This window comes from Candidatus Thiopontia autotrophica, from assembly GCF_982804495.1.
Map to the genome: position 1 here is coordinate 1 of NZ_CEYDPX010000011.1, position 48,615 is coordinate 48,615.

48 protein-coding genes are annotated in these 48,615 nt (G+C 48.9%); 30 read left to right on the top strand and 18 right to left on the bottom strand.

Annotation, left to right across the window (positions count from 1 at the left end; all coding sequences use genetic code 11):
• The first annotated feature begins 185 nt into the window (after positions 1-185).
• The 12 genes from AC3ZFK_RS04675 to hisC all read left to right on the top strand — a co-directional run bounded on the left by AC3ZFK_RS04675 (position 186) and on the right by hisC (position 10,280).
• A complete protein-coding gene (locus AC3ZFK_RS04675; RefSeq protein ID WP_487506744.1) occupies positions 186-797 on the top strand; it encodes a hypothetical protein in 612 nt (203 codons plus the stop codon).
• Between the two features lie 86 nt (positions 798-883).
• Positions 884-1,744 carry an ABC transporter ATP-binding protein gene (locus AC3ZFK_RS04680; RefSeq protein ID WP_487506743.1) on the top strand — a complete coding sequence of 287 codons (861 nt, stop codon included), beginning with the start codon at positions 884-886 and terminating at the stop codon, positions 1,742-1,744.
• 5 nt (positions 1,745-1,749) lie between these two features.
• On the top strand, positions 1,750-2,502 hold the full coding sequence (gene mlaE, locus AC3ZFK_RS04685) for a lipid asymmetry maintenance ABC transporter permease subunit MlaE (protein WP_487506742.1): 753 nt from the start codon (positions 1,750-1,752) through the stop codon (positions 2,500-2,502).
• Positions 2,503-2,546: 44 nt separating this feature from the next.
• Positions 2,547-3,110 (top strand): outer membrane lipid asymmetry maintenance protein MlaD, encoded by a 564-nt coding sequence (gene mlaD / locus AC3ZFK_RS04690; RefSeq protein ID WP_487506741.1) that lies wholly within the window; start codon positions 2,547-2,549, stop codon positions 3,108-3,110.
• A gap of 8 nt (positions 3,111-3,118) precedes the next feature.
• A complete protein-coding gene (locus AC3ZFK_RS04695; protein ID WP_487506739.1) occupies positions 3,119-3,772 on the top strand; it encodes an MlaC/ttg2D family ABC transporter substrate-binding protein in 654 nt (217 codons plus the stop codon).
• A complete protein-coding gene (locus tag AC3ZFK_RS04700) occupies positions 3,769-4,077 on the top strand; it encodes an STAS domain-containing protein (RefSeq protein ID WP_487506737.1) in 309 nt (102 codons plus the stop codon). The genes AC3ZFK_RS04695 and AC3ZFK_RS04700 overlap by 4 nt, the downstream gene beginning before the upstream one ends.
• A complete protein-coding gene (locus AC3ZFK_RS04705; RefSeq protein WP_487506735.1) occupies positions 4,058-4,972 on the top strand; it encodes an ABC transporter ATP-binding protein in 915 nt (304 codons plus the stop codon). The genes AC3ZFK_RS04700 and AC3ZFK_RS04705 overlap by 20 nt, the downstream gene beginning before the upstream one ends.
• Before the next feature lie 2 nt (positions 4,973-4,974).
• Positions 4,975-5,757 (top strand): ABC transporter permease, encoded by a 783-nt coding sequence (locus AC3ZFK_RS04710; protein ID WP_487506734.1) that lies wholly within the window; start codon positions 4,975-4,977, stop codon positions 5,755-5,757.
• Between the two features lie 12 nt (positions 5,758-5,769).
• The gene (gene murA, locus AC3ZFK_RS04715) at positions 5,770-7,026 is read left to right on the top strand and encodes a UDP-N-acetylglucosamine 1-carboxyvinyltransferase (RefSeq protein ID WP_487506732.1); all 1,257 of its coding nucleotides are present in this window, start codon (positions 5,770-5,772) and stop codon (positions 7,024-7,026) included.
• A 32-nt stretch (positions 7,027-7,058) separates the two neighbouring features.
• Positions 7,059-7,706, top strand: coding sequence for an ATP phosphoribosyltransferase (hisG, locus tag AC3ZFK_RS04720; RefSeq protein ID WP_487506731.1), 648 nt, complete (start codon positions 7,059-7,061; stop codon positions 7,704-7,706).
• A complete protein-coding gene (gene hisD, locus AC3ZFK_RS04725; RefSeq protein WP_487506730.1) occupies positions 7,706-8,998 on the top strand; it encodes a histidinol dehydrogenase in 1,293 nt (430 codons plus the stop codon). Before hisG ends, hisD begins: the two co-directional genes overlap by 1 nt.
• A 208-nt stretch (positions 8,999-9,206) precedes the next feature.
• Positions 9,207-10,280: a histidinol-phosphate transaminase gene (gene hisC / locus AC3ZFK_RS04730; RefSeq protein WP_487506728.1), complete on the top strand. Its 1,074-nt coding sequence runs from the start codon at positions 9,207-9,209 to the stop codon at positions 10,278-10,280.
• On the opposite strand, the gene AC3ZFK_RS04735 is transcribed toward hisC, so the two are convergent.
• Positions 10,281-11,417: a S1C family serine protease gene (locus AC3ZFK_RS04735; protein WP_487506727.1), complete on the bottom strand. Its 1,137-nt coding sequence runs from the start codon at positions 11,415-11,417 to the stop codon at positions 10,281-10,283.
• Between the two features lie 62 nt (positions 11,418-11,479).
• On the opposite strand from AC3ZFK_RS04735, the gene AC3ZFK_RS04740 reads away from it, so the two are divergent.
• The gene (locus AC3ZFK_RS04740; RefSeq protein WP_487506726.1) at positions 11,480-12,229 is read left to right on the top strand and encodes a Nif3-like dinuclear metal center hexameric protein; all 750 of its coding nucleotides are present in this window, start codon (positions 11,480-11,482) and stop codon (positions 12,227-12,229) included.
• Positions 12,230-12,272: 43 nt separating this feature from the next.
• The gene (gene grxD / locus AC3ZFK_RS04745; protein ID WP_487506725.1) at positions 12,273-12,590 is read left to right on the top strand and encodes a Grx4 family monothiol glutaredoxin; all 318 of its coding nucleotides are present in this window, start codon (positions 12,273-12,275) and stop codon (positions 12,588-12,590) included.
• 24 nt (positions 12,591-12,614) lie between these two features.
• Here the strand turns inward: grxD and rnt are convergent, their stop codons facing one another.
• Both rnt and argA read right to left on the bottom strand, forming a co-directional pair.
• Positions 12,615-13,250: a ribonuclease T gene (gene rnt / locus AC3ZFK_RS04750; RefSeq protein ID WP_487506724.1), complete on the bottom strand. Its 636-nt coding sequence runs from the start codon at positions 13,248-13,250 to the stop codon at positions 12,615-12,617.
• Positions 13,247-14,587, bottom strand: a complete 1,341-nt coding sequence (argA, locus tag AC3ZFK_RS04755) for an amino-acid N-acetyltransferase (RefSeq protein WP_487506723.1) — start codon at positions 14,585-14,587, stop codon at positions 13,247-13,249. The genes rnt and argA overlap by 4 nt, the downstream gene beginning before the upstream one ends.
• 61 nt (positions 14,588-14,648) lie before the next feature.
• Here argA and AC3ZFK_RS04760 point away from each other — a divergent pair, with 61 nt between their 5' ends.
• A complete protein-coding gene (locus AC3ZFK_RS04760; RefSeq protein WP_487506722.1) occupies positions 14,649-15,296 on the top strand; it encodes an MBL fold metallo-hydrolase in 648 nt (215 codons plus the stop codon).
• Positions 15,297-15,335: 39 nt separating this feature from the next.
• Here AC3ZFK_RS04760 and AC3ZFK_RS04765 read toward each other — a convergent pair whose 3' ends face one another.
• Together AC3ZFK_RS04765 and AC3ZFK_RS04770 are read right to left on the bottom strand one after the other, a co-directional pair.
• Complete coding sequence (locus tag AC3ZFK_RS04765; RefSeq protein WP_487506721.1) at positions 15,336-16,766, bottom strand: Do family serine endopeptidase; 1,431 nt, start codon at positions 16,764-16,766, stop codon at positions 15,336-15,338.
• 17 nt (positions 16,767-16,783) lie between these two features.
• Positions 16,784-17,713, bottom strand: a complete 930-nt coding sequence (locus AC3ZFK_RS04770; RefSeq protein ID WP_487506720.1) for a DnaJ C-terminal domain-containing protein — start codon at positions 17,711-17,713, stop codon at positions 16,784-16,786.
• 598 nt (positions 17,714-18,311) lie between these two features.
• On the opposite strand from AC3ZFK_RS04770, the gene AC3ZFK_RS04775 reads away from it, so the two are divergent.
• From AC3ZFK_RS04775 to AC3ZFK_RS04790, 4 genes are all read left to right on the top strand, one after another.
• Positions 18,312-20,492, top strand: coding sequence for an adenosylcobalamin-dependent ribonucleoside-diphosphate reductase (locus AC3ZFK_RS04775; protein WP_487506745.1), 2,181 nt, complete (start codon positions 18,312-18,314; stop codon positions 20,490-20,492).
• Positions 20,493-20,514: 22 nt separating this feature from the next.
• Positions 20,515-21,240 carry a TSCPD domain-containing protein gene (locus AC3ZFK_RS04780; protein ID WP_487506719.1) on the top strand — a complete coding sequence of 242 codons (726 nt, stop codon included), beginning with the start codon at positions 20,515-20,517 and terminating at the stop codon, positions 21,238-21,240.
• A gap of 158 nt (positions 21,241-21,398) precedes the next feature.
• Positions 21,399-22,070: an MlaC/ttg2D family ABC transporter substrate-binding protein gene (locus tag AC3ZFK_RS04785; RefSeq protein WP_487506717.1), complete on the top strand. Its 672-nt coding sequence runs from the start codon at positions 21,399-21,401 to the stop codon at positions 22,068-22,070.
• Positions 22,071-22,083: 13 nt separating this feature from the next.
• Positions 22,084-22,212 (top strand): hypothetical protein, encoded by a 129-nt coding sequence (locus AC3ZFK_RS04790; protein WP_487506716.1) that lies wholly within the window; start codon positions 22,084-22,086, stop codon positions 22,210-22,212.
• Positions 22,213-22,308: 96 nt separating this feature from the next.
• Here AC3ZFK_RS04790 and pyrE read toward each other — a convergent pair whose 3' ends face one another.
• Complete coding sequence (gene pyrE / locus AC3ZFK_RS04795; protein ID WP_487506715.1) at positions 22,309-22,950, bottom strand: orotate phosphoribosyltransferase; 642 nt, start codon at positions 22,948-22,950, stop codon at positions 22,309-22,311.
• Between the two features lie 89 nt (positions 22,951-23,039).
• On the opposite strand from pyrE, the gene AC3ZFK_RS04800 reads away from it, so the two are divergent.
• Together AC3ZFK_RS04800 and AC3ZFK_RS04805 are read left to right on the top strand one after the other, a co-directional pair.
• Positions 23,040-24,422, top strand: coding sequence for an AmpG family muropeptide MFS transporter (locus AC3ZFK_RS04800; protein WP_487506714.1), 1,383 nt, complete (start codon positions 23,040-23,042; stop codon positions 24,420-24,422).
• Between the two features lie 14 nt (positions 24,423-24,436).
• Positions 24,437-26,446 (top strand): bifunctional aldolase/short-chain dehydrogenase, encoded by a 2,010-nt coding sequence (locus AC3ZFK_RS04805; RefSeq protein WP_487506712.1) that lies wholly within the window; start codon positions 24,437-24,439, stop codon positions 26,444-26,446.
• A 109-nt stretch (positions 26,447-26,555) separates the two neighbouring features.
• Here AC3ZFK_RS04805 and AC3ZFK_RS04810 read toward each other — a convergent pair whose 3' ends face one another.
• The 5 genes from AC3ZFK_RS04810 to proC form a co-directional block, all read right to left on the bottom strand.
• Positions 26,556-27,035: a DUF4426 domain-containing protein gene (locus AC3ZFK_RS04810; RefSeq protein WP_487506711.1), complete on the bottom strand. Its 480-nt coding sequence runs from the start codon at positions 27,033-27,035 to the stop codon at positions 26,556-26,558.
• A 114-nt stretch (positions 27,036-27,149) separates the two neighbouring features.
• Positions 27,150-27,767 carry a methionine biosynthesis protein MetW gene (gene metW / locus AC3ZFK_RS04815; protein ID WP_487506710.1) on the bottom strand — a complete coding sequence of 206 codons (618 nt, stop codon included), beginning with the start codon at positions 27,765-27,767 and terminating at the stop codon, positions 27,150-27,152.
• Positions 27,764-28,912, bottom strand: a complete 1,149-nt coding sequence (metX, locus tag AC3ZFK_RS04820; RefSeq protein WP_487506709.1) for a homoserine O-succinyltransferase MetX — start codon at positions 28,910-28,912, stop codon at positions 27,764-27,766. Before metX ends, metW begins: the two co-directional genes overlap by 4 nt.
• Positions 28,913-28,973: 61 nt before the next feature.
• Positions 28,974-29,543 carry a YggT family protein gene (locus tag AC3ZFK_RS04825; RefSeq protein WP_487506708.1) on the bottom strand — a complete coding sequence of 190 codons (570 nt, stop codon included), beginning with the start codon at positions 29,541-29,543 and terminating at the stop codon, positions 28,974-28,976.
• 5 nt (positions 29,544-29,548) lie between these two features.
• A complete protein-coding gene (gene proC / locus AC3ZFK_RS04830) occupies positions 29,549-30,376 on the bottom strand; it encodes a pyrroline-5-carboxylate reductase (protein WP_487506707.1) in 828 nt (275 codons plus the stop codon).
• A 164-nt stretch (positions 30,377-30,540) separates the two neighbouring features.
• Between proC and AC3ZFK_RS04835 the strand changes: the two genes are divergently transcribed.
• Entirely contained in the window at positions 30,541-30,903 is a 363-nt protein-coding gene (locus AC3ZFK_RS04835; protein WP_487506706.1) for a HesB/IscA family protein, read from the top strand.
• Here the strand turns inward: AC3ZFK_RS04835 and hemJ are convergent.
• Entirely contained in the window at positions 30,900-31,409 is a 510-nt protein-coding gene (gene hemJ / locus AC3ZFK_RS04840; RefSeq protein ID WP_487506705.1) for a protoporphyrinogen oxidase HemJ, read from the bottom strand. The genes AC3ZFK_RS04835 and hemJ overlap by 4 nt on opposite strands.
• Before the next feature lie 29 nt (positions 31,410-31,438).
• Positions 31,439-32,095 (bottom strand): histidinol-phosphatase, encoded by a 657-nt coding sequence (locus AC3ZFK_RS04845; protein WP_487506704.1) that lies wholly within the window; start codon positions 32,093-32,095, stop codon positions 31,439-31,441.
• Between the two features lie 102 nt (positions 32,096-32,197).
• Between AC3ZFK_RS04845 and AC3ZFK_RS04850 the strand changes: the two genes are divergently transcribed.
• The gene (locus AC3ZFK_RS04850) at positions 32,198-32,734 is read left to right on the top strand and encodes an RNA pyrophosphohydrolase (protein ID WP_487506703.1); all 537 of its coding nucleotides are present in this window, start codon (positions 32,198-32,200) and stop codon (positions 32,732-32,734) included.
• A gap of 176 nt (positions 32,735-32,910) precedes the next feature.
• Here the strand turns inward: AC3ZFK_RS04850 and pyrC are convergent, their stop codons facing one another.
• A complete protein-coding gene (gene pyrC / locus AC3ZFK_RS04855; RefSeq protein WP_487506702.1) occupies positions 32,911-33,954 on the bottom strand; it encodes a dihydroorotase in 1,044 nt (347 codons plus the stop codon).
• 327 nt (positions 33,955-34,281) lie between these two features.
• Between pyrC and aceE the strand changes: the two genes are divergently transcribed.
• From aceE to AC3ZFK_RS04880, 5 genes are all read left to right on the top strand, one after another.
• Positions 34,282-36,936 carry a pyruvate dehydrogenase (acetyl-transferring), homodimeric type gene (gene aceE, locus AC3ZFK_RS04860; RefSeq protein WP_487506700.1) on the top strand — a complete coding sequence of 885 codons (2,655 nt, stop codon included), beginning with the start codon at positions 34,282-34,284 and terminating at the stop codon, positions 36,934-36,936.
• Between the two features lie 16 nt (positions 36,937-36,952).
• Positions 36,953-38,254: a dihydrolipoyllysine-residue acetyltransferase gene (gene aceF, locus AC3ZFK_RS04865; RefSeq protein WP_487506699.1), complete on the top strand. Its 1,302-nt coding sequence runs from the start codon at positions 36,953-36,955 to the stop codon at positions 38,252-38,254.
• The gene (lpdA, locus tag AC3ZFK_RS04870) at positions 38,254-40,029 is read left to right on the top strand and encodes a dihydrolipoyl dehydrogenase (RefSeq protein WP_487506698.1); all 1,776 of its coding nucleotides are present in this window, start codon (positions 38,254-38,256) and stop codon (positions 40,027-40,029) included. Before aceF ends, lpdA begins: the two co-directional genes overlap by 1 nt.
• 170 nt (positions 40,030-40,199) lie before the next feature.
• Positions 40,200-41,414 carry an argininosuccinate synthase gene (locus tag AC3ZFK_RS04875; protein ID WP_487506697.1) on the top strand — a complete coding sequence of 405 codons (1,215 nt, stop codon included), beginning with the start codon at positions 40,200-40,202 and terminating at the stop codon, positions 41,412-41,414.
• Positions 41,415-41,494: 80 nt separating this feature from the next.
• Positions 41,495-41,965: a phosphatidylglycerophosphatase A family protein gene (locus AC3ZFK_RS04880; protein ID WP_487506696.1), complete on the top strand. Its 471-nt coding sequence runs from the start codon at positions 41,495-41,497 to the stop codon at positions 41,963-41,965.
• Here AC3ZFK_RS04880 and AC3ZFK_RS04885 read toward each other — a convergent pair.
• From AC3ZFK_RS04885 to AC3ZFK_RS04900, 4 genes are all read right to left on the bottom strand, one after another.
• Positions 41,953-42,174 carry a transcriptional antiterminator, Rof gene (locus AC3ZFK_RS04885; RefSeq protein ID WP_487506695.1) on the bottom strand — a complete coding sequence of 74 codons (222 nt, stop codon included), beginning with the start codon at positions 42,172-42,174 and terminating at the stop codon, positions 41,953-41,955. The two genes, AC3ZFK_RS04880 and AC3ZFK_RS04885, sit on opposite strands and share 13 nt — an antisense overlap.
• The gene (argF, locus tag AC3ZFK_RS04890) at positions 42,171-43,085 is read right to left on the bottom strand and encodes an ornithine carbamoyltransferase (RefSeq protein WP_487506694.1); all 915 of its coding nucleotides are present in this window, start codon (positions 43,083-43,085) and stop codon (positions 42,171-42,173) included. Before argF ends, AC3ZFK_RS04885 begins: the two co-directional genes overlap by 4 nt.
• Positions 43,082-44,278, bottom strand: coding sequence for an acetylornithine/succinylornithine family transaminase (locus tag AC3ZFK_RS04895; RefSeq protein WP_487506690.1), 1,197 nt, complete (start codon positions 44,276-44,278; stop codon positions 43,082-43,084). Before AC3ZFK_RS04895 ends, argF begins: the two co-directional genes overlap by 4 nt.
• Before the next feature lie 200 nt (positions 44,279-44,478).
• A complete protein-coding gene (locus tag AC3ZFK_RS04900) occupies positions 44,479-45,081 on the bottom strand; it encodes a urate hydroxylase PuuD (protein WP_487506687.1) in 603 nt (200 codons plus the stop codon).
• Positions 45,082-45,270: 189 nt separating this feature from the next.
• Between AC3ZFK_RS04900 and AC3ZFK_RS04905 the strand changes: the two genes are divergently transcribed.
• Both AC3ZFK_RS04905 and AC3ZFK_RS04910 read left to right on the top strand, forming a co-directional pair.
• Complete coding sequence (locus tag AC3ZFK_RS04905) at positions 45,271-46,806, top strand: hydantoinase B/oxoprolinase family protein (RefSeq protein ID WP_487506686.1); 1,536 nt, start codon at positions 45,271-45,273, stop codon at positions 46,804-46,806.
• A gap of 35 nt (positions 46,807-46,841) precedes the next feature.
• Positions 46,842-48,615: N-acetylglutaminylglutamine amidotransferase (locus AC3ZFK_RS04910; protein ID WP_487506684.1), on the top strand; the 1,774-nt coding region annotated here is incomplete at its 3' end.

Consider the following 48,615-nt stretch of genomic DNA (forward strand, 5'->3'; position numbering starts at 1 on the left):
TTGCATAAGTTGATGCATACCCTTTTTAGGGGTGTCGATAGCCAGGGACGGCTATCGTCGAGCGAACAGGGATGTTGTATAGCGCACCCTGAAAAGGGTATGCATCAACTTATGCAACGCTTGATATAATCAATCGATGTCATTGCATTGCGTGATTTTTTCAAGCTTTTTCAGAGGTTCCTAAATTGAAAAATATAGTTGTTCCACAGCTTAGGGTTGGTGTGTTCGGATGGAATAGTGGGTTCCAGGAGAGCAATCTATATCCGGATGATCTGCCTGATGAGTGGAGATTGACCTATATATCCAATATGGTTGATGTGGTGGTTGTTCCATTTGATGAGCTAATGGATGCTGACCAAGATACAGTCGAGGGGTGGGAGGATGATACCCACGAAAATATTGGTTTCTACATCTCCCTCCACCACTCGCAGTTATTGTCCGATCCGGGTTTTCTGGAGAATCAGGTGCTCAAAAAAATTGCTCTCTTACATGACAGGCTGGTTGGGATTTTGCTGTATGAGGACTGTGAGATCCCGCATGATTTATTCTCAAATATCCCACTTTTCCAGATGGCAGATATCGCTACAAATGATTCGTTGATGGAGTCAGTTATCTCTCTACGGGGAGGGGATGGGGTTGCTCTGCTCCATGCGTCACAAGAGCTGATTCCCATGGAGATGAGAACTCTCGTTGAGTTGTTGAAAAAAGAGAACCTCGATACATTGATTTTTATTCCGGGCCCTGGACTGAGTGGTAATATCGAAAATGCGGAGACTATCTCCTCATTATTGGGGTAATATTGACTACAATTAGCCTCTACGTTACAGGTTGGGCATAATTCTTTACCAGATTCAGATTACCTTTTCCATTTAGTGAGCAACTGGTGCCAAAATCATACAGACAGACAAGAAAACCCCAGAAAAGAAGGCGTCCAGATGTGCTGGTGCGTATTCGAGATCTGGAGTTTGCTCACGAAAGTCGCAATGGTGATAATCTGCCGCTGTTTCAGGGGATCAACCTTGATATCCACAGAGGTAAAATTGTTGCCATTATGGGGCCAAGCGGAACTGGCAAGACCACGCTGTTACGTCTTATTGGAGGGCAGCTATCGCCTTTAGCCGGAACAGTTCATGTTGATGGTAAAAATATCTCTGAGCTTGACCACAACTTGCTCTACTCTCTGCGTAAGCGTATGGGAATGCTGTTTCAAAGCAGTGCGCTGTTGACCGATATGACAGTTTTTGAAAATGTCGCTTTCCCGTTACGAGAACATGCCGATCTTCCTGAATCAATGATTCATGATCTGGTGCTGATGAAGCTCCAGGCTGTTGGTCTGCGTGGCGCAAAGGAGCTTATGCCCTCTGAGCTTTCGGGAGGAATGGCTCGTAGAGTGGCTTTGGCACGTGCCATTGCCCTGGATCCAATAATGGTTATGTATGATGAGCCATTTACTGGGCAGGATCCAATCTCCATGGGGGTGTTGATGAAGCTTATTCGTGAGCTTAACAGGACCTTGAGGCTAACCAGTATAATTGTCTCCCATGATGTGGAGGAGACCATGGCAATAGCCGATTATGTCTACTTGCTGGCTGAAGGCAGGATAGTTGGCAAGGGCTCTCCCAAACAGCTTAAGCAGAATAGTTCTGCATGGATAGAACAGTTTATGCAGGGTGAGCCGGATGGTCCGCTTCCTTTTCACTACCCGACAGAGTCCATTGAGGATGAGATGATGGGGTCTATATAATGATAATGCAGTTACTCTCTATTTTCAGAAGAGTGGGGCGTGGGCAACTTTTTTTGATCAGGGTGCTGGCTGGTATGGGGAGCCTGATTGCCCGTTTTGGGTTGGTAACTCGTCAGCTCTACTGGATTGGTGTCCACTCTCTGCTGATTATTGTGGTAGCAGGGATTTTTGTAGGGATGGTGTTGGGGTTGCAAGGCTACAATACACTGGTTGATTTTGGGGCAGAGGAGTCGCTTGGGGTGCTGGTGGCTCTCTCGTTGGTTCGTGAATTGGGTCCCGTGGTTGCAGCACTGCTGTATGCTGGACGAGCAGGTTCCGCATTAACAGCAGAGATTGGACTGATGAAGGCGACAGAGCAGCTCTCTGGCATGGAGATGATGGCGGTGGATCCAGTACGTAGAATTATTGCCCCACGCTTTCTGGCCGGTTTTATCTCGATGCCACTGCTTGCGGCAATATTTACCGTATTGGGTGTGTTTGGGGGGTATTTTGTGGCGGTCCCACTGCTAGGGGTAGATGATGGTGCCTTCTGGTCACAGATGCAGGCGCGGGTAGATTTTTATGATGATATCCTGAATGGGATTATCAAGAGCGTGGTGTTTGGTTTTGTGATTATATGGATTTCCCTGTTTGAGGGATATGATGCAACACCAACATCAGAAGGGGTCTCAAGAGCAACAACTCGTACAGTAGTGAATGCATCTTTAGCAGTATTGGGACTTGATTTTGTTTTAACAGCTTTGATGTTTAGTGCGTAGAGACGGGACATAGAATGGGACAGGAAAGAACAGTAGAAATCTGGGTGGGACTCTTTGCAGGGTTGGGAATAGTTGCCCTGCTTGTGTTGGCCTTCTATGTTGGAAATTTGAGTAGCTACAATAGTGACTCTGGATATCGACTGGAAGCCCGTTTCGATGAGATTGGTGGCCTCAAGGTGCGTGCACCAGTGACCATGGCAGGTGTTCAGGTTGGCAGGGTTACCGATGTTTATCTCGATAATCTGGAGTACCGGGCAATTGTAGAGATGAGGATTGATCCGGAAAAGCTCTCTCTACAGAGAGTGACTGAGTCTGGAGAACAGATACTGGATAAAGATGGAGTGCCAATACTGGTCTTGTGCGGAGATGAGCCACCTGAAGATAGCGAGGCAGTACTGTTTCCTGAGTGTGCTACGGTGTTGTATGAGGATGCGGCAGCATCAATTCTGACAGCAGGCATGTTGGGTGAGCAGTATGTTGGTATAGAGCCTGGTGGTGGGGGCGCAACATTCCTTCTTCCCGGCGATGAGATCAGGATGACGCAATCATCAATTGCTCTGGAACAGGTGATAGGACAATTCCTCTTTAATCAGGTGGACAAGGAGTGATGTGGTTCATGACAATCAGATATGGCAAATTAGCCTGGTTTCTGATGGCGTGGTTGCTGTTCAGTACGTCTGTGTCAGCAGAAGAGGGGCCAGATGTGATGATCAGAAATCTGACCGAACAGGTGATGGATCAGCTTCTGCTGGAGGAGGATCTAATGAAAACAGACCCTGCCCATACGCAGCAGGTTGCCAGAATGTTGGTTAATGAGTTTGTTATTCCACATATGGATATGAAACTCATGTCACGCTGGATTATTGGAAAAAGCTGGCGCAAGGCAACAGCAGAGCAGCGCCAACAGTTTATGGATGAGTTTGCCGGTATGTTGATCCGCACCTATGCGGGCGCACTGGTTGAGTTTCGAGGCAAAAGTGTCACCTTTAAACCATTTCATCGCAATCCAAAACGCAAGGATGCAGTGGTACGTGCAGAATTCTCTGGAGGTAATGGAGGGCCACCGATTCCTGTTCTGTTCCAGGTTCGTCAGGACAAGCAGAAAGAGTGGAAGGTGTTCGATATTATTATTGATGGAGTCAGTCTGGTGAAGAACTATCGCTCCAGTTTTGCGGCAGAGATTCGCAAGGTTGGACTGGATGGTTTGATCAAACGTCTCTCAACTCACAACAATAATGATGGCAATAAAATAGCTGAGGAGCAGGGGTGAGTAGCCTGTCATTTGTTGTCGAATCAGAACACCATATTCTTCTTAAAGGGGAGATGACGTTCTCCACTGCCAGAGAGGCTCTACGTGACTCCACCAACTATTTTGGAAATCATGGCGATCTTGTGGTCGACCTTGGAGGAGTTAGGCGTGTAGATAGTGCAGGGCTTGCACTGTTGATCGAGTGGCTTCGTCAGATGAAGAGAGATCAACGGGTGGTCCGGTTTTTGAACGTTCCTTACAAGCTTGAGGGGCTGGCCCAGGTGAGTGGTGTGGATGGGATCCTGAATGAGTTCTCTGGCACTTGATATAGTTCAGGTTCAGAAGCAGTTTGGTGCTACTAATGCCCTGCGAGGAGTTGGTTTTAGTGTGGAGCAGGGAGAGTTTTTTGGCCTGCTGGGCCCTAATGGCGCAGGAAAATCAACCCTTATAAATATCATGGGGGGGCTGGTTAGGCCTACTGCAGGTCAGGTCAAGGTGATGGGGTATGATGTGGTGACCCAATATCGCCACTCCAGAAGTCAGATAGGTGTTGTGCCTCAAGAGCTGGTCTACGATCCATTCTTCACGGTGTGGGAAATGTTGAAGATTCAGTCTGGATATTTTGGACTGGGAAGAGAGAATAGGCAGTGGCTGGAGGAGTTGCTGGATACCCTCAAGCTGTCTGATAAAAGAGATGAGAACCTGCATAACCTCTCGGGAGGGATGAAGCGTCGTGTGTTGATTGCCCAGGCACTGGTTCATCGCCCGCCTGTAGTGGTGCTGGATGAGCCGACAGCCGGGGTAGATGTGGAGCTGCGCCGGGCACTGTGGGATTTTGCGCATCGTCTCCATAAAGAGGGCCATACAATTCTGCTTACGACTCACTATCTGGAGGAGGCAGAGTCGATGTGTGATCGTATTGCCATTCTGAACAGGGGAGCTCTCGTTGCGCTAAGTGACAAGCAGGAACTGATCTCACAAAGTTCGTGGCAAGTGGCGGTGGTGGGAAAAATGCCAGATCCGAATTATGGGCTTCCGACAAATATTGAGTCTGCTGTCATCTCCAGGAGCAGGAGCCGAACAGAGATCCGTCTCTCCCGTGTAGAGCAGGATAAGCAGCAACTGTTGCAGCAGTTGACAGAGCTGGGAGTCGATAGTCATCAGTTACAGATTCGTGAGCCAACTCTGGAAGAGGTGTTTCTGGATCTGACCGGGGATTAGTGATGATCAATAGAGTTAAACCACAAAATTTATATGGCTGTTGGACCCTGTTCCGCAAGGAGGTGTGGCGGTTCCTCAAGGTTTTTGTACAGACAGTATTGGCCCCAACAGTATCAACTCTGCTCTATCTGCTGGTTTTCGGAGTGGTCTTTGAGGAGGCAGTAGTGGTCTATGAAGGGCATAGCTACAGCAGTTTTTTGATCCCTGGGTTGGTCATGATGGCCTTGGCTCAAAATGCATTTGCCAATGGATCGTCCAGTATTCTGCAGTCCAAGATGAATGGAAATATCATATTTGTGCTGCTGGCCCCTCTCTCATCTTTTGAGTTCTATATTGCCTTCGTTGCTGCTGCAATTCTCAGGGGGTTAGTGGTGGGAATAGGGGTTATGGCAGTGGCGGCACTGTTGGTGGATGTGGAGATCTACTCTGTAGCATTGATTCTGTTATTTGCAACACTCTCAAGCGGAGTGATGGGTGCGATGGGGGTGATAGCTGGAATCTGGTCGGATAAATATGACCACCTCTCAGCATTTCAAAACTTCATTATTTTGCCACTAACCTTTCTGAGCGGTGTGTTCTACTCCATTCAGGATCTCCCACCTTTTTGGCAGCAAATATCCGCCTATAACCCGGTATTTTATATGATTGATGGTTTCAGGTATGGGTTTCTTGGAGTGTCTGATGTTAGTCATATACAGAGTATGGTGGTTGCGTTCATGTTTTTTACCGCACTCTCACTGCTCTCCATTGGAATGCTTCGTTCCGGTTACAAACTAAGGGGGTAGGACTCTGCTGTTATGGATAAGTTAAGAATTACTGGTGGTAGATCGCTTCATGGACGGATCAGGATATCCGGCGCCAAGAATGCAGTGCTTCCGATTCTTGCGGCCTCCCTGCTTGCGAATGAGTCGGTCTCTATCCGTCGAGTGCCCCAGCTGCAGGATGTCAGCACCATGATGAATCTCCTCTCAACCATGGGAGTTGGTGTGGTGGTGGAGAGTTCTGATGGAGTAGGGATTGATCCATCGACCATTTCAAATCCATTTGCTGACTACAGCCTGGTTAAGACAATGCGTGCCTCAATTCTGGTGTTGGGTCCACTGTTGGCAAAGGTTGGGGAGGCAATAGTTTCTCTGCCTGGGGGCTGTGCAATAGGGGCGCGTCCAGTAAATCTTCATGTAGACGGGTTGCGCGCATTGGGCGCGGAGGTTGCAGTGGAAAATGGATATATTCATGCCAAGGCAAGCCAGTTGAAGGGGGCGCATATCCTGCTGGATTCTGTAACTGTAACCGGCACACAGAATCTGATGATGGCAGCCACGTTGGCAGACGGAAAAACAGTACTGGAGAATGCTGCGCGCGAACCAGAAGTGGTGGATCTGGCCAATTTCCTCAACAGGATGGGGGCAAAAATCAGTGGTGCAGGCAGTGCAACCATCAAGATTGAAGGGGTAGAGTCGCTGCATGGGGTAGAGTACAACGTAATTGCTGATCGAATTGAGACGGGTACTTACCTGGTTGCTGCGGCCATTACAGGTGGCAGTGTAGAGTTGGTTGATACCAACCCTGTATTGCTGGAGTCGGTGCTGTTGAAGCTGGAGGAGGCTGGCGCTGATCTTGACATCAGAGAGAATTCGATTGCTCTGGATATGGGTGGTAGAAGGGCGCAAGCAGTTACCTTGACCACATCGCCTCACCCCGCCTTTCCTACCGATATGCAGGCACAGTTTATGGCACTCAACACAGTTGCCAAGGGGGTTGGGATGGTTACTGAGACCATTTTCGAGAACCGTTTTATGCATGTGCCGGAACTTCAGCGGATGGGCGCCAATATCCGGATGCAGGGGCACACTGTTGTAGTTGATGGTGTTGAATCATTGACTGGGGCAAGAGTGATGGCGACTGATTTGAGAGCGTCGGCAGGGTTGGTGCTGGCTGGTCTGGCAGCCAAGGGGGAGACAGTGATAGAGCGCATCTACCATATTGATCGTGGTTACGAGACGATTGAGGAGAAACTTATGCAGCTGGGAGCGGATATTGAGCGCCTACCATAAAATTTGCCAGGCCAATCAGTTACAATAGAGAGATGAACAAGCCATTGACAATTGCCCTCTCCAAGGGGCGCATATACAAGGATACCCTGCCTCTGTTGGAGGCGGCCGGGATTCGTCCTGTTGATGATCCAGTTACCAGCAGAAAATTGATTCTTGATACAAATCTGGAGCATGTAAAGGTGGTTGTAATCAGAGCAACCGATGTGCCGACTTTTGTGGAGAGGGGCGTGGCAGATTTGGGAGTAGCGGGCAAGGATGTGCTGATGGAGTATGGCAGCAGTAATCTCTATGAGCCTCTGGATCTGAGGATAGCACGTTGCCGAATGATGACAGCTGGAGTAGTTGGTGCACCTGCACCTGATGGTCGAATGCGGATAGCCACTAAATATGTAAACTCGGCCAGAAATTATTTTGCATCACTTGGGCAGCAGGTCGAGATTATCAAACTTTACGGAGCAATGGAGCTGGCCCCGCTGGTCGGGCTTGCTGACTGTATTGTGGATCTGGTAGAGACAGGAAATACTCTGAAGGCTAATGGTCTGGAGCCACTTGAAGAGATCGCACAGATCAGCTCCAGGCTGGTAGTAAATAAGGCATCGATGAAGATGAAGAGTCAACAGGTTAAGGATCTTATTCAGAAAATATCTGATGCGGTAGAGCAGCAGCAAGAGGTTAACTAATGAGGCGCTTAAACAAATTAGATAACAACTTTCAGAAAGAGCTGGAGCAGCTGTTGGCCTGGGAAGGCGTATCTAATGAGCAGGTTCATCAGACTGTAAAAGAGGTTCTGTTGGAGGTTCGCAAGCGCGGAGACGAGGCGCTAGTCGAATATACCAACCGTTTTGATCGGCTTTCGGTAGATGATATGGGGGCACTAACTCTATCTCAAGAGAGATTACAGCGGGCGCTGGATGATCTGCCTGATGATCAGCGCGGTGCTCTGGAGCATGCGGCTGAACGGGTGCGTCTTTACCACCAGCATCAGAAGGTGGAATCCTGGAGCTATACCGAGGAAGACGGCACAATACTTGGACAGCAGGTTACCCCGCTGGATAGAGTAGGGCTCTATGTGCCTGGAGGCAAGGCGGCATATCCATCATCTGTGCTGATGAACGCAATTCCCGCCAAGGTGGCCGGGGTTGAAGAGCTGATTATGGTAGTACCCACCCCGGATGGTACAGTCAATGAGCTGGTTTTGGCTGCTGCCGCAATTTCCAGCGTAGATCAGGTCTATACTGTTGGCGGGGCACAGGCTGTGGCGGCTCTGGCATATGGTACAGAGACAATTCCCCAGGTTGACAAGATTGTGGGCCCGGGAAATATCTACGTTGCTACAGCCAAGGGTATGGTATTTGGTAGCGTGGGTATTGACATGATTGCAGGCCCTTCAGAGATTCTGGTGGTCTGTGATGGCAAGACAGATCCGGACTGGATTGCTATGGACCTCTTCTCCCAGGCTGAGCATGATGAGGATGCACAATCAATTCTGATATCACCGGACACAGGTTTTCTGGATGCGGTTGAGCAGAGTATAGAAAAACTGCTGGATGGGATGGAGCGTGCAGATATTATTCGTACTGCACTTGCAGACCGTGGCGCACTGATTCAGGTGGAAAATATGGAGCAGGCACTTGAGGTAACCAACTACATCGCACCAGAGCATCTGGAGCTTTCGGTAGATGATCCACAGGCGCTACTGCCAGGTATTCGTCATGCAGGGGCGATATTTATGGGGCGCTATACAGCGGAGGCACTTGGAGACTACTGTGCCGGCCCTAACCATGTGTTGCCAACATCCAGAACCGCAAGGTTCTCATCGCCACTTGGAGTTTATGACTTCCAGAAGCGCTCAAGTCTGATAATGTGTTCTGCTGAAGGCTCATCAGAGCTTGGTAAAACCGCATCTATCCTGGCGCGAGGAGAGGGATTGACGGCACATGCCCGCTCTGCAGAATATAGAATCAACAAATAATGGCGCTTACTCTTCGTAACAGTCAATTCCCTGTGGCTAGAGCAGCTCTAATTAAGTCACTTCGTGACCCAATCAGATCTCCCTTACAAGTTATGCTATGGGGGAAGGGTTATGGTTCAGTATGTTACAACAACACCTATAGAGCCATTCCCCCAAACCCCCATCCCATTAAGCTTTTTCAGAGGTTCCCTACTCTGGATAGATCCTTATGAAGCAGTGGATCAGATCAGAGATTCAAGCGCTCTCTGCATACCATGTGCCAGACCCGGGTGACTGGATAAAGCTGGATGCAATGGAGAACCCGTATCACTGGCCAGAACCACTGCAGCAGGAGTGGCTTGATTCGGTCGGTAGTGTAGAGATAAACCGCTATCCGGATCCAGCAGCTCGTGAACTCTCTCTGCAGATTAGCCAGGAGATGGGGGTGCCAGATGGCTGTGAGATTGTGCTGGGTAATGGTTCTGACGAGTTGATTCAGATGTTGTTGATGGCTGTTGCTGAGTCGGGACGGACTGTTTTGGCTCCAGAGCCAACCTTCGTAATGTACAAGATGATCACCAGTTTTGTCGGCATGGATTTTGTCGGCATACCGCTGGATAGCAACTTCAATCTTGATATGGATGCATTGGTTAAGGCGATTGAACAGTATCAGCCGGCTGTTGTATTCCTTGCATACCCAAATAACCCAACAGGGAATTTATGGAGCGCTGATGATATCCGGAAAATTCTTCATGTTGCCCCAGGTTTTGTAGTGGTTGATGAGGCTTATCATGTTTTTGCCGAAGAGAGTTTTATGGGACATATACCGGAGCATGAAAATCTTCTGGTAATGCGCACAGTCTCCAAGATGGGGCTAGCTGGGCTACGTCTGGGCCTGATGGCAGGTGATCCGAAATGGATTAGAGAGATCAACAAGGTACGGCTACCATACAATATCAATGTATTGACCCAGCATGCGGCAAGTTTCATTCTTCAGCACTCATCAGTGCTGCACAGCCAGGCTGAACAGTTACGACATAACCGTGACGATCTGCTTGAAAAGATGGCAGTAATTAAATATATCGAACAAGTATATCCAAGTCAGGCGAACTTTATTCTGTTCAGGGTTGCTCCAGGTTGTGCAGATAAACTCTTTAAGGAGATCAAGGATCGTGGTGTGCTGATAAAGAACATGAGCCCTGCTGGTGGTGCGTTGGCTGATTGTCTGCGGGTAACGGTCAGTACGGCAGAAGAGAATGGCAAATTTATGGACGCCTTGAAGGCAGGACTTGCTGCGATCTGATCACTGCTCTTTTGGGGCAATTGTAATACGCCATGTCGCAGTATCTCCATTGTGTACCCCCCGAAACTCAAGAACAGACCCGGGCTCCATATTGAGTGCAATATTGGCAACATCCTCACCACTCTGAATTGCCTCTCCATTAACATGGGTGACAATATCTCCGGGGGTTAATCCTGATCTTGCTGCAGGACCATTACGGTATAACCCTGCAACAATTGCACCATGAGTTGTACTGACTCCAAATGATGCAGCAAGTTCCGGGGTAAGATTCTGCATCTCTACCCCTATCCATCCTCGCTGTACTACACCATGTTCAATTAGCTGTCTCATTACATGCTGTGTGGTGGACACGGGTATCGCAAAACCAATCCCGTGTGAGGCACCAGTTTTGGAAAAGATTGCTGTATTGACTCCAATCAGATTTCCAGATGCATCAATAAGTGCACCACCAGAATTTCCAGGATTAATTGCAGCATCTGTCTGAATAAAATTCTCCTGGTTACTTATTCCCAGCTGGTTTCTGTTTGTAGCACTGATAATTCCCATTGTTACAGTCTGTCCAACGCCAAATGGATTTCCAATTGCCAGCGCAACATCACCAACCCGGAGAGGAGTGGAGTGACCAAATGTTATGGCGGGGAGATCACTCATCTCAATCTTCAGAAGGGCAAGATCAGTATCTGCATCACTACCTATAAGTTTTGCCTCTCCACTACGTCCATCATGTAGTGAGATCTGGATCTCATCAGCACCATCAATGACATGGTTGTTGGTCAGGATGTATCCATCTCTGCTAACTATTACCCCAGACCCAAGGCTGGTCTCCAGACGTTTGCGTGGTACAACACGCAATCTGTCGCCAAAAAAATGGCGGAAAATCGGGTCATCCAGCAGGGTAATACGGCGCTCCGTTACAACCTTGGCTGTATTGATGTTGACTACAGCAGGTGCGGCGATGGCAACAGCATCTGCATAAGAAGCTGGACCACTTCCAACAGGGCTGTTTTTGCTCTGCTGAATCTCCACTATTGGGCCGGAGTGGATAAAAAGCTCTGGTCGCAGCAACATCAAGAGGAAGGTCGCAGCAAGCGCAAAAGTGAACAATTTTATTAGTGCTGTGGTGGTGGGTTGATTCATGCTGCAGATGATAACCAAACTGTGATACAAATAGCTATTGAATCAGAGAGCATGGAGATGGCATGGAGCGAGATCAACTGGTCACCACACTGGATAACCTCCTGGAGGTTGAGCAATTTCAGGACTACTGTCCCAACGGTTTGCAGGTGGAGGGCAGGGGCGAGCTAGGCTCAGTTGTTACTGCAGTGACTGCATCACTCTATGTAATTGAGAGGGCTGTCGAACGTAATGCAGATATGTTGCTGGTGCACCATGGTCTTTTCTGGAGTGGGGATGATCAACGTATTGTGGGCCCAAGCCGAAAACGGCTTAAACTGTTACTGGAAAATGAGATAAATCTTGTTGCCTACCATCTTCCACTAGATGCCCATCCAGAGCTGGGAAATAATGCACAGTGGGCCGCACAATTGGGGTGCACCACCGAAGGAGTCTTGGAGGCTGCGGAGCTGGTGCAGTATGGCGAGCTCTCCTCGGCAGTTAGCGTTGAGGAGTTGGAGGAAAAGATCAAAGAGGGGCTGAGGGGACGCAACCCATTGGTGATCCAGGGCCATCAGCACCCTATAAAGAGGATTGGATGGTGCAGTGGAGGTGCAGAGAAGTATATTGTACAGGCCGCAGAGGCTGGGTTGGATGCGTATCTTACGGGCGAGATATCAGAGCGTAGCTACCATGAGGCAATGGAGCGCGAGATCTGCTTCTTCAGTTGTGGCCACCATGCTACAGAACGAGGTGGTGTACAGGCTCTGGGCAGATGGATCAGCCAGCAGTTTGGGATAGAGCACCATTTTATCGACGAAGATAATCCCGTCTGATATAATGACCAACTAATATAGTCAGGAAATATGGAGTGTAACAATGGATGTATTGGAGCGTATTGATCAACAGGTAAAAAACAACCCGGTTGTTATCTATATGAAAGGGACACCGATGTTCCCGGTTTGTGGTTTTTCCAGTCGTGCATCGGCAGCATTGAAAGAGACTGGAGTTGAGTTCTCGTATGTAAATGTGCTTGAGGACCCGGAGGTTTTTGAAAATCTGCCAAAATATGCGGATTGGCCCACTTTTCCACAGATTTATGTTGATGGCGAGTTGGTTGGGGGCTGTGACATTACTCTTGAACTGGGTGACAGCGGTGAGCTGAAGAGGATGATGGAGTCAGCAACGGAGAAATAGCGGATACGCTTTTTCAGAGGCTCCTTAACTTGCTTGTGGGGCAAACCTCTGGCTGATCTCATCCCAGTCGTTGACCATCTTGCAGAAAAGTTTTGCTGTCTGTTCCGCATCATATAGTGCGGAGTGGGCAGCCTCATGGTTCCATTCAATATCTGCTGCTTGAGCCATTCTTGCCAATACGGTTTGACCATAGAATACTCCGCCCAGAGTTGCTGTATCAAAACTGCTGAAGGAGTGGAATGGACTGTTCTTGATTTTGGTGCGTTCCACAGCAGCATTAAGAAAGGCAAGATCAAACCAGGCGTTGTGACCAACCAGAATGGCTCGACTACAACCACGCTCTTTGACGGCTCTTCTGACAGGCTCAAATATGGTTTTCAAGGCCTCCTTCTCTTCAACAGCCATCCTGAAGGGGTGCCACGGATCGCTTAGACCAATAAACTCCAGGGCTTTCGGATCGAGATTGGCATTTTTGAAGGGGAGTACATGTTGCTCGTGACTCTCATGGATATCCAGCTTGCCATCTTTGTTGAAGTCGAGAATAACTGCAGATATCTCCAGCAGCGCATCTTTCCTGGCATCAAAACCGCCGCACTCCACATCTACAACAACCGGCAGGAATCCCCGAAACCTCTTTGCAATGAGAGATTTTTCGCTCATCTCATATCTCCCAGGGTTCGAATGAATACCTTTGAGTTTCTCTTGTAGTTATAGAGTGATTGACGTTTTACAGGCAGCTCTGTCAGCTTTGCGGTGCTGTATCCCTGCTCCTGAAACCAGTGTGAGGCATGGGTTGAGAGGACAAAAAGACGCTCTATCTTGTTCGGCATCTGCTCCTTGATGTAACGATCAAGGTATTTTAGAAGAGCCTCACCACGCCCCTCATTCTGGTACTCCGGGTGAATCGCCAGGCCGGCTACTTCGGCAATATGTTGAGGAAGGTCCGGATAGAGAGCGACAACTCCGATAATGGTTCCGTCTCTCTCCATGACTGTGTAGTGGTCAATATCAATTTCCAGCAGTTCACGAGAGCGAGGAACCAGAATTCCATCTCTCTCCAGAGGAGAGATCAGTTCGATAATGCCTCCAATATCGTCAATAGTTGCCGGGCGTATGATGTCATAGTGATCGGAGGTGATCATGGTTCCAATTCCATCCCTGGTAAAGAGCTCTTGTAACAGGCCACCATCTTTTCTGCCATCTACAATATGAGCCCTGGAGAGACCGTCTCTACACGCATTAATTGCACCCATAACAGTTCGTCTTGTCTGCTCGGGAAGTTTTCTTCTGGAAGATACAATCCTCTCTGCCTCATCCGGAGTAAGTTGACGAATCAGCCTCTTTTTACCATCCAGCAGGCCTGGTGCTTCAATCAGCGAGATCATCTTGTCAGCACTTAGTTGGGTAGCTGCAGCAGTCGCAACATCCTCGCTACTCAGGTTAAATATCTCTCCAGTTGGAGATGTTCCGATTGGGGAGAGTAGAACAATAAATCCCTCATCCAGCAGGTTATCAATAGCTGGTTTATCAATGCGTCTTACCTCTCCAGTATGTTGGTAATCAACTCCTTCACGAATACCAAGCGGGCGAGCAGTTACAAAGTTACCGGATACAATACGTATTTTCGAGCCAGACATTGGTGAGTTTGGAAGACTGTTAGAGAGCTCTCCCTCCAACCTGATGCGGATGCTTCCAATAACCTCCTTTACAGCTTGCAGAGCGTTATCATTGGTTATTCTAAGATCGCCAACAATCTCACTCTCTATGCCGGCAGATGCAAGTTGTGCATCGATCTGGGGGCGTGCGCCGTGTACCAGAACCAGACGAACTCCAAGACTATTCAGTAGAGCAATATCGTGGATAAAATCATGAAAGCGCCTACCTTGCATCATGGCGCCACTAAAGGTAATTACAAAGGTCCTGCCACGATGTGCGTTAATATATGGGGCAGCTCCTCTAAATAGGGAGACAAACGGTAATCTATTTTCACTGGTCACGGCGAGATTATAGCAAATGGTCAATTATTCCACTCAGCTTCATACCCTGGAGCTCGGCCCAATGGAAAACTTTATATATCTGATCGAGGATTGTGCTACTGCTACGGCTGCCGTGGTTGATCCTGCCTGGGAGGTTGAAAAGATCATTGATTATGCTGCTGAGAGGAAGTTAAAGATCACTGCAATTATCCTGACCCATGGTCACAATGACCATATTAATGGGGTAGAGTCACTGCAGCAGAAGAGTGGTGCCAAGGTCTATATAAATACCATAGAGGCAAAATTTTTTGGGTTGGAAAACATGGATTGGAGCAGTTTTGATGCCCCCTTCAAGATTGATCTTGGCAGTACCGAGATTCTTGCTGTTGAGACTCCTGGCCATACGCCTGGGGGAGTCTGCTATTACACAGATGGCAACCTGATAACCGGGGATACCCTGTTTGTTTATGGATGTGGGCGTTGTGATCTGGATGGCAGTGATCCAGTTGCAATGTTTCATTCGCTCCATGGGTTGTTGGATCAGTTTGATCCAGAGACCAGGGTATTTCCAGGGCACAATTACTCTATAGACAAGAGCTCAACCCTGAAACAGGAGAGAGCGGGAAATCCGTTTATGCATTTTGATGATGAGGAGTCATTTACTAAGTACCGCATGGAGCTCCATGATCAGACTCGTAGTGCACCATACGGCCCGATGGAAAACTCATGAGACATGAACTCTTGCGATTACTTTCGCAAGGGTTCATGGTTATTTTATTATCATCTCAAGAATCTTGTCGCCACGATAGGCGCGCAGGATTACCATTTTTTTGGATAGTGCCCCAGCCTTTTGTGCGTCACGTAGTCGCCTAACTGGTTGGCGATTGATAGAGAAGATAACATCATCTGGGCGTAGTCCAAGTACCCAGCCGCTCTTCTTTGGGTCCACCGAGTCGACAGATATCCCGCCGGATAGGTAACGGTTTTTCTGTTCTGGAGATAGAGTAGAGAGAATAACTCCACTCATGTTTTTGTTTATCTCCTCTCCTGAAAGTTGCAGGTTTTCCGGTTTTGTAAGCGTTGCAAACAGATGACGGGGGTGTCCGCTGCGTAGTATGGATAGTTTGAGCTGTTTTCCTGTGGGGAATAGCCCCAGAATATTTTCCAACTGTGTTGGATCCTCAATGTCATGTCCATTGATTGCAATCAATACGTCACCCTTCTGAACACGGGCCCACTCTGCGGGGGAGTTGGTTTCAACATTGTCAACCAGTACGCCCTGGTCAATTCGAAGAGTTCGGGCCAGATTGGACGACAGCTGCTTGGTTGTGATTCCAAGATATCCACGTTCAACTGCTCCATGTTGAGCCAGGTGTGTAGTGATCTCACGTACCATATTTACAGGTATGGCAAAACCGATACCGACACTGCCTCCATTCGGTGCAAGAATTGCAGTATTGATTCCAACCAGTTCGCCCTTCAGGTTGATAAGTGCACCACCAGAGTTGCCGACATTAATTGAGGCATCAGTCTGGATAAACTCCTCGAATCTCTCAAGTCCAAGATTTGACCTTCCAAGTGCACTGACAATGCCGGATGTGGCGGTATTGCCAAGACCAAACGGATTGCCAATTGCTATCACAAAATCACCAACCCGGAGCTCTTTTGAGTTTCCCATGGAGATAGCTGTTAGACGGGGAGCATTAATTTGCAATAGTGCGATATCAGTTTCTTGATCAGAACCAATCAGGTTGGCAGAAAAGTTACGTCCATCATCAAGAGTTACATTTATCTCTTTGGATTCACTAATAAGGTGGTGGTTAGTGATGATGTATCCCTGTTGGTGATCAATAATTACTCCAGCACCCAGTCCGGAACTGTTTTTAAGTAGTGGGTCTCGGGGTGGTGAGGGACGAAAACTGAAGTCATCCATGGGGTTGCTGGAGCCAGCAGATGATTTTTCCTGTTCGTTGGTTGCGTTTCGATCTTTTGCGTCAATGACGGATATAGAGACAACACCGGGAATCACCTGTGCCAGCATTGGGGCAAGTGTTGGTATATCTCCACGGCTACTACCAAACCCAGGAGGAATAGTGGTATCTACAAGCGGCCTCGCCTCGGCATATTGAGACAGTGCCATGGTTGTAAGCAGTACTGTTTTGGATACTAGCCGCACCGTTTCTCTAAGGACTCTTCTCATGGCAGGCGATCTTATCATTAACGCTGTTGTGTACGGGGGTTGAATTCACTCTTGTCCCTAAGCTCATTATAGAGTTGTTCAATCTCCTGGTTTTCTGCTGGTGGCGTATGAATCTGTATAGTCAGGGTTTGATCGCCTGGCGGGGTTCCGGGAAGGCCTCTGCCCTTTAGGCGCATCTTCTGCCCGCTCTGGGTGCCCGCACCAATTTTCAGCTCTACGTCACCACCCAGTGTGGGTACGGTGATGCGTTCACCAAGTGCGGCCTCCCATGGAGTGATGACAAGATTCATAAGGATATCACTGCCACTGGCACGCAGTTGTTGGTCTTTCTGAAACTGCACCTGTAGCAACAGATCCCCACGAGGCCCTCCAGAGAGACTGGCCTGCCCCTGTTTGCCGAGCCTGATTTTCTGGCCCTCCTGAATCCCTTTTGGAATGCGAATCTCCAGTTTTCTTCGTGCAGTGCCAATCTCTCCGTTGGGGTTGATTTCCGGTATCTGAATGGTGCGACGAGAACCTTCATACGACTCTTCCAGGCGGATAGAGATGCGCATTGTCTGATCAGCTCCAGGATGGTTTCTGACGTGGCCGCCACCCATGCCTCCGCTCATTCCTCCGCCAAAAACTGAGCCAAAGAAATCACTGAATCCTCCCGGGCCTCCAAAATTGGCTTCTCTGCCGTGAAATGCACTCTCCCATCCTGGAGGGGGACGAAACTCCTCCCCGGCTTTCCAGTTTGCACCGAGCTGATCATAGGATTGGCGCTTCTCAGGATCTTTCAGTACCTCGTAGGCCTCTGCCACCTCCTTGAAACGCTGTTCAGCATCTCCCTCCTTGCTAACGTCAGGATGATACTTGCGTGCAAGCCGTCGATACTGTTTTTTGATCTCATCCTGAGATGCATCCCTTGATACCCCAAGCGTCTTGTAATAGTCGTGATATTCCATATTGTCCCTGGGTTGTCCTGGCTTTTCGGCTAGTCAGCCGTAGTGTCAGATGGAGGATGCCATCTGCTGAATAAAATTCAATCGATTTTGTCTGTTTAGGAAGCGCTGATTGGGTCACGAAGTGACTTAATCAGATCTCTCTCCACAAGTTATCCCATGGGGGCAGAGCTCTTCCTCCAAACCCCCACCACATTAATCTTTTTCAGAGGTTCCGCTATTTTCCATGGCGACAGTATACGGGATATGTTTGTGGATAACTCTGTTAACAAAATGTTTGTAGACACAATATGTAGTGTTTTGTAAAAAAAATGATATTTTCTATCTGTATGAAAAAAAAGGGGTTTTATTTAGAAGGATATGATTAAGTACTATATATAACAGTATGTTACGTAGGTAACACAATTTCTTGCAGCACCTTGACATGGTTTTGATTACTGGTAAGCTGATTTTTCTAAACACAACATATTGTGTTTTTGATGGTCAGAAAAATATCTCTAGTCTCTTGAGATAACAGAAATCCAACTGAGAGACAGAGTGGCACAGTTACACGACCTCGTTAACACCTAGTTCGCCAAAAGGGGGGAGAACTTTAAACATGATGAAAACAGCTCAATTACGGCCGGTACCAACCGACTCAACAGACAGTTTAGTGGCAAATTCTGCCAATTCTGTCCCGTTCCAGCCAGCATCTCTGGATATATGGGACGCCAAGTATCGTCTAAAAAGCAAGGACGGGGATATTGTTGATGAGTCTATCGAGGATACCTACAGACGTGTAGCACGTGCTCTGGCAGATGTAGAAGAGAGTACGGAGCTGAAGAACAGATGGTATGAAGAATTTGTCTGGGCGCTACAGCATGGAGCTATCCCTGCGGGACGAATCACCTCAAATGCAGGGGCGCAGGAGCATAAGCCAGCTACCTCTACCATTAACTGCACAGTCTCTGGGGTTGTGGAGGATTCCATGAATGGGATTCTGGAAAAAGTTCATGAGGCAGGGCTTACTCTGCGAGCTGGTTGTGGAATCGGATATGAGTTTTCAACCCTGCGACCCAAAGGGGCATTTGTTGCTGGCGCTGGGGCCTATACATCAGGCCCTCTCTCATTTATGGATATCTATGACAAGATGTGTTTCACCGTCTCTTCGGCAGGTGGGAGGCGTGGTGCACAGATGGCAACCTTTGATGTTGGTCATCCTGATGTAATGGATTTTGTCCGCGCCAAACGTGAGGATGGTTGTCTGCGGCAGTTTAATCTGTCGCTACTGGTCACCAGGGAGTTCATGGATGCTGTACGTAGTGATGGTGACTGGAAACTGGCCTTTCCTGTCAGTGAGAAAGTCATAGAGGGGGAGATGCTGGACAAAAATAATCCTGAGCAGATTGTGTGGCGAGATTGGTCGGATAGGAAGGGGTATGTAACCAACGAGGAGGGCAAAGTTGCCTGCAAGGTCTATCAGAAGCTCCGTGCACAGAGATTGTGGGATGTCATCATGTCCTCAACCTATGATTATGCCGAGCCAGGCTTTATCTTGATCGACAAGGTAAATGAGATGAACAATAATTGGTTCTGCGAGAATATTCGTGCAACCAACCCATGTGGTGAGCAACCTCTTCCTCCGTACGGCTCATGTCTGTTGGGGTCTATAAATCTAACCAAGTTTGTAGAGAACCCATTCACCGAGAATGCACATTTTGATTGGGATAGCTACCGTAAGGTTATCTCTACATTTACCCGCATGCTGGATAATGTGGTGGAGATTAATGGTCTCCCACTAGGAAAGCAGCGTGATGAGATTCTCACCAAACGTCGCCATGGCATGGGGTACCTTGGACTGGGCTCAACCATGACAATGCTGGGAATGGAGTACGGTAATGACGCCTCACTTGAATTTACCGAAAAGGTTACTCGTGAACTTGCAGTAACAGGTTGGAAAACCGGGGTAGAGCTCGCCAGGGAGAAAGGGGCTGCACCTGCACTGGATGAAGAATATGAGGTTACTTCATCCATGTTGCGAATGCGTCCAGAGATGGCAGAGGATGGCTGGAGTGTTGGGGATACAGTTCAGGGTAAAATTTTGCATGCAAAATATAGCCGCTACATGCAGCAGGTGGCAGCGGTAGAGCCGGAATTGGTTGCGGAAATGATAGAGGTCGGAAGTCGCTTTACCCACCATAGCTCAATTGCACCTACAGGAACCATCTCACTCTCGCTGGCCAACAATGCCAGTAATGGTATTGAACCAAGTTTTGCCCACCACTACTCAAGGAACATTATTCGTGAAGGCAAGAAGAGCAAAGAGAAGGTAGATGTTTACTCGTATGAGTTGTTGGCATATCGAGAGCTAGTCAATGAGAATGCAATGCCATATTCGGAAGAGCCAGAGAATAGCCTGCCTGACTATTTCATCTCTTCCGAGACCATCAATCCAAAGGCACATGTAGACGTTCAGGCAGAGGCGCAACGCTGGATAGACTCCAGTATCTCCAAGACAGTTAATATCCCAACTGATTTTGATTACGAGGAGTTCAAGGATGTATATCTCTATGCCTACGAGAAGGGGTTAAAGGGGTGCACCACCTTCCGTTTCAATCCGGAGGCATTCCAGGGCGTTCTGGTTAAGGAGAAGGATCTGGAAAATACCACCTACCGTTTCGAAACAGAGGATGGCTCGACCGTTGAGGTTAAGGGGAATGAGGAGGTTGAGTATGACGGTGAAATGCATACTGCAGCAAATCTCTATGATGCACTAAAAGAGGGGTACTACGGCAAGTTCTGATAACTTTCCGAGGGATAATAAAATGACAGTAAAGATTGAAACTAAAATTGTAGGATACCAGGTGGTTGACGAAGACCTTTCAGTAGGGGGGTCTGCGGGTGAGGCGATAACAGAGACCGTTGAAGACAAGGGCAATGTGATCCAGATGCATGAAAAGCTGGAGCGTCCCGAGCAGCTGGTGGGTTCAACCTACAAGATTAAGACTCCGCTCTCAGAGCATGCACTTTACGTGACTGTGAACGATATGATTCTTAATGAAGGCACAGACCATGAGCAGCGCCGCCCATTTGAGATCTTCATCAACTCCAAGAACATGGATCACTTCCAGTGGATCGTGGCGCTGACCAGAATTATCTCTGCAGTATTTCGCAAGGGTGGTGATGTTACCTTCCTGGTGGAAGAGCTACGGTCAGTCTTCGATCCACGTGGTGGATATTTCAAGAAAGGCGGCAAGTATATGCCATCTTTGGTGGCTGAGATTGGTGACTGTATCGAGTGCCATCTAAAGTTTATCGGGATGATTGGTGGTGACTGCATGGAGGATCACCAGAAAGAGTTCCTGGCAAAGAAGCGGGCAGAGTTTGAAAATCAGGGAAAGAGTGAGCCGGTAGCTACAGCAGAGCCTGACTCCGCTTCAACCAGTTTTCCTGCTGGTGCTCAGCTCTGTGCTAAATGCAGCACCAAGGCAGTGATTAAGATGGATGGGTGCATGACCTGTCTAAATTGTGGTGAGAGCAAGTGTGGATAATTTGATTATGTAGTTTTCCTCCACTTACCCAGTCGCTCCGCATGGAGCTCAAGTTGCCAACGGGTGGCTTGATTGAAAATGGATTTTCAGACTGGGTATTTTTTAAGTTGAGGGGAATTTTACCAGCAGGCAAGGAAAGCAAAGGCGAAGGAAGTTAGATGAAACAGAGATTGATTCAAAGAGTGTGGATGATGATCCTGGGCGCAGTGATGGTGATACCGGCAGCTGAGGCAGGTGATTATTACAACCGTTATGGATACCGTTCTCCATACAAGGCACCGGTTCCAATGCGCCGTTATCAGCCAATCCGTAAGGCAACACCAGATCAAATGCTGCGGCAGGGAGTGGAGCAGACATTCTCTTACCTGCGTAGAACTGGGAGTACAGATCTCTCCAATGTATTAGACTTTGTCAACAAGGAGTTGGGCCCATACTTTGATTTTGAACACATGACCAGGCTGGCTACTGGCAAGATGTCCAAGGATCTGAGTGATGAGCAGGTCAAAAAACTCTCCAACAAACTTAAAGAGATGTTTATGACAGCTCTTGGGCAACAGATCGCGACCTATGCATATACAAATCATCGCGTGACCTTCTATCCGGCAAAACGTTCTCGTTTTGGTAAGGAGGTGAGTGTTGCGGCACGGATAACTCATCCACGAGGTTTTCCGGTAAAGATAACCTTTCGTTTTCATCCAACCAAAAAAGGATGGAAAATATATGACGTCTCGGCAAACAACAACAGCGCTGTGATGTACTACAGAAAACAGTTGGCGATGATTGCTCAGCGCTATGGAATTGATGCCCTATTAAAGACAACTGACGGATAAGGAAAAGTAACTTATGAATGGAACAGTAATATTTGTGATTTTTAGCGTGATTGCAGTGATGGGGGTGTTTGCATTGCACTGTCGCACCTACTCAAGAAACACCTGCAAGACTGTATTTGGTGGGGTATTCAGTAAAAAGTAGTTGGCTAGAATACCAGAAGATATAACAAAAAAACCGAAGCCGGACTCTATAACCGGCTTCGGTTTTTTGTGTTGACTCTTTCTGTGTGGAGATTACTCAGGCACCATACTGTTCACGGTACTTTTTTACTCTATCCAGAGATTCAGCCATATCCTCTCTATCCTGCAGGTATGTGACCAGGTCAGTCAGGGTTACAATACTGGCAACACTGACCCCGTATTGAGATTCAACCTCCTGAATGGCAGACATCTCTCCCTGCCCACGCTCCTGTCGATCCAGCGAGATTACAACGCCGGCGAATTTGGCCCCATTTGCCTGAATGATATCGACAGATTCACGTACCGAGGTGCCTGCAGATATTACGTCATCGATTACCAGGATGCGTCCCTCCAATGGTGCACCAACAATCATCCCACCCTCACCATGGTCCTTGGCCTCTTTGCGGTTAAAGGCAAACGGGATGTCACGACCATGATCCTCTGTTAGATATACAGCGGTTACTGCAGCCAGAGGGATCCCTTTGTAGGCAGGTCCATAGAGCAGATCAAATTCAATGCCGCTATCCACAATTGCTTGTGCATAATATTTTCCAAGACGTGCAAGGTGAGTTCCAGTATTGAAGAGACCGGCATTAAAGAAGTACGGGCTAACCCTTCCTGACTTGAGAGTAAACTCTCCAAAACGTAGAACATCTGCCGCAATGGCAAAATCGAGGAAATCCTTTTTATAACTTTGCATGGTACCCAGTGACCCCTTAAAAAATAGCGTATCTGATGGAGCCATTATATACTCAGCGCCACTCAGATACCTTTAGTAGATAAACTCTCTTGAATCTAACGCGACCCCCAGAAACTATTGGCCAAGCTCTCTCCATGTTCAGAGATAGACGGCTGCTCTGGATATTTTTGCTTGGATTTTCCAGTGGATTCCCATGGGTACTGATCGGTTCTGCAATGACTGCATGGTTGCAAGAGGCTGCCCTTACCCGTACAGCGATAGGCTTTTTCGGTTCAGTCTTTGTAGTCTATGCGCTCAATTTTCTCTGGGCCCCTCTGCTTGATCGTCTGCGGGTACCAATATTGGGGAGGAGATTGGGGCAACGCAGGTCATGGATTGTGGTGATGCAGTGGATTATTGCACTGGCTGCGGTTGCGATAGGGTTGACTGAGCCAGAGGTGAGCCTGGTATGGACCAGCCTGTTGGCACTATTGATTGCAGTGGCCTCGGCAACTCAGGATATAGCAGTAGATGCCTACCGAATAGAGATTATAGGTAGTGATGAGACCAGTCGAATACCGTATGCGGCAGCCATTACTACAAGCGGATGGTGGACTGGATTTAGTGTCCCTGGGGCAGTTGCGCTCTATCTGTCAGATATTCCAGGGATGGAGTGGTCAGAGGTGTACGTGGTTTTGGCAGTTATGATGGCGCTACTATCCTGGATGGTCTGGGGGATACGTGAACCAGAGAGCAGAAGAGATCAGGTACAACATGATTCAGAGATCCATTATGAGGAGGAGCTACAGGAGCACCATATCGGTTCTCGACAGAGTCGTCACTGGATGACATGGTGGGCAGTCACAGTGATGGAGCCATTTGCCGAATTCTTCCGCCGGAACGGCTGGAAGCTGGCATTTTCTCTGTTGGCTTTTATCTTTCTCTTTAAGCTGGGAGAGGCATTTCTGGGGAGGATGTCGATTGTCTTTTATAAAGAGATAGGGTTTAGCAATAGCGATATTGCCACCTACTCAAAACTGGTTGGGTGGTGGGTGACCATAATATTTTCTCTGGTTGCAGGGCTCTTTAATGCCCGTTTTGGAATTGTCCGTGGGTTGATGATTGGCGGCATTGCAATGGCATCTACCAATCTTCTCTTTTCGTGGCTGGCACTCTCTGGTCCGGACACCACAATTTTTGCCATAGCGGTAGTTCTTGATAACTTCACCTCCGCCTTCGCAACGGTAACCTTTGTTACTTTTATCTCATATCTTACCAGCAGGGCATATACCGCAACCCAGTATGCACTGATGGCCTCACTGGGGAATCTTGGCAGAACAACTGTTGCCTCTTTCAGTGGAGTGGTGGTAGATGGACTGGATGGCGACTGGGTCACATTTTTTATCCTGACCTCATTAATGGTAGTGCCGGCACTATTATTACTGTGGAGAATCGGTCATCATCTCAGATCAAACGTGACAGGCAATACATAAGGAAATAGATATAGATGGAAGAGCAATTAGTGTATGAGGCAGAGAGAGAGATTAAGTCTCTCTGGAATAGTGAGGATGCCTCAGAGTGCAAAAGTGATCTGGATCTTCGGGTATATAGTTCAAGACTGTTGGGGCGTGACTCCACGCTAGTGTTGCATGGAGGAGGAAATACATCGGTCAAGGTGACGGAGATTAACCTGGTTGGTGAGGATGAGGAGATTCTCTATGTGAAGGGCAGTGGTTGGGATCTGGCCACCATTGAGGCCAAGGGGTTTGCCCCAGTTAGATTGGAGCCGATGAAGAAGCTGGCAAAACTGGGCTCTCTAAGTGATCCAGAGATGGTAAATGAGCTCAAGACCCAGATGACTCTTGCTGGAGCACCATCACCATCGGTTGAGACTATTCTTCATGCAGTTCTGCCGTTTCGTTTTGTTGACCACACCCATGCAGATGCGGTTGTAACCCTGACCAATAGTGTTGGTGGGGAAGAGAGGGTGCGGCAGCTATATGGTGAGCGGGTAATTGTTGTCCCCTATGTGATGCCAGGTTTTGATCTGGCACGCCAGGTTGGGGAGGCATTTGTCCAAGAGGCAACAGAGAAGACGGTAGGAATGGTTCTGTTGAACCATGGAGTATTTACTTTTAGCGACTCTGCAGAGGAGTCATATGAGCGGATGATAGAGCTGGTTTCGATGGCTGAGAAAAATCTGCAGCAGGACGATGCATGGGTAGTTGAGAAGAAGAGCTCAACAGAGGTCGAGGCTGATGTAAGAGTTGATGTGGCAGATCTTAGAGCAGATATATCATCTGCGGCTGGTCACCCAATGGTGGTGCAGATGACGGAAAGTGCCAGAGGGTTTGATTTCTGCCACCGTTCCGATGTTGAAGATATCTCCACCAGAGGGCCAGTTACTCCAGACCATGTATTGCGTACCAAGATGGTTCCAATGGTCGGGAGATCTGTTGGTGGATATGTCAGTCAGTACCGTGAATACTTTAATAGTCATGCACCAAATGCCAGTGAGGATAAGACTATGCTGGATCCTGCGCCACGGGTAGTGCTGGATAAGCAGTTGGGACTGTGTGTGGTTGGCAAGAGTATGCAGGAGGCAAATATTGTCTCTGATCTATACGAACATACTATGGTATGCATCCAGCGCGCAGAGAAACTTGGTGGATGGCGTGCTCTTCCTGCAGCTGATATTTTTGATCTGGAGTACTGGGATCTTGAGCAGGCAAAACTGAGAAAAGGCGGGGCAGCACCGATGTTCCAGGGAGAGGTTGTCATGGTGACCGGTGCAGCATCAGGTATTGGCAAGGCGTGTATAGAGTCATTTCTTGCACGTGGGGCAGCGGTTATTGGTCTGGATATCAATCGGGAGATTGTAGGGCAAAATTCATCACCGGCATTTCTTGGCATCTGCTGTGACCTTGCAGATGAAGATGCGCAAAATAGGGCGCTGGAACAGGGGGTAAGATATTTCGGCGGCATCGATATGGTGGTACTGAATGCCGGTATGTTTCCTGGGGGAACCCGCATTGCAGAGCTCGACAGTGATAGCTGGCAACAGGTTATGCGAATTAATCTGGATAGTAATCTGGCACTGTTGAGATCTTGTTATCCACTGCTGAAAAGGGCCCCAAATGGTGGACGCGTGGTGGTTATGGGGTCGAAAAATGTCCCTGCCCCTGGGGCCGGGGCTGCCTCCTACTCAGCATCAAAGGCGGCACTTGTTCAGTTGATGAGGATTGCTGCACTGGAGTGGGGAGTAGATGGAATACGTATAAATGCACTTCATCCTGATGCAGTATTTGATACTGGAATCTGGACAGATGATGTATTGCAGAGTCGTGCGAACCATTACGGAATGACTATTGAGCAATACAAGACACGCAATGTATTGGGTGTTGAGGTAACTAGCCATGATGTTGCCGAGTTGACGGCGGAGATGTGTGGCCCACTCTTTGCAAAAACTACTGCAGCACAGCTTCCTGTCGATGGGGGTAACGAGAGAGTGATTTAGAGAGTTATTCAGTAATCTTGCCACATAAAAAAGGCTATCCATCCGGGTAGCCTTTTTGCTGGTCATGAATCCTTGCGATTACGTTCGCAAGGATTTATACATGTGTCAGTTATCCGGTATAGAAGGTCTGAGAGAACTCTATGGTTTTTACAGTGCCCCCATTCTCGTGACCCACATTACTCACCCCGGTTCTGAACTGGCTTGGATCGACATGAATCTTGAATTTCAGGGTCTCATTGTTGTCGATCCGGAACTGATCAAGATAGTAGACAGTATCTTTTTCACTTACAGGAAAGAAATGAAGAGTGCTTAGTTGGTTGTTGAGGTTGGTAGTAGAGCCCCAGACCCGTGCAGATACCGGAATGGCTGAGCTATCTTCCTGTTTTTTCATGACGGTTATGTTTATTACTGCCCTATGGCTACTGCGCACAATCCCATGGCGATGTGCAACCTCCGCTGGTATGGAGTCTGAACGGAAGGCGTTGTAGTGGACAGTATAGTCACCGAAGGAGACGGACTGCTCCGCATTTGCCTGAAGTGAAGCCAGTAGTCCGAATATAAGGGCTAACAGGGTAAATCTTAATCTCATTTTATCTTCTCCTTGCGCGTCTGTTTACAGCTGTTCTTATTATTTGACCCTGCTAATAGTGTATCAATTATTGAGGAATATCAAGAGAGATTACGCATGATTTTCTGCTTTCTGTTATGAGTGGTATGGCAATCTTTCAAATCGATAGATGGCAGTCTCACCCAGCAGGTTTGGAGAGATCCTGGAGAGCATCCGCTCACGATGCCTGTTGTCTATGACTGAGCGCTGCAGGATTCGAATTCCCTTTTTCTCACAAAGCTTTTCAAAATCAGACACAGTACAGAGATGTATATTGGGGGTGTTGTACCAGCGGTTGGGAAGCGCCTTGGTTACTGGCATCTTGCCATGAAACATCAGTTGCAGGCGGTTTTTCCAGTAGCCAAAATTTGGAAATGTGATGATTCCCTGTTTGCCAACCCGTAACATCTCATCAAGTAGCTGATCAGGAAAGTTCATGGCCTGCAGGGTCAGACTCATTATCACGTAGTCAAATGAGTCATCATCAAAATAGTCTGACAGCCCGTGATCCAGATCTGACTGGATGACATTTACCCCATTCTCGAGACTGTTTAGTATCTTGCTGTCATCCAGTTCCATGCCATAACCCTCAACATCGAGATGATCCATCAGATACCTTAAGAGGAGACCATCTCCACAGCCGAGATCAAGAATCCTGCTCTTGGGATGAATCCATCTGCATATCATCTCCTGGTCAGGACGTAGAGCGGTCATGGTAAGTCACCACTATCAATTCGTTTCATATAGGTGTGGAAGATATCAATATAGTGAGGGATTGGCATAAGAAAAGCGTCATGTCCCTGGTGCGCAGTAATCTCCACATAACTGACGTTCAGGTCATTATCCAGGAGTGCGCGCACCAACTCCTGTGACCGTTTTGGTGAGAACCTCCAGTCACTGGTAAACGATATAACGCAGAATTTTGCAGTGACTTTGTTGAGTGCTTCGGGCAGGTCATTGCCATGCGTATGTGCAGGGTCAAAATAGTCCAGTGCCTTGGTCATTAGTAGATAGGTGTTGGCGTCAAACTTCCCAACAAAAGAGTCAGCCTGATAACGCAGATAGCTCTCTACCTGGAACTCAACACCATAATCGTAGTTGAGTTGCTCCTCACGTAACTCACGCCCAAATTTTGCCCCCATTGATTCATCAGATAGATAGGTGATATGTCCCAGCATTCTGGCCAGTCTCAACCCTCTCTCTGGAATGGTTTCATGTTCAAGGTAGCGCCCCCCATGAAAGTCAGGATCTGTACGAATTGCCTGGCGCGCAACTTCATTAAAGGCAATATTCTGAGCCGTCAGTTTGGAAGATGCAGCTATGACAACAGCATGTTTAATCCTATCTGGAAAGGTAATGCTCCACTGCAGTACCTGCATGCCTCCAAGGCTGGCACCGATGACGGCGGCCCATATGTGAATATCAAGTTCATCGGCCAGGCGTGCCTGGCTATGCACCCAATCCTCGACAGTGATGATTGGAAAATCTGGTCCGTAAGGGAGCCCAGTCTCCGGGTTGATGGTAGTTGGCCCTGTTGATCCGTCACACCCCCCAAGGTTATTTGGGCAGATTACAAAGAATCTGTTGGTGTCAATTGGTTTGCCAGGACCAATAGCCACATCCCACCACCCCGGCTTGCGATCATCCATGCTGTGATATCCGGCAGCATGGTGGCTCCCAGAGAGCGCATGACAGATGAGGATCGCATTGCTTTTATCGGTATTTAGTTTGCCATAAGTCTCGTAGATCAGGTCATAGGATGGCAGCGTGTGTCCGCTTGTCAGCTTCAGCGGCTGGCTGAAGTTGATTTTTTGTGGGGTAACAAGACCAACAGAGTCTTCTGGAATATGCTCAGGCATGGCAAGAGTTTAATGACACTTTGTGGTTGGCGCAATCACTGCTGGAATATCTGGGTATTGATTACCTTATAAAGATTGCAGCAAGATCCCTTAGGGGTGCAACCAGCATGAACTCGACAAGTTTGATTGCAAACAGCGCCAGAATTGGGGAGAGATCAATCCCGCTTCCTGTTGCCGGCAGGGCTCTCTGCAGAGGTTGCATAATTGGGGCAGTCAACTGGTGCAGAAGAGATATGGCTGGATGGCGTGTCTGTGGTTGGATCCAGCTCATGATTACCAAAACAATAATAGACCAGGTAAATACAGTGGCAGTTAACGAGAGAATCTCTGCCATTGCTACCATAAGCAGTCCTAGTGGATTAATGTCTATGCCATAAAGTGTTGCAATGGATAGCATCTGCATGGCGAGCAACAGAGTAAGGGAGGCGCCATCAATTCGTCTGGTGGCCGGTATGAGTCTGCGTAGTGGCCGCAGTAGAGGATCACTTATTCGCGAGACTGTTTGTGAGATCTGATTATAGAAATCAACACGCATTAACTGGAATAGAAAACGCAATAGAGCAACCAGGGTAATAAGCGAAAATATTGTCTGTAGCAGAAATAGTCCGGCGCTGGAGGTATGCGACATCATAGTTCCTATTTTTCTCCCAGGATATCAGCCAGCTCGATGGAGCGATCTCGTGCAGAAGTTAGAGCTCTTGATACCAGTTCATCAAAGCCACCATCATGAAAAGTGTTGATTGCCTGTTCGGTAGTGCCGCCAGGGGAGGTTACCTTGTTGCGCAGTTCGCTACTGCTTTCAGGGCTCTCCAGAGCCATCTTGGCGGCACCAAATGCGGTCTGAAGTGTCAGCATGCGAGCAGTCTCATCTGGTATCCCCATTTCAACCCCGGCAGCTTCCATCGCCTCCATTAATAGAAAGAAGTAGGCTGGGCCACTTCCAGATAGTGCAGTTACGGCATCAAGTTGGCTCTCTTCACTCAGCCAGGCAGTAATTCCGACAGATCGCATAATGGATTCGGCCAGCTCTTTCTGCTCAGCAGAGACCATAGAGTTGGCATAGAGGCCTGTAGCTCCGCTCTGTAGCAGTGCTGGAGTGTTGGGCATGGTGCGGACTATTGCACAGCCGCCTCCAAGCCATCTTTGCAGGTCGCCCTCTCTGATGCCGGCAGCTATCGAGATAATCAGAGGCGTCCCATTTATGCTGTCACTAATCTCTGCTACAACAGCGCTCATGATCTGAGGCTTAACTGCTAGCACAATAGCATCAACCCCATCTATTGCAGATTTGTTGTCATCAAGAAATGGCACTATTCCAAACTCTCTCTCCATGGTATCCAGAGACTCCTGTTTTGGATCAGATACGTGGATATTGGATCCTGGGCAGTTTCCGGCAACCAGGCCACCAATCAGGCTGAATGCCATATTCCCGCCACCAATAAATGCAATTGTTCTGTTTTTCATAATGGTTGATTCTATCGTTCGCACAAGATCTTGGCCATAGTTTAGTATGCAACATTGTACAGACCAGATTATTTCGCACTAAAATGGTCAGGAAATACTTCATCTTTGTTGATAAGGTGGTACAATCAGCCGATCCTAATGAATTGAAAAGAGGTTTTAGAGTAATGGCAGTAGCAGTAAGTGATGAGTTCAAGATTTCCAGTGATGCTGAGCAGCAGTTAGCAGCTCTTCTGAAGAGTGAAGATAATGATGAGATCAAGGGTGTTCGTATATATGTTGCCGGTAGTGGCTGCAGTGGCACCCAGTGGGGGATGACATTTGCCGACTCAGTAGGGGATGAAGATGCGGTGCTTGAATCTGATGCGCTGAATATCTATGTTGACCCACAGTGCCTGGCAACTCTGGATGGTGTAGAGATTGACTATGTTAATGGCCCACAGGGCCCAAGTTTTGTCTTCAATAACACCAAGGCTCCTGCTGATAGTGGATGCGGAACATGCGGCTCTGCAGGTGGTGGTTGTTCTTAATAATTCATGGCTGGTTTCACAACAACCAAGACAACAATACCAATCAGTAGCAGTGTTGGTATCTCGTTAAATATCCGGTAATAGGTGTGACTTTTCTGATTGTTGCCACTTTTGAACATATTGAGGTATCTCCAACACTGGTAGTGGTAGATTACCAGTAGCAGTACCAATCCAAGCTTGGAGTGGAGCCACCCCGGCATAGTCCACTGCCAAAGCTCTACCATCCAGAATCCAGCCAATAGAGTGAGCACCATGGCCGGGGTCATAATGTAGTAGAAGAGCTTGTGCTCCATGATCTTAAGATTCTGATCCACGGCATCTTCATCTGTCATTGCATGGTAGACAAAGAGACGGGGCAGATAGAAGAGTCCGGCAAACCAGGAGATAAGAGCAAGCAGGTGGATAACCTTGGCAGTAGCAAAACTATCTCTAAAGAGTAGATAGAATATGCCGACAACAACTGCCAGTATTATTGGTTGAACTATTCTCAAAAAGGCTCTATTCATTGATCCATGCTCATCTGTTCATGAGTATCTTAACTGCGCAGAGAGATAATTGGCCACTCTCTCTCTTTTGCCGTATCCATCAATATATTGTCCGGATCAACCGCTACAGGATTATCGACAATTTTCAGTAGAGGAAGATCGTTGTGAGAGTCGCTGTAAAAACAGCTTCCATCCATGGTGACATCCTGCTGTTTAAGCCAGCTGTTTAATCTGTCAATTTTCCCATCCTGATATGACGGAATACCATAAACAGCACCAGTGTACTCTCCATCTATCAACTCTGGATCAGTGGCAATGAGATCTGTAATCCCCAGTATTGAGGCGATTGGTTCTGTAATGAAGCTGTTGGTTGCTGTGATGATCAATAATCTGTCCCCTTTGCGGCGATGAGTATCGATTAACTCGGCAGCCTTGGGTAGAAGAATTGGGTGTATCTCCTCTTCGATGAAATCCTTACGCCACTGTTGCAGTTCTGTGAGCGAGTGGGCAGCAAGGGGTTTGAGCTGAAACTCAAGCCAGTCGTGTATATCAAGACTGCCATGCTGGTACTCTCTATAGAAGCGATCATTCTCTTTTTGATAGAACTCGCCATCTACATAATTGTGACGAATCAGAAATTCCCCCCAAAGGTGGTCGCTGTCCCCACCAATCAGGGTGTTGTCGAGATCAAAAATAGCCAGTGCCATCAGCGCATTGTACAGGAAGCGCCTCCGTTACACTTCTGTGATAGACTCCAATGCAATAGTAAAAACGTTTGATAACAAAAATAATTTGCGTGGTTTGTACAAGTGATTGATGAAAGTGGATATCGTCCCAATGTAGGGATTATTGTCATCAATAGAGAGGGTAAGCTTTTCTGGGGGCGCCGCATTGGCCAGGATGGGTGGCAGTTTCCACAGGGCGGTATTGATGAGAATGAGACACCAGAAGATGCTCTCTACCGAGAGTTGCACGAGGAGATCGGGTTGTTGCCGGAGCATGTTGAGCTGCTGGGACAGACTCGTGGCTGGCTCAAATACAGGCTACCAAAACGCTGTATTCGTGGAGGGCAAAGTCCACTCTGTATAGGACAGAAGCAGAAATGGTTCCTGTTACGCCTGGTTTCACACGACTCGGAGGTGAAGCTGAATAGTGTGAGTCATCCTGAATTTGATGCCTGGCGCTGGGTAGATTACTGGGATCCAATTGGCGATGTTGTCTACTTCAAGCGTAGTGTCTACCGTAATGCACTTTGCGAGCTATCTCACTTGGGTCTACCTAAAGGCGGACGAAGGTTGCCAGACAAGTATCGACTCTCTTGTAGATCAAAAAACAGCAAATCTTAGCCCGCCGAAGATTTAGGGAACCTCTGAAAAAGCTTAATGGGATGGGGGTTTGGGGGAAGGGCTCTATAGGTGTTGTTGTAACATACTGAACCATAACCCTTCCCCCATAGAATAACTTGTAAGGGAGATCTGATTGGGTCACGAAGTGACTTAATCAGAGCCTCCTTAGCTATGCCTTAGTGTTGCTGAAGGATGCTCCACAGAACTTTATCATTGGCACGAAGAGGGATCAGGGTGTCATCTCCAAATGGCAGTTCGGAAGGCACAATCCACTCTTTTCTCTCCAGAGTGATTTTCTCCCTGTTTCTGGGCAGATTATAAAAATCTGCACCATGGAAACTGGCAAATCCCTCTAATTTATCCAGAGCTCCAGCCTGATCAAAGGCCTCTGCATAAAGCTCAACCGCTGCGTGAGCCGTATACATGCCGGCACAGCCGCAACTGCTCTCTTTAGCACTGCGGGAGTGGGGGGCACTATCGGTTCCTGAAAAAAACTTTCTATTGCCGCTGGTCGCAGCTTCAACAAGCGCAACCCGGTGTTGCTCTCGTTTAAGAACGGGAAGACAGTAGTGATGAGGGTTGATTCCGCCACTGAATATGGCGTTTCTATTCATTAATAGATGATGTGCGGTAATGGTTGCCGCAATATTTTCCGATGACTCCTGTACAAACTGGACACCACTGATAGTGGTAATATGCTCAAGCACTATACGTAGCGATGGTAGTCTCTCGGCAAGGGGGGCAAGAGTTTGTTCAATAAAGATAGCCTCACGATCAAATATATCAATCTCTGGATTGGTGACCTCACCATGCACGAGCAGAGGCAGATTAACCTCAGCCATCATCTCAAGGACACCCATGATGTTTGAGATATCGGTTACTCCAGAGTCGGAATTTGTTGTTGCTCCGGCAGGGTATAGTTTGGCTGCTGTAATCTGTCCACTATCGACCGCCGACCTGATCTCTCCAGGATCCGTGTTGTCAGTAAGGTAGAGGGTCATCAGTGGTTCAAATGCCATATGATCTGGTATCTGCGCAAGAATTCTATCTCTATACTGGAGTGCTGCAGTTACAGTTGTTACTGGTGGAGAGAGATTTGGCATTATGATGGCGCGACCAAAGCGTTCTGCACTGTCTCGTACCACCGAGCTCATTGCGTCACCATCTCTGAGATGGAGGTGCCAGTCATCTGGGCGTACAATTGTGATGGAGTTGGTCATTATCAAATCATGTCACAATTTACCGGCTTTTTCCTCTAAAAATAATACCCAAATCCCCAGATAGAAACGTAGGATAATGTGCAACAGATTGATCCATAGAGCAAATTTGATTCCGCGCGGTGTACTTATTGATACACCCAAGGAAGCAAATATTGCTATATGGGTCAAGATGTTGTGCAGTATTCATGTTTCTATCTGTGGATTTGGGTAATAGGTTTCCTTGACCTATTCAGCCAAAAAAACGATCATACTATCCATTAATATTGACTTATTCAGGGTGATGCCTTAATCGTCAATTGCCAACTATTTATATCCAAGAGGCTATCAATGTCAGAGATGAGTGATAAGGATCCACAGGAGACTCAGGAGTGGCTGGAGGCGCTGGAGTCTGTTATTGAATTTGAGGGCTCGGACCGCGCCCACTATCTGATCGAGAAGATGATTGACCGGGCTCGCCGCTCAGGGGCAAACCTGCCCTACAGCTCCAATACAGCCTACGTTAATACCATTCCTGTCGCACAACAGAAGAGGATTCCAGGGGATCAATCACTGGAGCATAAACTGCGTGCATATATTCGCTGGAATGCGATGGCCATCGTAGTCAAGGCAAACCACCGCCCCGGAAATGTGGGCGGCCATATTGCCAGCTTTGCCTCCTCGGCCACCCTCTATGATGTCGGTTTTAACCACTTCTTTCAGGGTAACGATGCAGAGAAGGGGGGAGATCTGGTCTTCTTCCAGGGCCATATCGCCCCCGGGGTCTATTCTCGTGCATATCTGGAGGGGCGCATCACCAGGGAACAGCTGGAAAATTTCCGTTTTGAGTCCGACGGCAAGGGGATCTCGTCATATCCGCACCCCTGGTTGATGCGTGACTTCTGGCAGTTCCCGACAGTCTCCATGGGTCTGGGGCCGATTCAGTCAATCTATCAGGCCCGCTTTATGAAGTACCTCCACCATCGGGAGGTGCTGGATACCGAAGGGCGTCAGGTCTGGGCCTACCTTGGTGATGGTGAGATGGATGAGCCTGAGTCGCTGGGTGCGGTGACCCTGGCTGGGCGTGAGAAGCTCGATAATCTCACCTTTGTCATCAACTGTAACCTGCAGCGGCTGGATGGCCCGGTCCGTGGCAATGGCAAGATTATTCAGGAGCTGGAGGCTCTGTTCCGTGGTGCAGGTTGGAATGTAATCAAGGTTATCTGGGGCTCTGGTTGGGATGCCCTGTTGACGAAAGACAAGAGCGGTCTGCTGCTGAAGCGGATGGAAGAGGTGGTCGATGGTGACTATCAGGCTTACAAATCAAAGGATGGAGCCTTCGTTCGCAAACACTTCTTTGGCAAATATCCGGAGCTGCTTGATCTTGTCTCCGATATGACAGATCAGGATATCTGGAAGCTACAGCGTGGCGGCCACGATCCCCGCAAAATTTATGCAGCCTATAGTGCAGCCAAGGCACACAAGGGGCAGCCCACTGTTATCCTCGCCAAGACGGTCAAGGGGTATGGAATGGGTGAGGCTGGTGAGGGGCAGAATGCAACCCACTCCCAGAAGAAGATGGGGCTGGAGCATATGCGCCGTTTCCGTGACCGCTTCAGTATTCCGGTCTCCGATGCAGAGATGGAGGAGATTCCATTTATCTGCCCGGAGAAGGATAGTGAGGAGCTTAAATATCTCCACCAGCGTCGCAAGGAGTTGGGTGGATATCTACCGGAGCGCAGACAGGATGATGAGCCACTGGAGATTCCGGGGCTGGATGCTTTTGAGGCACTTACCAAGGGCAGTGGCAAACGGGAACTCTCTACCACCATGGCTTTTGTGCGCATGCTCTCTACTTTGGCAAGAGACAAGAAGATCGGTAACCATGTGGTGCCAATCGTCCCGGATGAGGCCCGTACCTTCGGAATGGAGGGGATGTTCCGTCAGCTTGGCATCTACTCCTCGTCTGGTCAGCTCTATGAGCCGGAGGACTCTGACAAAGTAATGTGGTATCGCGAGGATACCAAGGGGCAGATCCTGCAGGAGGGGATCAATGAGGCCGGGGCAATGGCGGAGTGGATGGCAGCAGCCACCTCCTATACCAACCACGGCATCAGCATGATTCCATTCTATATCTACTACTCGATGTTTGGATTCCAGCGTATTGGTGATCTGGCGTGGGCGGCTGGTGATATGCAGGCACGTGGCTTCATGATAGGTGGAACTGCGGGCAGAACCACCCTTAATGGCGAGGGGCTACAGCACCAGGATGGCCATAGCCATATCTTCGCCGGAACCATCCCCAACTGTATCTCCTACGACCCAACCTATACCTATGAGCTAGCAATCATTATTCAGGATGGTCTGCGTCGGATGTATGCAGAGCAGGAGAACGTCTTCTACTATATTGCGGTGATGAACGAGAATTATGCCCACCCAGATATGCCGGAAGGGGTGGAAGAGGGGGTCATCAAGGGGATCTATCCACTTCGCAAGATGGAGAGCGGCACGCTCCACGTCCAGTTGATGGGGAGCGGTGCCATTCTGCGTGAGGTCGAGGCAGCAAGCGAGATGCTGCAGTCCGATTGGGGTGTCACCTCTGATATCTGGAGTGTAACCAGCTTTAACGAGCTGGCGCGAGAGGGACAGGATGTGGCGCGCTGGAATCGACTCCATCCAACCGAAACACCAAGAGAGAGTTTTGTTGCGCAGTCGCTGGCTGAAGCCAGTGGTCCTGTCATCGCCTCTACCGACTATATCCGCCTCTATGCAGAGCAGATTCGTGACTTTATCCCGGGTCATTATGAGACTCTGGGTACGGATGGCTTTGGGCGCAGTGATACCCGCGAGAAGCTGCGAGATTTCTTTGAGGTAGATCGAAATCATGTGGTGGTGGCAGCCCTGAAGGCGCTGGCAGATGAGGACTCAATTGATGGCTCAGTGGTTGCGGAGGCGATCAGCAAGTATGGCATTGATGCTGATCGTGCCAATCCAGTGACTCGATAACAGAGGGGATCAGATAATGGCAGAGATAAGAGAGGTCACTGTTCCCGATATTGGGGACTTCCCGGAGGTTGAGGTAATTGAGGTTCTGGTTGCTGTCGGAGATGAGATCGAGCAGGAGGAGTCACTAATCTCCCTGGAGAGTGACAAGGCAACCATGGAGATCCCCGCCCCGTTTGGTGGGGTGGTGAAAGAGCTTAAGGTCTCTGTTGGAGACAAAGTCTCCGAGGGGGCACTGATCATGATGGTGGAGTCAGCTGAGGAGGCTGCCGTTTCGGAGTCACTGGCTGAATCTCCAGCAGAGTCACAGACAGATAGTGGTGCAGAGCATGCTGCAACTGCCCCATCTCCTGCGGCAGTAACTCCTGCCCAGCAACAGACAGCTACTCCAGCGGCACCGGTTGCTCCGGCGACAGGAGGCAAGGCACACGCATCTCCTGCGATTCGTCGTTTTGCCCGTGAACTCGGGGTGGTGCTCTCCCAGGTTGGAGGGACGGGCCCCAAGGGGAGAATTCTTAAGGAGGATGTAAAGCAGTTTGTGAAGGCGGCACTTTCGGGTGGCGCTACTCCACAGGCTACGGGAAGTGCAATACCGGAAATTACACTTCCAGATTTTTCCAAATTTGGTGAGACTGAGAGCCAGCCACTATCCCGGATCAAGAAGATCTCAGGGAAGCATCTACATGCATGTTGGCTCAATATTCCCCATGTCACCCAGTTTGATGAGGCCGATATAACCAAATTGGAGGAGTTCCGCCAGTCCAACAAGGAGGAGGCGGAAAAACGGGGGGTCAGGCTTACTCCGCTGGTCTTTATCATGAAGGCGGTAGTTGCGGCCCTCAAGGAGTTTCCACAGTTTAACGCCTCTCTCGATCTCGACAATGAGCAGCTGATCATCAAGAACTACTACAATATCGGGGTGGCGGTAGATACCCCGAATGGATTGATGGTGCCGGTAGTCAGAGAGGTGGATCGCAAGGGTGTATACGATCTGGCAGAGGAGTTGATGGAGATCAGTTCACGTGCCCGTGATGGCAAATTGAAGGGCGATGATCTGCAGGGTGGTACCTTCTCCATCTCCAGTCTTGGCGGTATTGGAGGTACCCAGTTCACCCCTATTGTGAACGCCCCTGAGGTGGCAATCCTTGGGGTTGCACGCTCCCAGACCAAGCCAGTATGGAGTGGAACCGAGTTTGAGCCGCGTCTGATGCTACCGTTGGCGCTCTCCTATGATCACCGTGTTATCGATGGTGCAGATGGCGCCCGTTTTATCACCAGGCTCAATCAGCTACTGCGTGAATACTGCAAGGTGCTACTCTGATGACTACAGAAGTAAGAGTGCCGGATATCGGTGATTTTGATGGGGTTGAGGTAATTGAGATCCTGGTTTCACCGGGGGATAGTGTTGCCAAAGAGGATTCACTGATCTCGCTTGAGAGTGACAAAGCGACCATGGAGATCCCATCGCCATACGATGGTACGGTGGGAGAGATCAAGGCATCAATTGGAGACAAGATCTCCGAGGGTGACCTAATTCTTGTAATGGATATCACCTCAGCAGATGGTGCGGCAGACGACAGTGTTGCCGATAGTGATGGTCAACAGACAGCTGAGAGTAGTGAGGATGCTGAAGAAAATAACGGTGCGGTAGCACCACAGGCTGCTACTGCCCCTGCTAGTGATGCAGATATCCATGCAGAGGTACTGGTGCTTGGTTCAGGACCTGGTGGTTATACAGCCGCCTTCCGTGCGGCCGACCTTGGCAAGAAGGTGGTTATGGTTGAGCGTCATCCATCAATAGGTGGGGTCTGCCTAAATGTCGGCTGTATTCCATCCAAGGCACTACTTCACACTGCACAGGTTCTCAATGAGGCCAACTCCATGGCTGACCACGGGGTTCGTTTCAGTAAGCCCGAGATTGATCTTGATGAGATTCGCTCCTGGAAGGATGGGGTTGTTACCCGTCTTACCGGTGGCCTGGGGATGCTGGCAAAACAGCGCAAGGTTGAGGTGGTTACCGGGGAGGGTAGGTTCACCTCCCCCAATACCATCGCGGTCGAGACCGCAGATGGGGAGAAGAGTATCTCTTTTGAGCATTCCATTATTGCGGCAGGTTCTCGCTCTGTGGAGATCCCGGTCTTTCCGCACGATGATCCACGGGTCTGGGACTCCACCGATGCACTGCGTCTCAAGGAGATTCCGGGGCGCCTGTTAATTGTTGGTGGTGGGATTATCGGCCTGGAGATGGCGACCGTCTATGAGGCGCTGGGTTCAAAGATCACCGTGGTGGAGATGCAGGATTCACTAATTCCAGGTGCGGACAAGGATATTATCCGTCCACTACAGAGGCGGATCGGTAAAAAATATGAAAACATCTATCTCAAGACCAGGGTGTCGGCGATGGAGGCCACGGACAGTGGTATAAAGGTCAGTTTTGAAGGGGCCAAGGCTCCTGAAGAGGATCTATTTGATGCGGTGCTGGTCTCTGTTGGACGCGCTCCAAATGGAAAACTGATCGATGCAGAGAAGGCGGGTGTAGTTGTTGATGAATGGGGGTTTATTCCCGCAGATGGACAGATGAGAACCAATGTCCCCCATATTTTTGCTATCGGTGACATTGTTGGACAGCCGATGCTGGCTCACAAGGCGACCCATGAGGCAAAGGTGGCAGCAGAGGTGATTGCTGGTCACAAGTCGGTGTTTGAACCGCTGACCATTCCAGCCGTAGCCTATACCGACCCTGAGGTGGCATGGGCTGGGCTGACCGAGATTGAGGCCAAGGCGCAGGGGATTGACTATATAAAAGGGGCCTTCCCCTGGGCCGCTAGTGGCCGCAGTCTCAGTATCGGTCGAGATGAGGGGCTGACCAAGGCATTGTTTGACAAGGAGACAGGCCGCCTGATCGGTGCCGCCATGGTTGGAACCAATGCTGGCGAACTGATTGCCGAGGCTGTACTGGGAATCGAGATGGGTTCGGATATGGAGGATATTGGCCTAACCATCCATCCACACCCAACCCTCTCCGAGACCCTCTGTTTTGCCGCGGAGATGGCTGAGGGGACCATTACAGATCTGATGCCTCCAAAGAAGAGATAGAGCCACCTGGTTCCACAAGTTATTTTCTTCAGTTGCGCGTAATCACTGATACGCGACGCCTTCAGAAAATCCCTTGTGAAACCAATATCCTGCGCGATAATCACGCGAATTTATGAAACATCCAGGTTAGTTACCGGTAGAATATCCAAAAAATTCAGGGAAACAGACAGATGTCAGAAATAAAGAAAGTTGTGCTCGCCTACTCTGGCGGGCTGGATACCTCCATCATTCTCAAGTGGCTGGAGGATGTCTATGGTTGTGAGGTAGTCACCTTTACGGCAGATATTGGCCAAGGGGAGGAGGTAGAGCCTGCTCGTGCCAAGGCAGAGGCGATGGGGGTCAAGGAGATCTATATCGATGATCTGCGAGAGGAGTATGCTCGTGATTTTGTCTTCCCAATGTTTCGTGCCAACGCGATCTACGAGGGAGAGTATCTGCTGGGGACCTCGATTGCGCGTCCGCTGATCTCCAAACGTCTGGTGGAGATTGCGCAGGAGACCGGGGCCGATGCCATTGCCCATGGGGCAACCGGAAAGGGAAATGATCAGGTCCGTTTTGAGCTGGGGGCATATGCATTGATGCCGGATGTGAAGATTATTGCGCCGTGGCGGGAGTGGGATCTCAACTCACGCTCCAAGCTTATGGCCTATGCAGAGGAGCATAATATTGAGGTCGATTTTGCCAAGCAGGGCAAAAAATCACCATACTCGATGGATGCAAACCTGCTCCATATATCCTATGAGGGGGATATCCTGGAGGATCCATGGAATGAGCCTGAGGATGATATGTGGCGCTGGAGTGTCTCCCCAGAAAATGCACCGGACACCCCAACCTATATAGAGATCGATTTCGAGAAGGGTGACCCGACAGCAATCGATGGAGAGGCGATGAGTCCGGCAACCATTATGGAGACTCTCAACAAACTGGGTGGTGATAACGGTATTGGCCGTGACGATATTGTAGAGAACCGCTATGTGGGGATGAAGTCCCGTGGCTGTTACGAGACCCCAGGGGGAACAATCCTGCTGAAGGCGCACCGGGCGATGGAGTCACTGACCCTGGATCGCGAGGCAGCCCACCTCAAGGATGAGATGATGCCCCGTTATGCTGAGCTGGTCTATAACGGCTACTGGTGGTCACCTGAGCGTACCATGCTACAGGCGGCAATTGACGAGACCCAGAAGACCGTCAATGGCACGGTTCGTCTTAAACTATACAAGGGCAATGTAATTGTGGTGGGGCGCAAGTCCGAGAGCAACAGCCTCTTCAGTGAGGAGATTGCCACCTTTGAGGATGATGCCGGTGCTTATGACCAGAAGGATGCAGAGGGCTTTATCCGTCTTAACTCACTGCGACTGCGGATTGGTGCCAAGCAGAAAGGGTGATGTTGGTCTGGGGGGAAGGGGTCATGGTGTTATGAACTCCTCGACAAGTTTTCAACTTCACTTACGGAATTCATAACACCATGACCCCTTCAGTCCGTACAGTATTCACAAACCCGACCCACTTCTTTGCTTTTGGGTTTGGATCCGGGTTGGCACCATTTGCTCCTGGAACCGTTGGTACCCTTGTGGCTGTCCCACTCTATCTGTTGATAGAGCCACTCTCACTCCCTGCCTATCTGCTGGTGGTTGTGCTGGCATTTCTGTTTGGGGTCTGGGTCTGCGGACGTGCCGGTGATGATCTTGGGGTTCATGACCATGGAGGAATAGTATGGGATGAGTTCGTCGGTTTATGGGTAACCATGATCGCAGCCCCTGCCGGCTGGCACTGGATTGTGGCTGGATTTCTGCTGTTTCGGCTATTTGATATCTGGAAGCCATGGCCAATCAGTTGGGCTGATCGGCAGGTCTCTGGTGGTCTTGGGGTTATGCTGGATGATCTGATTGCGGGTGGCTACGCTTTTGTAGTGCTCCAGATTGTCTACAATATCTGATCCAGTCTAATCTCGAGATTTTCTCCATCTACCGTAGTTGCAGAGAGATATTCACCATCACTTCTTGTATTCAGATCGGTGAGGTTTAGTAGTTCATCTCTGGACTCGCCAGATTCACCTGTCCAACATATTCTGGTGGGAGTACGGCGCATTATGGCCAACTCATACTCACTATGGATGGCGCAGGATACAGGGGTATATTCAGTCACTGGCCCAGCAGAAATTCAAGTAGCGCCTTCTGTGCATGGAGACGGTTCTCGGCCTCATCCCAGACTACACTCTGAGCTCCATCGATCACCTCACTGCTGACCTCCTCTCCACGATGGGCAGGTAGGCAGTGCATGAATAGGGTATCAGGTTTTGCATGGGCCATCAGCTCTTCATTGACCTGATATCCCTTGAAAACCTCATTGCGGGCGCTACTCTCATCCTCCTGCCCCATACTGGCCCATACGTCTGTGACTATCAGGTCGGCGTTCGTAACAGCCGCAACCGGATCTGTCATCATGGTGATATGTGACTCGGTGGCGGCAATAACCTCAGCTTTTGGAGTGTATCCCTCTGGGGTCGCAATATTTAGATGGAAGCCAAACTGGAGCGCGGCATTCATGTAGGAGTGACACATATTATTGCCGTCTCCTATCCAGGCAACACTCTTTCCATGAATTGATCCACGGTGTTCTACATAGGCCTGAATATCTGCCAACAGTTGGCATGGATGGTAGTCATCAGTCAATGCATTGATCACCGGGACAGATGAGTACTCGGCAAATGTCTTCACTTTTTCATGTTCAAAAGTGCGAATCATGACAGCATCAACCATGCTGGATAGCACTCGTGCACTATCCTCAATAGGTTCTCCACGACCCAGCTGTGTATCTCGTGGGGAGAGGAAGATGGCGCTGCCCCCAAATTGGGCCATGCCAGCTTCAAATGAGACTCTGGTACGGGTGGATGATTTTTCAAATATCATTCCCAGCACCTGGTTCTTCAGGGGTTCATATATCTCACCTGCGTGTTGCATCTTCTTCAGTTCAATAGCGCGCTGAATAATGTTATTCAGATCTTCAGTTGAGAGATCCAGCAGGGTCAGAAAGTGACGTGGAGAAGTTGAGCTCATGATTTGCTCTCCTCTTTATTGGTCGTTGTGAACTGGTTTATTAATAGAGCCACCTGTTCGGCAATCTGGTCAGCCTCATCATTACTCAGGATAAGTGGTGGAAGTAATCTGACTACACTGTCTGCAGTCACATTTAAGAGTAGCCCATGTTCCAGTGCATTGCCTACGATGGGAGCACACGGCTGATTAAGTTCGATGCCGATCATCAATCCCAGATTGCGTATATCGGTAACAGATGAGTTCTCTTTCAGTTTTGTCCTCAGTCCCTGTGTGATCCGCTCTCCCAGTGATGTTGCACGCTCCAGGAGCTGCTCCTGTTCCATAGTGCTAATAACAGCCATGGCGCCACGCGTCACCAGCGGATTTCCACCAAAGGTTGATCCGTGCATTCCAGGCTTGAAGAGCTGTGTAGCATTTCCATGGGTTAGACACGCACCAATTGGCAGTCCATTACCAAGCCCTTTGGCAAGGGTGATGACATCTGGCGTGATTGAACTATGCTGGAAACCAAACCACTTTCCGGTACGCCCCATTCCGGTTTGAACCTCATCCAGCATCATTAACCAGCCATTTTTATCACAGAGCGCTCTGACTCCAGCCAGATATTCTGAGTCGGGAATTCGTATTCCCCCCTCGCCCTGTACAGGTTCGAGCAGAATGGCAGATATACCCCTTGAATTTGTTGCGATCTCTTGCAGGGCATCCAGATTATTGTATGGGGCACGGATAAAACCGGAGACCAGAGGTTCAAAACCCGCCTGTACCTTGCGGTTTCCTGTGGCCGTGAGTGTTGCCATGGTGCGTCCATGGAAACTGCCTTTGGCCACGATGACAGATGGTGAATCAATCCCCTTGTTATGGCCATGAAGACGTGCCAGTTTGATCGCAGCCTCATTGGCCTCTGCACCGGAGTTGCCAAAAAAGACACTCTCCATTCCGGAGATCTCACACAGTTTGTCTGCCAACTGCTGTTGGTTGGGGATTCCATATAGATTGGATGTATGAAGCAGGGTAGCAGCCTGATCACAGATAGCCTCAGTTACTGCCGGGTGGCTATGTCCCAGCCCGCAGACTGCAATACCACTTAGGGCATCAAGATATTTTTTATCTGCCTGATCCCATAACCAGGCTCCTTCTCCTCTGACAAATGAGACAGGGAGTCGCCCATAGGTGGGCATAATGGTGTTACTCATAACCTTCTAAAACAACCTTCTAAAACTTTATTGCTTTCCAAAAATAAAAAACGGCAGCCTCAAAATGATGCTACCGATCAGTTGAATAGATATTGTAATGATTGTTTGTGGTTTGGCAACAGATAAAAAAAACCCGGCCAGAGCCGGGTTTTATATAGAGCCTGAACCCACGGATCCAGGCAGAGGTTACAGTATCTTCTCTAAAATGGGAGGCCGTGACCAAATCCTGTCATCCCAATTAGCATGGGAAATGAGAGTAGCGTATTGGTGCGTGATGCCATGAGAGCAACCACCTTGGCCTTTGCAATCTCATCTGCAGTAGCCTCTTTCATTCCCAGAATCTTCTGCTGGTTTGGCCAGATAAGAAACCATACATTGAACAGCATGATTGTTCCCAGCCACGCCCCCATACCGATCACCTGCCATCCCTCTGACATGGTGAACGCCCCAACCAGGCCACCCATATGTTGAAGAGCCCCTACTCCTGTAATCCATGTGAGTACAGCAGCCCAGCGAAACCAGAAGAGAGCACGTGGTGCAATATACTTGTTGATTGCGGCAGGCCCAGGATCTCCATCAGCCAGTGCCTCGCCAACACCAGGAACCTGAATAGCATTGAAATAGTAGAGCAGGCCAATCCACGTGATACCAACAATTGCATGGAGCCATACATTAATCTCCAGTGCGTTGACTGCGTAGACAATTACCCCCTCACTGTTTGGGGTTTTTAAAAGTACAACAAGCACCAGTGCCAAGGCTATGCCAGCAACCACAGTACCAATTCGTGTTTTTAGTGGATTCATTTTTTATCTATCTCCAGTCAGTTTAAAGACAATAACGCAGTAATTTTGTCAAGTATTATAGGCTGTTTTAGAGAAATTGCAATAGTTGTGTGTGAATTTATCCGGAACAGATCGATTCGTCACTTTTTCATCCAGCAACCACCTGAACTCCTGGACATTTTTCTAATGAAACTGTAGGTTGCAACCACAATGAATGCAATTGATCTAACAATATTTTCCAGTCGTATTGAGTCTGTCTGTGATGAGATGGGTGCAGTACTGCGTCGCTCAGCATTCTCTCCAAACATTCGTGATCGACTGGATTATTCATGTGCCATTTTTGATGCGGACGGGGAGCTCTGTGCGCAGGCAGCACATATTCCTGTCCATTTGGGCAGTATGGCCTTTGCAATGAGAGATATTGTCTCCAGAATGGAGTGGCAGGATGGTGATCTGGTTATCCTTAATGATCCATTTCTTGGTGGAACCCATCTGCCTGATGTAACCATGATATCCCCGGTTTTGGTGAGTAACGAACATCTTGGTTTCGTGGTCAACCGTGCTCATCATGCAGATATAGGGGCAGATACTCCAGGGTCTATGCCCATATCCAGCCATCTTGATGAGGAGGGAACAGTTATTCCTCCGGGATATCTGCTACGGAAAGATAAAATTCAGCAAACCCTATACTCAGAAATACTCTCCACACTTCGTAATCCAGAGCTCTCACAGGGTGATTTTGAGGCACAGATTAGTGCCAACAGAGCGGGAATGGCCCGTCTGCAGGGGTGGATTTCTCAGCTTGGTGTTGAGGAGTTCAGAGTTGGACTCTCGGAGTTGAATAGTTATGCTGAACGCCTCTCATCAACGGCACTGAAACAGATTCCCGATGGAATTTACAGTTTTGAGGACCGGATGGAGGATGATGGAGCGGGAAATAGAGATCTGCCAATCAAAGTCTCTATCGAGGTGGAGGGAGGTAGAATAAATGTGGATTTCTCTGGTACAACCGAGCAGACGGGTGGAAATATTAACTGCCCACTCTCGGTTGCTGCAGCTGGTGTCTATTATGTTTTTCGTTCTCTTATGCCGCCACAGACACCGGCAGCAGCAGGCAGCTTTCGTGCCATTACGGTGACGGCCCCAAAAGGGTCACTGCTGAATGCTGACAGGCCAGCAGCAGTTGCTGCAGGTAATGTGGAGACCAGTAGTCGTGTGGTGGATGTAGTTATCGGGGCTCTGGTACAGGCAGTACCAGAAAAGATGGCAGCAGCAAGCCAGGGGACAATGAATAATGTCGCCATGGGCGGAGTGGTCAACAAAAGGCACTGGGACTACTATGAGACTATTGGTGGTGGAATGGGTGCCAGCCTTAATGGGAGAGGCCTGTCTGCGGTTCAGACTCATATGACCAATACACTTAATACTCCTGTAGAGGTTCTGGAGATGAGCACACCATTGCAATTAACTGAGTATGCTGTACGTCGTGGTAGTGGTGGGGATGGGGACCATTCTGGTGGAGATGGAATTGTACGAACATTTAAATTTCTTGAAGAGACCACAGTGACCCTGTTGACGGAACGGAGAGAGATATCCCCATGGGGAGTTGATGGTGGCAGTCAGGGGCAGAGTGGAAGAAATATGCTGGATGGAGAGTTATTGCCAGCAAAATGTTCGATATTGGTAGATGCTGGTCAGATATTGTCCATTGAGACTCCCGGAGGTGGAGGTGCGGGTTACGGTTGACTTGATCGTGAGTTAACAGAGTGCCCTAAATTTTTATGTGTGGAATATGTGGTGAATTGAGGCTGGATGGCTCCAGGCCTGAGCAGTCAGTTATGGAGCGCATGTTGCAGTCGTTGCGCCCTCGTGGGCCTGATGATGAGGGCATATGGCATCAGGGGGCACTACAATTTGGACATCGACGTCTCTCTATAATAGATCTCTCGCAAAGGGCTCACCAACCCATGGTTGATGAGATTAGCGGACTTTCGATCGTCTTTAATGGAACCATCTATAACTATATGGAGCTTCGAGCGGAGCTGGCTACTCTGGGCTATCAATTCCACTCCAGTGGAGATACCGAGGTCATTCTGAAGGCATTTCATGCCTGGGGGCGAGACTGTGTGGAGAGATTCACTGGGATGTTTGCCTTTGCCATCTGGGACTCTAATAAAGAGCAGCTGCACCTGGTGCGTGATCGAGTTGGAATCAAGCCGCTCTACTGGGCAAAAGATGGAAATCGCCTGCTTTTTGCCTCCACCTTGCCGGCGCTGTTGGCAGCGGGTGGTGTTAATACTGAATTTGATGCGGTGGCACTGCATCACCATTTTACTCTCCATGCGGTTGTACCGGCACCGAGAACCCTGTTTCGTGATATCCACAAGCTGGAACCGGCACATTGGGTAGAGTGTTCACTTGATGGCGGAGTGACCAAAAGACGCTATTGGGGTCTGCGTGCAGTTAGATCAGCACATACCAAAAGTGAGTGGGAGTGGGCTGAGGAGGTACGAGAATCTCTGAGCAATGCGATAGAGCGGAGACGTGCGGCCTCGGATCTGCCGGTTGGAGTGTTGTTGTCAGGCGGGCTGGATTCAAGTCTTCTGGTAGGGATGCTGGCAGAGGCTGGTCATAAGGATATTAGAACCTTCTCCATCGGCTTTGAGGATTCCCTGGAAGAGAGTGGCAGTGAATTTGAGTATTCCGATGCGGTAGTGGAGAGATTCAGTACCAGACACCAAAAAATTGTTATCTCCAATAGTGAGGTTTTACCTCGTCTGATTGAGTCTGTGGATGCAATGTCAGAGCCAATGTTTGGGCAGGATGCGATTGGCTTTTATCTGCTGGCTGAACAGGTATCAAAAGAGATTAGTGTTGTACTTAGTGGTCAGGGGGCTGATGAAGTTTTTGGAGGATATTTCTGGTATCCATTGATGGAACAGGCATCTGGTGATCCAGTTGACCGTTTTCGTCGTTACTACTTTGATCGAGACCATGGAGAGATTCTGGATATGTTGTCTCCGGAGTTTCATGGAGAGGATTATAGTGCCAGTTTGATGAGAGATATGCTGGAGGCACCGGGAGCGGATAGCTTTATGGATCAGGTGTTGCGTGCAGACAGCACTACACTGGTGATTGATGATCCTGTCAAACGGGTGGACAATATGACGATGGCGTGGGGGCTGGAGGCTCGGGTCCCTTTTTTGGACCACCATCTTCTGGAGCTGGCAGCAAAGATCCCGCCAGAATTGAAGTTGAAACACCATGGCAAGGGGCCGCTGAAGTTGATCTCCAGAGGCCTGTTGCCGGATTCGGTAATTGATCGTCCCAAGGGGTACTTTCCAATGCCTGCCCTGAAGTATGTGAGAGGAGAGTTTCTGGAATTTATGCGTGATATTCTGGGGTCACAGGCCTCTCTTGAGCGTGGACTGTATAGGAGGGAATATGTGGATGCTATGCTGAAAAACCCCATGTCAGACGATAGCTTTACCAGAATAAAGGGAAGTAAATTGTGGCAGCTTGCGTTAACGGAGCAGTGGCTGCAAAGACACATTA

Excerpts from the sequence above, each read along its gene's own strand:
- murA (WP_487506732.1), top strand. The coding sequence starts at position 5,770 with ATGGATAAGTTAAGAATTACTGGTGGTAGATCGCTTCATGGACGGATC.
- AC3ZFK_RS04845 (WP_487506704.1), bottom strand. The coding sequence starts at position 32,095 with ATGGCACTGGCTATTTTTGATCTCGACAACACCCTGATTGGTGGGGAC.
- AC3ZFK_RS04760 (WP_487506722.1), top strand. The coding sequence starts at position 14,649 with ATGGAAAACTTTATATATCTGATCGAGGATTGTGCTACTGCTACGGCT.
- AC3ZFK_RS04775 (WP_487506745.1), top strand. The coding sequence starts at position 18,312 with ATGAAAACAGCTCAATTACGGCCGGTACCAACCGACTCAACAGACAGT.
- AC3ZFK_RS04735 (WP_487506727.1), bottom strand. The coding sequence starts at position 11,417 with ATGAATCAACCCACCACCACAGCACTAATAAAATTGTTCACTTTTGCG.
- AC3ZFK_RS04905 (WP_487506686.1), top strand. The coding sequence starts at position 45,271 with ATGAATGCAATTGATCTAACAATATTTTCCAGTCGTATTGAGTCTGTC.
- AC3ZFK_RS04710 (WP_487506734.1), top strand. The coding sequence starts at position 4,975 with ATGATCAATAGAGTTAAACCACAAAATTTATATGGCTGTTGGACCCTG.
- AC3ZFK_RS04765 (WP_487506721.1), bottom strand. The coding sequence starts at position 16,766 with ATGAGAAGAGTCCTTAGAGAAACGGTGCGGCTAGTATCCAAAACAGTA.
- lpdA (WP_487506698.1), top strand. The coding sequence starts at position 38,254 with ATGACTACAGAAGTAAGAGTGCCGGATATCGGTGATTTTGATGGGGTT.
- AC3ZFK_RS04825 (WP_487506708.1), bottom strand. The coding sequence starts at position 29,543 with ATGATGTCGCATACCTCCAGCGCCGGACTATTTCTGCTACAGACAATA.
- AC3ZFK_RS04780 (WP_487506719.1), top strand. The coding sequence starts at position 20,515 with ATGACAGTAAAGATTGAAACTAAAATTGTAGGATACCAGGTGGTTGAC.
- AC3ZFK_RS04810 (WP_487506711.1), bottom strand. The coding sequence starts at position 27,035 with ATGAGATTAAGATTTACCCTGTTAGCCCTTATATTCGGACTACTGGCT.
- proC (WP_487506707.1), bottom strand. The coding sequence starts at position 30,376 with ATGAAAAACAGAACAATTGCATTTATTGGTGGCGGGAATATGGCATTC.
- AC3ZFK_RS04790 (WP_487506716.1), top strand. The coding sequence starts at position 22,084 with ATGAATGGAACAGTAATATTTGTGATTTTTAGCGTGATTGCAGTGATG.
- AC3ZFK_RS04805 (WP_487506712.1), top strand. The coding sequence starts at position 24,437 with ATGGAAGAGCAATTAGTGTATGAGGCAGAGAGAGAGATTAAGTCTCTC.
- AC3ZFK_RS04880 (WP_487506696.1), top strand. The coding sequence starts at position 41,495 with ATGACCCCTTCAGTCCGTACAGTATTCACAAACCCGACCCACTTCTTT.
- AC3ZFK_RS04875 (WP_487506697.1), top strand. The coding sequence starts at position 40,200 with ATGTCAGAAATAAAGAAAGTTGTGCTCGCCTACTCTGGCGGGCTGGAT.
- hisC (WP_487506728.1), top strand. The coding sequence starts at position 9,207 with ATGAAGCAGTGGATCAGATCAGAGATTCAAGCGCTCTCTGCATACCAT.
- hisD (WP_487506730.1), top strand. The coding sequence starts at position 7,706 with ATGAGGCGCTTAAACAAATTAGATAACAACTTTCAGAAAGAGCTGGAG.
- AC3ZFK_RS04835 (WP_487506706.1), top strand. The coding sequence starts at position 30,541 with ATGGCAGTAGCAGTAAGTGATGAGTTCAAGATTTCCAGTGATGCTGAG.
- metX (WP_487506709.1), bottom strand. The coding sequence starts at position 28,912 with ATGCCTGAGCATATTCCAGAAGACTCTGTTGGTCTTGTTACCCCACAA.
- mlaE (WP_487506742.1), top strand. The coding sequence starts at position 1,750 with ATGCAGTTACTCTCTATTTTCAGAAGAGTGGGGCGTGGGCAACTTTTT.
- pyrE (WP_487506715.1), bottom strand. The coding sequence starts at position 22,950 with ATGCAAAGTTATAAAAAGGATTTCCTCGATTTTGCCATTGCGGCAGAT.
- hisG (WP_487506731.1), top strand. The coding sequence starts at position 7,059 with ATGAACAAGCCATTGACAATTGCCCTCTCCAAGGGGCGCATATACAAG.
- rnt (WP_487506724.1), bottom strand. The coding sequence starts at position 13,250 with ATGAGCGAAAAATCTCTCATTGCAAAGAGGTTTCGGGGATTCCTGCCG.
- pyrC (WP_487506702.1), bottom strand. The coding sequence starts at position 33,954 with ATGACCAACTCCATCACAATTGTACGCCCAGATGACTGGCACCTCCAT.
- hemJ (WP_487506705.1), bottom strand. The coding sequence starts at position 31,409 with ATGAATAGAGCCTTTTTGAGAATAGTTCAACCAATAATACTGGCAGTT.
- AC3ZFK_RS04695 (WP_487506739.1), top strand. The coding sequence starts at position 3,119 with ATGACAATCAGATATGGCAAATTAGCCTGGTTTCTGATGGCGTGGTTG.
- AC3ZFK_RS04895 (WP_487506690.1), bottom strand. The coding sequence starts at position 44,278 with ATGAGTAACACCATTATGCCCACCTATGGGCGACTCCCTGTCTCATTT.
- aceF (WP_487506699.1), top strand. The coding sequence starts at position 36,953 with ATGGCAGAGATAAGAGAGGTCACTGTTCCCGATATTGGGGACTTCCCG.
- AC3ZFK_RS04740 (WP_487506726.1), top strand. The coding sequence starts at position 11,480 with ATGGAGCGAGATCAACTGGTCACCACACTGGATAACCTCCTGGAGGTT.
- argF (WP_487506694.1), bottom strand. The coding sequence starts at position 43,085 with ATGAGCTCAACTTCTCCACGTCACTTTCTGACCCTGCTGGATCTCTCA.
- AC3ZFK_RS04785 (WP_487506717.1), top strand. The coding sequence starts at position 21,399 with ATGAAACAGAGATTGATTCAAAGAGTGTGGATGATGATCCTGGGCGCA.
- metW (WP_487506710.1), bottom strand. The coding sequence starts at position 27,767 with ATGACCGCTCTACGTCCTGACCAGGAGATGATATGCAGATGGATTCAT.
- AC3ZFK_RS04705 (WP_487506735.1), top strand. The coding sequence starts at position 4,058 with ATGAGTTCTCTGGCACTTGATATAGTTCAGGTTCAGAAGCAGTTTGGT.
- aceE (WP_487506700.1), top strand. The coding sequence starts at position 34,282 with ATGTCAGAGATGAGTGATAAGGATCCACAGGAGACTCAGGAGTGGCTG.
- grxD (WP_487506725.1), top strand. The coding sequence starts at position 12,273 with ATGGATGTATTGGAGCGTATTGATCAACAGGTAAAAAACAACCCGGTT.
- AC3ZFK_RS04900 (WP_487506687.1), bottom strand. The coding sequence starts at position 45,081 with ATGAATCCACTAAAAACACGAATTGGTACTGTGGTTGCTGGCATAGCC.
- AC3ZFK_RS04770 (WP_487506720.1), bottom strand. The coding sequence starts at position 17,713 with ATGGAATATCACGACTATTACAAGACGCTTGGGGTATCAAGGGATGCA.